The organism is Streptomyces sp. NBC_01445, assembly GCF_035918235.1.
Taxonomy (GTDB): Bacteria; Actinomycetota; Actinomycetes; order Streptomycetales; family Streptomycetaceae; genus Streptomyces.
In genome coordinates, this window is record NZ_CP109485.1 from 7364813 (window position 1) to 7422483 (window position 57671).

A 57671-nucleotide genomic window follows, 5' to 3' on the forward strand; every position below is an offset into this window, starting at 1 on the left:
TGAGGCCGGCGGGGAGGCGGTCCGCGCCGTCGTACTGGACCTCCACCGGCACCCGGTAGTCGATCACCCGGCGCAGACCGAGGCCCGAGAGCGTCGTGACGTCGGCGTCGGTGAGCTTGGACAGGGCATCGGCGCGGTAGACGAGCCCGTGGCGGACGCGACCGCCGCCGAGGGCCCGACAGCCGCCCACGTCACGGACGTTGACCGCGCCCTGGAGCGGGATGTGCCGGATCGGCGGGTCCTGGTACGGACGCCGTCCGGCCGCGGCGGCACCGGGTGCGACGGCCGCGGCCGTCAGGGTGGTGAGCGCGGCGCCGACGAGGGCGCGTCTGGACACAGTGCGTGGCATCGCTGAACTCCCTTGCGGGAAGCGGGATCACCCTGGGGTAGGCAGGGTGCCGAGCACGTGCCGGGCCTCGGTCATCACGCGGGTGACGAGTTCCTCGCAGCTCGGGAGGTCCTCGATCACCCCCGCGACCTGGCCCGATGCCATGACACCGAGGTCGGTGCGGCCCTCGACCATGGACGCCTTGAGGAGCATGGGGGTGTTCGCGGCGAGCAGGACCTGGCTCCACGACAGTTCCTTGCCGTGCTTCATCGCCAGCCCGTCGCGGACCATCTGCGGCCAGCTCAGGCCCGACAGCTTCCTGAACCCGGCGGCCCGCCGCACGGCCTGCACGAGCGCGCGCGTGCGGCCCGCCCGTTCGAGTGAGTTGACGAGATCGGTACGCAGCATGCGGTGCGGCAGACCGTCCACGGCCGTCGTCACGGTGACGTCCTGGACCGTGGCCGCCAGATATCTCGCCTTCACCGCGTCCGGGACGGTCGAGTCGGAGGTGAGCAGGAAACGGGTGCCCATGGCGACGCCGGCCGCGCCGTACGCGAGGGCCGCGACCAGGCCGCGCCCGTCGTGGAACCCGCCCGCGCCGATCACCGGGATGTCCACGGCGTCCACGACCTGCGGCAGCAGCACCGTCGTCGCGACGTCCCCCGTGTGGCCGCCGCCCTCGCCGCCCTGCACGATGACGGCGTCCGCGCCCCACGCTGCGACCTTCTCGGCGTGACGCCGGGCACCGATGGAGGGGATGACGACGACGCCCGCGTCCTTCAGCTCGGCGATCAGGTCACGGGACGGCGCGAGCGCGAACGAGGCGACCCGCACACCCTCGTCGATGATCACCCGCACGCGGTCCCGCGCGTCACCGGCATCCGCGCGCAGATTGACCCCGAAGGGTTCGCCCGTACGGGACTTCACCTCGCGCACCGCCGACCTGAGCTGGTCGAGGGTCATGGTGGCGGAGGCGAGGATGCCGAGCGCCCCGGCGTTCGCCGACGCCGACACGAGGCGCGGGCCCGCGACCCAGCCCATGCCGGTCTGCACCAGCGGGTGGCGCACGCCGACCAGCTCGGTGAACGCCGTCTCGATGGTCGAGTCGCTCATACGGGCCTGACCTCGCGGTCGCGCAGGCCCTTCGGGTCGATGACTTCGCGGATCAGCCGGAGCTCCTCGGCGGTGGGCTCGCGCGTGTACGGCACGTCGCCCCCGTCCGGCAGGACGAGCGGGAAGCCCGTCGCCGCGATCACCTCGTCGACGGTGACCCCGGGGTGCACGGACGCGAGGCGCATCGAGCGGTCCGGCGTCTCGAAGTCGAAGACGCCGAGGTTCGACACGACGCGCGGGATGCGGTGGTATCGCGTCGCCGACGGTCCCGCCGCGGCGGCGCTGTCGTACCCGACCCCGCTGATCATGTCGACCTTCTCGACGAACACGCGCGCGGAGTGCTTCGGGACCCAGTAACTCACCGGATTGTTGAGGGTGTTGACGGGTGCGCCGCGGACCCCGAGCAGTTGGCGGGCGGGGCGGTCCCAGTCGCCGATGCACGAGATGTTCTGGTTGCCGTGCCGGTCGATCTGGCTCGCGCCCATCATCACGTGGCGCCTGCCGCCGGTGACCATGGTGAGGTGCTGACGGTACGGAAGCCAGCCCTCCGGCTCCCCGTCGAGCCCCACGGTCATCGCCTCGCCGTCGGTGAGGAGGAGGTCGGGGGAGAAGGTGCGCTTGGCGAGGCGGGCCCCGACGGACGGGATCAGGCCCATGGGGCTCGCCAGGATCTCACCGCTGTCGCGCCAGGCGTCGGCGCAGGCGATGACGCAGTATTCGGCGCGGGTGAGGGTGGTGGCGGGAGTGGTGGTTGTTGTTACCGGGGCTGCTGTCGCCGGTGTGGCTGTGGCTCCGGCGGGCTGCTCGCGCTCCGCGTGCCAGGTCCGTACGGCTTCCTGGTAGCTCTTCTCGTCGCCGCGCGCGGGCAGGAAGCGCTCGGCGAACTCGGGCCAGGGCGTGGTCGCGTACAGCTTCTGGAATGCTTCGTCCCGCCCGTAGTCGGGTACGCACGACGTGAAGTGCGCGCCGTTCGGCGTCTCGACCACGCCGGTGACCGCGTGCCGCTTGACGAGGAGGGTCTGCGGAACGGCGTCCCCGACGTCGCCGAACCCCTCCACCAGCTCCTCGCACGACACGTACGCCGTGTCGGCCGCCTCGCAGAACAGGTCGTCGAAGTACGGGTCGGGGCCGAGGTACTGGCCGTTTCCGTGCCGGTCCGCGCGGTTCATGTGGACGAGCGCCGCATCCATCCGCAGCGCCGGCATCGCGACCAGCGTCTCCCCGTCCTCGTACGGCGAACCGACCGTCTTCAGCGCCGGGTTGACGCGCATGACGTCCGAGCCGATGCCGGCCCGCACCGGGATGAAGGGGAGCCGGTTCGCCGCGGCGTGCAGGCCCCACATGAACATCGCCTCGTCGACCTCCGTCAGCTCGAACGCGCCGCGCTGGCGGGCCTCGCGGAAGTGCGGTTCGAGCGGGATCGAGTCGAGGGTCACGAAGGCCGTGACCAGCTTGCGGATCTTCCCGGCGGCGGCGAGCAGGCCGACGTCCGGGCCGCCGTACGCGATGACGGTCAGATCCGTGACGTCGCTGCGCAGCAGGGCCCGTACGAGGGCCATGGGCTTGCGGCGCGAGCCCCAGCCACCGATGCCGATGGTCATGCCGCTGCGGAGGCGGGCGACGACGTCCTCGGGCGTCATGGTCTTGTCCGTCACTTGGCTTCCCCCTTGGTTGCCGTGTCCGTGCCTGCGGCAGCACTTGTGTCTGTGCCTGTGTCTGTGCCTGCGTCTGTGCCGAACGTGTCGCGGATGCGGTCCGCGACGCCGCTGAGGTTCGCCTCGAAGGTGAAGCCCTGCTCGAAGCGGTAGCTCCGGCGTACGTCGACGGGGTCGATGCCGTTGATCGCGGCCTTGGCGAGGCGGATGAGCGAGCCGTCCTTGCGGGCGATCTCGCGGGCCAGGTCCAGTGCGGCGGCCCGGAGTTCGGCCCGCGGCACGACCTTCCAGACGGAACCGTGCGCGTGCAGTTCCTGCGCCGTCGCCGTGCGCGAGGTGTAGTAGAGGGTGCGCATCAGGTGCTGCGGCACGAGCCTGGCGAGATGGGTCGCGGCGCCGAGCGCTCCGCGGTCGAGCTCGGGGAGGCCGAACGTGGCGTCGTCCGAGGCGACGATCGCGTCCGCGTTGCCCACGAGGCCGATGCCGCCGCCCAGACAGAAGCCGTTGACCGCGGCGACGACCGGCACCTCGCACTCGTACACGGCCGCGAAGGCCTCGTAGCAGCCGCGGTTGGCGCCGATGAGGGCGCTGTGGCCGCCGGACGCCGTGTCGCGCTGCATCTCCTTGATGTCGACGCCCGCGTTGAACCCCCGGCCCTCGGAGGCGAGGACGACGCAGCGCACGTCCGGGTCGCGGCCCGCCGCGCGCAGGGCGTCGGCCAGGTCGTACCAGCCCCGCACCGGCAGCGCGTTGACCGGAGGGAAGTCCACCGTGACGACGGCGATCCCCTTTTCGGGTGAGGAGGTGGAGACACCCATGGCGTTCAGCTACCTTTCCACCTAACGTTTGTTTGGTAGGAAGGTAGCAGGCGATGGGGACGAGCGGAATGGACCTGGGGTGGATGGCATGGATCTGAGCTCAAGGCCCCTGAGGGGGAAGGTCGCGGTCGTCACCGGGGGCACGCGGGGCGTCGGGGCCGGGATCGCGGCGGCGTTCGTGCGGGCGGGGGCGGATGTCGTGGTGTGTGCGCGCAGACCCCCCGAAGAGCCGCTGCCCGGCTGCGAGTTCATACCGGTCGACCTGCGGGACGGTCCGGCCGTACGGCGCTTCTTCGCGGGCCTCGACCGGGTGGACGTGCTGGTGAACAACGCGGGAGGCACGCCGTACCGGCTGCTCGGCGAGTCCGACGCGGAGCGGCACGCGCGCGTGGTCGAGCTCAATCTCACGGCGCCGATGACCGCGTCGCTGGCCGCGCGGGAGCAACTGCGGCGTACGCGCGGCGCCGTCGTGATGATCGGCAGCGTGAGTGGCGCGCGACCCTCCCCGGGCACGGCGGCCTACGGGGCGGCCAAGGCGGGCCTGGAGAACCTTGCACGCTCGATGGCGGTGGAGTGGGCGCCCGAGATACGGGTGAACACGCTGGTCCTCGGGATGGTGCGCACCGAGCTGTCCCATCTGCACTACGGGGACGAGGAAGGCGTGGCGGCGGTGGGGCGCACGGTGCCGATCGGCCGCCTCGCCGAACCGTCGGAGATCGGGGACGCGGCGGTGTTCCTCGCCTCGGACACGGCGTCGTACATCACGGGGGCGAGCCTCCTGGTGCACGGAGGCGGGGAGCGGCCGGCGTTCCTGGACGCGGCAACTGTCAACAAGGAGGCGTGACATGGAGAAGGGCACGGGAGCGGACATGGGTGCGGGTGCTGGTTCAGGGCTGTGTGCGGGGCGGGTCGTGGTCGTGACGGGGGCCGGGCGTGGCCTGGGGCGCGCGCACGCGCTGGCGTTCGCCGCCGAGGGCGCACGGGTCGTGGTCAACGATCTGGGGGTGGGCCTGGACGGGGCCCCGGCGCCGGACAGTCCGGCGGCCCAAGTGGTCGAGGAGATACGGGCCCTGGGCGGCGAGGCGGTCGCCCACGGCGGGGACATCGCGACCACGGAGGGCGCCGCGTCCCTCGTCGCCACGGCCCTCGACAGCTTCGGGCGCCTGGACACGCTGGTCAACAACGCCGGCTTTCTCCGCGACCGGATGCTGGTCAACCTCGACGAGGACGACTGGGACGCGGTCATGCGGGTGCATCTCAAGGGCCACTTCCTGCCCTTGAAGCACGCGGCGGCGCACTGGCGCGCGGAGGCGAAGGCGGGCAGGACACCCTTGGCCCGGGTCGTGAACACGTCGTCGGGAGCGGGTCTGCTCGGCTCGGTGGGCCAGGGCAACTACAGCGCGGCGAAGGCCGGCATCGTGGGCCTGACCCTGGTCGCCGCGGCGGAGATGGGGCGGTACGGGGTGCAGGTGAACGCGGTCGCGCCGGCGGCCCGCACCCGCATGACGGAGCGCACGTTCGCCGACACGATGGCCGCCCCCGAGGACGGCTTCGACGCGATGGCCCCGGAGAACGTGTCGCCGGTGGTGGTGTGGCTCGGCTCCGCCGCGAGCGACGGCGTGACCGGCCGCGTCTTCGAGGCGGAGGCCGGCCGCATCACGGTCATGGAGGGCTGGCGCCCGGGCCCCACCGCCGACAAGGCGGCACGCTGGACCCCGGCCGAGGCCGGGGAGGCGGCGAGGGAACTCCTCGGCAGGGCGGAGGTTCCGGGGGCGGTGTACGGGAGCGGGTGAAGCCGCAGTAGGGGCGTGCCCCCGCCCCTACGGGCCCGCCGGCACCTTCCCGCTGAGCTGCGTCACCTTCCCGCTGAGCGGGAATCCGGCCTCCCTCCACGTCCCGGCTCCGACCTACCGTCTGGCCCACCGCGGTGCACCGCACCGCGGGTCAGACCGCCACCCCAAGGAGCCGAGATGCTTGACGTCCGGAGTCGGCAGGAGGTCGCCGCGCTGCTGCGTCGCGCCGAGCTCGGCCGCAGCCCCGTCGCGCCCCTGGCCGGCGCGTTCGAGGGCATCGGCACCGAGGACGCCTACGAGATCCAGCTGATCAACATCCGGCACAGGACCGCCCTGGGTGCCCAGGTCACCGGGCACAAGGTGGGTCTCTCGTCGCCGGTGATGCAGCGCATGATGGGCGTCGACGAGCCGGACTACGGCCATCTCCTCGACGACATGGAGCTGCGCGAGGACCGGCCCGTGGACACCGTCCGGTACTGCGCGCCCCGCGTCGAGGTCGAGATCGGATTCGTACTCGGCGACGACCTCCCGGGCGAGGGCTGCACCCCGGCCGACGTCCTCGCCGCGACCGAACGCGTCGTGCCCGCCCTGGAGTTGATCGACAGCCGGATCGCCGACTGGCGCATCACCATCGCCGACACGATCGCCGACAACGCCTCGTCCGCCGGTTACGTCATCGGCGAGGGCCGCGACCCGCGCGACCTCGATCTGAAAGCCGTCGAGGCGCGGCTCACCTGCGACGGCGACGAACTCGCACAGGGCCGCGGTGACGCCGTGCTCGGCGACCCCGCCGGCTCCGTCGCCTGGCTGGCCCGCACCGTCGCCCGCTTCGGCGTGCCCCTGCGCAAGGGGCACGTCATCCTGCCCGGCTCCTGCACCCGCGCCGTCGATGTCGAAGCGGGCCGCACCTACACCGCCGAGTTCACCGGACTCGGCGCCGTATCGCTCTCGTTCCGATGACCCCGACGGGTCCGCTGACTCTGCTGAGGTATGTATGACTGCGAAGAAGGCCACCGCCGCGATCGTCGGCTCCGGGAACATCGGCACCGACCTCCTCCACAAGCTCCACCGCTCCCCGTACATCGAGCCGCGCTGGATGATCGGCGTCGATCCCGACAGCGCGGGCCTCGCGCGGGCGCGGAAGCTGGGGGTCGAGGCGAGCCACGAGGGCGTCAGGCATCTGCTCGCCCAGGACGAGCGGCCCGACCTCGTCTTCGAGGCGACGAGCGCCTACGTCCACCGCGCCAACGCCCCCCGTTACGCCGAACTCGGCATCAGGGCCATCGACCTGACCCCGGCCGCCGTCGGCCCCGCCGTGGTTCCGCCCGCGAACCTCACCGCGCATCTCGACGCGCCCAACATCAACATGATCACCTGCGGCGGCCAGGCCACCATCCCCATGGTGTACGCGGTCTCACGCGTCGTTCCCGTCGCATACGCGGAGATCGTGGCGTCCGTCGCCTCGGTGTCCGCGGGGCCCGGCACCCGCGCGAACATCGACGAGTTCACCCGTACGACGTCCCGCGGCATCGAGGAGATCGGCGGCGCCGCGCGCGGCAAGGCGATCATCATCCTCAACCCGGCGGAGCCGCCCGTCATCATGCGCGACACCGTCTTCTGCGCCATCCCCGAGGACGCCGACCGGGACGCGATCACCCTCTCCGTGAAGGAGATCGCCGAGAGCGTGGCGACGTACGTACCCGGCTACCGGCTGCGCACGGAACCGCAGTTCGACGGCCCCTCACCCATGAACGGCGGCATGGCGCGCGTCGCGATCTTCCTGGAGGTGGAGGGCGCGGGCGACTTCCTGCCGCCGTACGCAGGAAACCTCGACATCATGACCGCCGCCGCGACGAAGGTCGGCGAGGAGCTCGCAAAGGGGATCAGCAAGTGAAGCCGTACTCAGAGACGCTCGACATCCGCGTCACCGACTCCTCGCTGCGCGACGGTTCGCACGCGAAGCGGCACCAGTTCACCGCCGACGACGTGCGCAGCATCGTCGGCGCCCTCGACGGCGCGGGCGTCCCCGTCATCGAGGTCACGCACGGCGACGGCCTGGGCGGCTCGTCCTTCAACTACGGGTTCTCGAAGACGCCCGAGCAGGAGCTCATCAAGGCCGCCGTCGACACGGCGCGGCAGGCGCGCATCGCGTTCCTGATGCTGCCCGGCCTCGGCGTGAAGGACGACATCAGGGCCGCGCACGCGAACGGCGCGAGCGTGTGCCGCATCGCGACGCACTGCACGGAGGCCGACATCTCCGTCCAGCACTTCGGCCTCGCGCGGGAGATGGGCCTGGAGACCGTCGGATTCCTGATGATGGCGCACTCCACGACCCCGGAGCGCCTCGCCGCCCAGGCCAGGATCATGGCCGACGCCGGCTGCCAGTGCGTGTACGTCGTCGACTCGGCCGGCGCCCTGGTCATGGACGATGTCACCGACCGGGTGTCCGCGCTCGTCGCCGAGCTGGGCGACGACGCGCAGGTCGGTTTTCACGGTCACGAGAACCTCGGCCTGGGCGTGGGCAATTCCGTGGCCGCCGTGCGCGCCGGAGCGCTGCAGATCGACGGCTCGACGCGGCGGCTCGGCGCGGGCGCGGGCAACACGCCCGTCGAGGCGTTCGCCGCCGTCTGCCACAAGATGGGCCTCCGCACCGGCATCGACGTACTGAAGATCATCGACGCGGCCGAGGACGTCGTGCGGCCCGTCATGGACGACGAGTGCCTGCTCGACCGGATGTCCCTCCTGATGGGGCATGCCGGCGTCTACTCCAGCTTCCTCAAGCACGCCTACCGGCAGGCGGAGCGCTACGGCGTCTCCGGCGCCGAGATCCTGCTGCGCGCCGGGGAGCGCCGCCTCGTCGGCGGCCAGGAGGACCAGCTCATCGACATCGCCGTCGAACTCGCGGCACGCGACTGAAGGGCAGGACACGCGACATGACCGCACAGCAGCAAGAGGTCCGCGTCATCGAGGCCGCCGCACCGCCGGCCCGCTACGCCCGCGGCTGGCACTGCCTGGGCCTGGCCACCGCCTTCCGCGAGGGCGGCCCGCACGAGATCGAGGCGTTCGGCACGAAGCTCGTCGTCTTCCGGGGGGAGCCCGCGGCGGGAGGTCCCGACCGCCTGCACGTCCTCAACGCGTACTGCCCCCACATGGGCGGCAACCTCGCCCACGGCACCGTCAAGGGTGACGCCGTCGCCTGCCCGTTCCACGACTGGCGCTGGGCGGGCGACGGGCGCTGCGCCGGCATCCCGTACGCGCGACGCGTCCCGCCGCGCGCCAGAACCCGCGCCTGGACCACCCTCGAACGCAACGGCCAGCTCTACGTGTGGCACGACCCCGAGGGCAACGAGCCCCCGCCCGGCGTCACCATCCCGGAGATCGAGGGCTTCGGCAGCCCCGAGTGGTCGAACTGGTCCTGGAGCGCCCTGCGAGTCGAGAACTCCAACTGCCGCGAGATCGTGGACAACGTCGTCGACATGGCGCACTTCTTCTACGTCCACTACGCGTTCCCGAACTACTTCAAGAACATCTTCGACGGCCATGTCGCCACCCAGTACATGGAGTCCACGCCGCGCGGCGACGTCGAGCTCGGCACGCTGTCGACCGGCGGCGGCCTGCGCTCCGACGCCTCGTACTTCGGCCCCTCGTACATGATCGACAAGCTGTGGAGCGATGTCGGGGGCGGTGTCGAGATGGAGTCCGTCCTCATCAACTGCCATTACCCGATCGACGAGAACAGCTTCATGCTCATGTACGGCGCGATCGTCAGGAAGCTGCCCGGCATGACTGACGAGCAGGCCGCCCAAGCCGCCCGGCTCACCTCCGAGGGCCTCGCGGTCGGCTTCGAGCAGGACGTCGAGATCTGGCGGAGCAAGACCCGTATCGACAACCCCCTCCTCACCGAGGAGGACGGCCCCGTCTATCAACTGCGCCGCTGGTACGAGCAGTTCTACGTGGATGCCGGCGACGTCAAGGACGAGATGGTGCGGCGCTTCGAGTTCGAGATCGACACCGAGCGCGCGACCGCCGCCTGGCGCGCGGAGGTCGAGGAGAACCTCGCCCGCCGGGAGGCCGACTGATGCGGCCCGTCCGGTGTGCGGCCTGCGGAAACGAGGTCCTGTGCGAGAAGTTCAGCGCCGCCCACACACAGATCCAGTGGACCGAGGCTGCGGCCGAGGTCTGCCCGATCATCGCGGAGCGCGTCGCGGCCGGCGAGCTGAGCGCGCGGGTACGGGGCTGCGCGCCCCTGCGGGCGAGCATCGACGTGGCGGTCGTGAGCGGACTCCTGGAGGTCGCGGATGCCTAGCCTGAGGGTCCGGGTCGCCGAGGTGATACGGGAGACGGCCGACGCGGTCTCCCTCGTCCTGGACGCACAACTCCCGTACAAGCCCGGTCAGTTCATGACCGTAAGACTGCCGGGTGGCGGGGCCCGCTGTTACTCGCTGGCCAGCTCCCCGCACACCGGCGAGCCCATGAAGGTGACGGTGAAGAGGGTCGCGGGGGGAGTCGGGTCGGGCTGGATGTGCGAACGTGTCGCACCCGGCGACGAGCTGGAGGTCCTGCCGCCCGCCGGCACGTTCACGCCGCCCGACCTCGACGGGAACCTGCTGCTCGTGGCGGGCGGCAGCGGCATCACGCCCGTCGTCTCCATCGCCAAGTCGGCCCTCGCCGCGGGCCGCGGCCGGGTCGCCCTCCTGTACGCCAACCGCGACGAGGAGTCGGTCATCTTCCGCGAGGAACTCCGGCTCCTGGGAGTCGAGTTCGCGGGCCGGCTCACCGTCGTGCACTGGCTGGAAACCCTCCAGGGCCTGCCCACGGCTGCCGCCCTGCGTGCACCCCTCGCCCCGTACGCGGGCCGCGACGCCTACCTGTGCGGGCCCGCGCCCCTGATGGACGCGGCCGAGCAGGCGCTACGGGCGGTGGGCGGGCGGTCCGTGCGCAGGGAGCGGTACTTCTCGCTCGGCGACGACGTGTTCGCCGAGCGAGTGGACCCGGTCGAACTGGCCGGTGACGGCCACCGGCTGCACGTGGAACTCGACGGCGAGGAGCGGGAAGTGGCGTGGCCCGCCGGGACGCCCCTGCTCGACGCCCTGCTCGCCGCCGGTGTCGACGCCCCTTTCTCGTGCCGCGAGGGCGCGTGCAGCGCGTGCTGCTGCCGGGTCACCAAGGGGGAGGTCACGATGGCGCGCAACGAGATCCTCGACCAGCGGGACCTCGACGAGGGGTACGTCCTCGCGTGCCAGGCGCTGCCGGTGTCGGACGCGGTGGGGGTCACGTACTCCTGAGGCGTCCCGGCCCGCGCGAGTACGGCGGGCCCGGACCGCAGAGCCGGGCCTACATCCACTCGCTCGTCCGCAGCCACCCCATCATGTTGTCCATCGCCTGCTCGGAGACGCCCGGCGCGCAGCTCGGGGGCGGCGCCGAGCGGGTCGCGCGCCCGGGCCCGTACAGGTCGCGCCAGACCGCGCGGGCGCAGGCGAGCACGGCGGGCGCGAGGCGTTCCAGGTCGCGCTGGGCCGTCAGGCCCTTGCCGGACAGGGAGATCGCGGCGACGGCCCGGCCCGCGCCGCGCAGCGGGGCCGCGACGCAGACGACGTCGCGGTGGCTCTCCTCGTGGTCGAAGGCGACGCCCCGGTCGCGGGCCGCGGCGAGCGCGGAGCGCAGCGCGGTCGGATGCGTGAGGGTGCGCGGCGTGCGAGGGCGCAGCCCGTGCGCGAGGACGCCCTCGACGGTGGCCGGATCGCTGAACGCGAGGACCGCCTTGCCGGCGGCCGTGCAGTACGCGGGCATGCGGCCGCCGACCCGGGAGGGCACCGACGTGTCGTGCAGGCCGCCGATCCGCTCCAGGCAGACCACTTCGGCGCCGTCGAGGACGTACAGGTGCACCAGGTGCCCGGTCGACTCGTGCAGCGCGTGCAGCCGGGGGAGCGCCGTCCGGCGCAGCCGGTTGTGGTGGGCGGCCAGCGCGCCCAGTTCGAGCATTCCCATGCCCATCCGGTAGTCGCGGCCCTCGCGGTCGAGCCAGCCGAGCCGTACCAGCTGGTCGAGAATGCGGTGGGCGGAGGACCGGGGGATTCCGGAGCGCCGGATCACCTCGGTGAGGGAGAGGCGCGGCTGCGCGCCGTCGAAGGCGCCGAGCACCTTCGCGGCCTTCTCCAGGAGCGAGGGCGCGGAGCCCTCGACGAACCCGGTCTGCTCGGGCATGGCTGAACCCCCAGGACAACAGGGCGCATCCGCGACATTGCGGGCGCGTTGACGACCTCGCGCCGACCTTGCCATGCGCCCGCGACCCAGGGGAAGAGCCGGGAGCTATGTATTTCGGTTCGGCATACCTCCAGGCGTACCTCTGGGTGTGCGCAGAGGTACGCCTATCGCCGTCGCGCCGCCCGCTTCGGCGCGCCCGTCGCCGTTACACCGCGCCCGCCACGAGCGACCGCAGCAGCTCCACATCCGCCGCCGTGAGATCGGCGACGACCGTGCGGCCGGGGGCCGGGGCGATCGGCCGCACCGACGGGACCGCGAGGACCGCGCACCCCGCCGCCTCCGCCGACGCCACCCCCGTCGGGGTGTCCTCCACCGCGACGCACCGCGCGGGCTCCGCGCCGAGGGTCGCCGCCGCCGCGAGATACGGGTCCGGCGCCGGCTTCGTGCGCGGCGTGTCCTCGGCCCCGTACACCGCGTCGAAGACATGCCCGTCGAGGGACTCGGCGATCCGGCGCACCACCGCGCGCGGCGACGCCGACACCAGGGCGGTCGGGACCCCCGCCGCGCGCAGTGCGGCGAGCAGCCCGAGGGCGCCCGGCCGAGGCGGCGCGCCCTCGGCGATCCGGGCGGTGAAGTCCCTGCCCAGCTCGTCCGCGAGGTCCTCGCGGGGCGCGCCCAGGGACTCGTGCAGAAGGTCCGCCGCGTCCTCGACCGAGCGTCCGAGCACCGCGGTGCGGCCCTCCTCGTCCAGGGGGCGGCCGTGGCGCACGGACACGGCCTCGACGACCTCGAGCCACATGTCCTCGGTGTCGACGAGCGTGCCGTCCATGTCGAAGAGCACCGCCTGGAGGGCGGAGGGTTCGACGGGCAGCGCGCGGGTGGGCGCGCCGGCGTGGGCGCGAGGGGTGTTCACAGTGCTCCAGAAGCCGAAGGGACAGGCCGACGTGAAAGCCGACGGGAAAGGCCGACGGGAAAGGTCGACCCTCTCATTACGGTCGCCCGGCATGACAGGTCGGTGAACGGAGCGCGCCATCCACGCAGCCCACGGGCGACAGCAGGGGAACCCGCCGTGGTTCCCGCTCAGCGGGAACCACCCGTTCTCGGCCCGCGGGAGGCGGGCGTACGGTCCAGCCACTCGAACCCGCACCCAGGAGAGGGCCCCCGCATGAGCGAATCCCCGGCCACCGCAGCCGCCGTACTCGAAGCGGTCCGCGCCCTCGCGCCGGCGCTGCGCGAACGCGCCGCCGAGGCGGAGGCGCTGCGCAAGGTGCCCGACACATCGATCAAGGACCTTGAGCAGACCGGCTTCTTCCGGCTCCTCCAGCCCCGGGCCCACGGCGGATTCGCCGCCGACCCGGCCGTCTTCTACGCCGCCGTCCGCGAGATCGCCCGGGCGTGCGGCTCCACCGGCTGGGTCGCGTCCGTCGTCGGCGTGCACCCCTGGCACGTCGCGCTCTACGACCCTCGCGCTCAGGAAGAGGTGTGGGGCGCCGACCCGTCGACCCGGATCTGCTCCTCGTACGCGCCGACCGGCAAGGTCACCCCCGTTGGGGGCGGCTTCCGCATCAGCGGCTCCTGGAGCTTCTCCTCCGGCTGCGACCATGCGGACTGGGCGCTGCTCGGCGGCCTCGTCCTGGACGCGGACGGCCGGCCCGTCGACATGCGGACGTTCCTCGTGCCGCGCGCCGAGTACCGCATCGACGACGTGTGGGACACCGTCGGTCTGCGCGGCACCGGCTCCAACAACGTCGTGTGCGAGGACGTGTTCGTGCCCGAGCACCGCGCCCTCAGCTTCGGCCCGGTCACCGCCCTGAACGTGCCGGGTCACGAGGTCAACCCGGAGCCGCTCTACCGCCTCCCGTACGCCGCCGTCTTCACCACCACCATCTCCACCCCCATCGTCGGCATCGCCGAGGGCGCCCTCGACGCGTACGTGGAGGCCACCCGCAAGCGCTTCCGCGTCTCCTACGGCCAGCAGGTCGCCGAGGACCCCTTCGCGCAGGTCCGCATCGCCCGCGCCGCCTCCGACATCGACGCCGCGGGACTTCAACTCCAGCGCAACATCAACGAGTTGTACGCCTGCGCCGAACGCGGTGACGAACTCCCCATGCCGCTGCGCGCCCGCGCCCGCCGCGACCAGGTCCTCGCCACCGAACGCGCCGTAGCCGCCGTCGACCTGCTCATGGAGAACGCGGGCGGCGGCGCCATGCGCAGCGGCCCCCACCCGGTCCAGCGCGCCTGGCGCGACGTCCACACCGGCCGCGGCCACGCCGCCAACGACCCCGAGCGCGCCCTCGTCCTCTCCGGCCAGAGCGCCCTCGGCCTCGACATCCAGGACACGATGCTGTGAGCACCTCTACAGATACGGTGAACTCCCTTACTTACGAGGGGACTTCGCGGACCAGCAAGGCCGCGGACCTCACTCTCCACTACCACGAGGCGGGCCCGGGCTCCACGGACACCCCCGTCGTGATCATGCTGCACGGCGGCGGCCCCGGCGCCTCCGGCTGGTCCAACTTCGGCCGCAACCTGCCCGTGTTCGCCGAGCACTTCCGTACCCTCCTGATCGACCAGCCCTGCTACGGCGCCTCCGACAAGCCCGAGCTCACCAAGGACTTCTTCTCCTACGCGGCCGACGCCGTGGCCGCCCTCATGGATGAACTGGACATACCTCAGGCGCACTTCGTCGGGAACTCACTCGGTGGCGGCACCGCGACCCGAATGGCCCTCGACCACCCGGACAAGGTCGGCAAGCTCCTTTTGATGGGCCCGGGCGGCATCTCCGTCAACCTGTTCGCGCCCGACCCGACCGAGGGCATCAAGAAGCTCTTCGCGTTCAACGGCTCGGGCGAGCCGACCCGCGCCATGATGCGGGACTTCCTCACCACTCTCGCGTACGACGCCTCGATCGTCACCGACGCGTTCGTCGAGGAGCGCTACGCGCAGGCCACCGACCCCGAGGCCAAGCTCGGCAACGACCGCATGGCCGCGTCCTTCGCCAAGTGGCCGGCCGACACGATGCTGTGGCGCGAGGCCCACCGCATCACCGCGCCCACGCTCCTCACCTGGGGCCGCGAGGACCGCGTCAACCCGCTCGACGGCGCCCTGGTCGCCCTCAAGACCATCCCGGACGCGCGCCTGCACGTCTTCCCGCACTGCGGCCACTGGGCGCAGACCGAGCAGTTCGACGAGTTCAACCGCCTCGCCGTCGACTTCTTCCGCAACTAGCCACCGGCCACTGGTCACCGGCCACAAGTCACCAGCCGCTGGTCACCAGTCACCGGTCAAGCCACCAGTCACCAGCCCCCGAAAGGCCCGCAGCCATGGACATCCGCTCTCTGGGCTTTCTCCGCATCGAGACCGCGAAGCTCGCCGAGTGGCGCACCTACGTCATCGACATCCTCGGGATGACCGAGGGCGCGGATTCGACGGACACCGTCCTGCACGCCCGGATCGACGACCGCATCCGCCGCCTGTCCTTCGTGGCGGGCGACCACGACCGGCTCCTGTCCGCCGGCTTCGAGGTCGCGAACGCGCGAGCGCTCGCCGAGGCCGCCGCCGAACTCGAAGCGGCCGGCGTCGCCGTCAAGCACGCCGACGACGCCACCCTCGCCGACCGCCGCGTCCAGGGCCTCATCCACTGCGAGGACCCGGCCGGCAACCCCCTGGAGATCTACTGGGGCCAGGCCCAGGACCACACCCCGCTCGCCGCGCCGTACGGCAACCGCTTCGTCACCGGCGACCACCTCGGCCTCGGCCACGTCGTCATGCCCGCCCCCGACATGGAAGCCACCCTCGACTTCTACGAGAACCTCCTCGGCTTCCAGCTCCGCGACCGGATGAAGCTGCCGCCCGTCGCCGTGCCCACGGGGAAGCCGGGCCAGGACTTCTACTGGATGAACTTCCTCAGCCCGGGCGCCCGCCACCACAGCCTCGGCCTGTATCCGGGCGAACTCCCGCCCGGCATCGTGCACTTCATGGTCGAGCTGGAGCGCCTCGACGACGTGGGCTTCTGCCTCGACCGCATGAACGCGGCGGGCATCCCGATCGCCTCCACCCTCGGCCGGCACTCCAACGACCACATGGTGTCGTTCTACGCGCAGGCCCCCGGCGGCTTCCAGGTCGAGTACGGCTGGGACGGTCTCATCGTCGACAAAGCGACCTGGGTGACGAAGGAGATCACCTCCGACAGCTTCTGGGGCCACCAGTGGAACGGCTGACCCCGGACGCGTTCCGTGACGTCCTGGGCCACTTCGCGTCCGGCGTCACGGTCGTCGCCGCCCTCGACGAGGACACCGGCGAACCGGTGGGCCTCGCCTGCCAGTCCTTCGCCTCGCTCTCCCTCGAACCGCCGCTCGTGCTGCTGTGCGTCGCCAAGTCGTCGACCAGCTGGCCCAAGGTGCGGCGCGCGGGCCGGTTCGGCGTCTCGATCCTCGCCGACGACCAGCGCGCCGTGTGCGCCGCCGTCGGCCGCAGCGGCCCCGACAAGTTCCGCGACGTGCAGTGGGAGCCGACCGGAGGCGGCGCGGTCCGTGTCGAGGGTGCCCTCGCCACCGTCGACTGCGAGCTGTACGCCGTCCACGAGGCCGGCGACCACTGGATCGTCACCGCCCGGGTCCTCGCCGTGACCGCACGCGACGGCGGCAACCCCCTCCTCTACTTCCGCAGCGCCTACGCCACCGGGGAGTTCGCATGAGTGACGCCGAGATCGGTTACGACGTGGTGGTCGTCGGGTCCGGCGCCGCCGGGTTCGCCGCCGCGATCACCGCCCGTCTGCGCGGCCTGACAGCCCTGATCGTCGAGAAGACCGACCGGTACGGCGGATCCACCGCCCTGTCCGGCGGCGCGATCTGGGTACCGGGCAACTTCCACCTCGACGCGGCCGGCCTCGGCGACACGTACGAGAAGGCCCGCGCCTACCTCGACGCGACCGTCGGCGACCGCGTGCCCGGGGGCCGCAAGGACGCCTATCTGCGGCACGGGCCGCGCATGGTGCGCGAGTTCCACGACCGCACCGCCGTCCGCTTCATGTACACACCCGGCTACTCCGACTACTTCCCGGAGGCGCTCGGCGGCATGGCGCAGGGCCGCTCGGCCGAGCCGTGTGTCGTCGACCTCAAGGAACTCGGCCCGCTCGCCCGGGACCTGCGCCGGGCCGGGCTGCCCACGTACGGGCTGACCATGACGTCGTACGACTTCCGCTTCCTCAACATGGTCGCCCGCACCTGGGCCGGCAGGCGCAGGTCGCTGCGGGTGGGGGCGCGGGCCGTGGGCGCGGCGCTGCGCGGGCGCAAGCTGCTCTCGCTCGGCGAGGCGCTCATCGCCAGGATGCGGCTCTCCCTGGAGCGGCTCGGCGGCGACCTGTGGCTGTCCGCGCCGCTGACCGGCCTCGTCGTGGAGGGCGACCGCGTCACCGGCGTCCGCGTCCTGCGTGACGGGACCGAACACGTCGTACGGGCGCGCGGCGGTGTCGTCCTCGCCTCCGGCGGCTTCTCCCGCGACCAGGCGCTGCGCGAGAAGTACTTGCCGCAGCCCACGTCCACGGCGTGGACCCATGCCTCCGAGGGCCAGGTCGGCGACGCCCTGCGCCTGGGCGAGGAACTCGGCGCCGCCACCGACCTCCTCGACAGGGTGTGGGGCGCTCCCTCCCTGTGCCCGCCGGGCGAGAGGCCGTTCTTCCTCGTCGCCGATCGGGGCATCCCCGGCATGGTGATCGTGAACGCGGCGGGGGAGCGGTACGCCAACGAGGCGGCGCCGTACCACCAGTTCGTGGACCGCATGTACGCCGCCGACCGCCCCGACGCGACGACTGTCCCGTCCTGGCTGATCCTCGACGCCCGTTCCAAGGCCCGCTACATCTTCGCGGGCCTCTTCCCCGGCCAGGCCTTCCCGAAGCGGTGGCGCGAGAGCGGCTTCCTGAGGCAGGCCGCCACCGTGGAGGAACTGGCCCGGATCATCGAAGCGCCCCAACTGCCGTCTGCGATAAGGAGGTTCAACGGCTTCGCCGCCACCGGGAAGGACGGGGACTTCGCGCGCGGCGACAGCATCTACGACCGCTACTACGGCGACCCGACCCTCCCGAACCCCAACCTCGCCCCCCTCGACAAGGGCCCCTTCTACGCCGTCCCCGTCCACCCCGGCGACATCGGCACCAAAGGCGGCCTCGTCACCGACGGCGACGCCCGCGTCCTGCGCGAGGACGGCACACCCGTCGCCGGGCTCTACGCCTCCGGGAACTGCTCGGCGGCCGTCATGGGGGAGACGTACCCGGGGCCCGGCGCGACGATCGGGCCCGCCATGGCGTTCAGCTGGGCCGCCGTCAACGACATCGCGGGACCGTCCACTCCAGACGGGCTCTGACCCGCGCGTCCGGGACGTGGCGGATCGCGTCCCGAGCCGTGTCGTGCGCGTACCCGCCCGGCGCCTGGCAGGCGAGGATCCGCGCGAGCGTCTCGACGGCCCGCGGATCGTGGCGCAGCGCCAGACCGCGGGCCGCCTCCGCCGCGGCGTCCGCGACCGGGTCTTCGAGGAGCGCGGCCAGCGCGTCGCGCACCTCGGCCGTGTCGGCAGGCGCTGCGGCGAGCGCCGCCGCGGCCCAGTTGCGCACATCGCCGTCCGCGTCGTGGGTCAGCGCGACCAGCGCCGAGACGGCCTCGTGGTGACCGGCGGGCACCAGGCCCGTCAGGGCGAGCGCCACCGCGCGCCGCACCCGCGGCTCCGGATGCCCGGCGTGGAGCAGGATTTCCGGCAGAGCGGCCGGGTCCCCGAGATGGCCGAGCGCGACGACCGCCGAGCGCAGACCCGCAGTGTCGAAGGCCGTACGGGCGAGGGCGCGCAGCACAGGCAGCGACCTGGGCGTGTACTGGCCCCGCGGCCCCAACTGCCCGAGCACGTCCGCCCCGAAGGCCCGCCGCAGCGCCTCATCGCTCGCGCACCACGCGGCCGCCGACCGATACGTCTCCTCGTCTCCGCGCGCCTGGAGCACCGAGGCGGCCTCGGTCCAGTCGCCGTCGTCCGGGTCATCACGACGCAGCGCACGCTCCGCAAGCTCGGCGGCCGACGTCACGACACCCAGGTCCGCCTCCAGGAGCGTGGCGATCGCCGCGTGGCCCGTCTGCATGTCGTTACCCGAACGCGGCCGCCCCTCCTCGTCCAGCAGCTCCACGACCACGGTCACCCCGCCGTCTTCCGTGAACTGCTGCGTCACCGCCTCGCTCTCCGGCTGCTCAAGGCCCGCACGCAGCACCGCCGCCACGTCCACACCGCACCAGGCCAGAGCCTCCGCGAGCGCCTCGGTCCGCCCCTGCGCGCCGTGTTCGAGCAGCGCCCGCACACACCCCGTCGACCCGCGCCTCGCCGCCGCGACCAGCGGAAGCCCGCCGCCGGGACCCGGCAGCTGCGGATCCGCGCCGCCGTCGAGCAGCGCACGCACCACCCCTTCGTGCCCGCGCTGGAGCGCCCACGCCATTGCCGTGAACCCGAACTCCTCGCGCAGATCGACCCGCGCGCCCGCCGCCAGCAGAGCCCGCACGACCTCCGTGTGCCCGCCGCACGCCGCCCCGCACAGCGGCAGATCCGTGCCACTGCTCAGCCGGTCCGGGTCCGCCCCGGCCGACAACAGCAGCCGTACGATGCCCGGCTCGTCGCTCACCGACGCCAGATAGAGCGCCGTACGGCCCTCGTCGTCCGGCTCGTCCGCCGCGGCGCCCGCGCGCAGGGCCCGCACCACCGCGTCCTCGTCACCGCCGTACACCGCGTCGAACAGGCCACTCGCGCCTGCCTTCTGCTCTTCGTCCATATGTCGACCATCGCCCCTCACCCGAGGTGAACGCAAAGCGTTTTGAGGCTATGTGTCGCACTCCATCACGGTGTGGCACAGTGCGCACCGCGCCCGCACCCGGCCCCGCACCGGCACCCTGATCCGCTGATGACACGTCGGACACGGAAACGTCACCCGCAGCACGGACCCCTCCGTCGAGAACGCGTACGCACCGCCCGGCGCCTCCCCGCCCGCCCGGCTCTCCCGCGCCTCACGCCGTTCCTTCGCGTACCGCCGCCGCCCCGCCCACCCGGCCGCCGTCAGCGGCGGCTGCTGCTCGTCGGCCCGCGCCCGCGCCAGCCCCTTCGTGTACGCGGTGTAGGCCTGCGCACTGGTGAACCACGTCTCCGGCGCCTCACCGAACGCCAGCGACCGTTTGGCCAGGACGTAACCGAACTCCTCCGGCGTGAGATAGCCGAGCTTCTGCGACGACGCCGCGTCCTCCCGGTACGCGTCGAGCAGCAGCCAGCCGGCCCCCAGATAGGTGGTCGCCGTGTCCGTGAGGATCTCGTTGTCCCGCGTCCCCGGGAACGAGAGCCCGAGCCGGTGCAGATAGACGTGCATGACCTCATGGGCGAGCGCGGCCCCGATGTCACGCCGATGCGTACGGAACCGGTCGTTCAGCTCGATGAAGTACTCCGGACCCGCCGCCAGCTCGACACTCGCCGCGTGCGTCATCTCGCGGAAACTGACGACCATCCGCGCGTCCGGCAGCCGGTAGTGCCGCACCAGCTCACGCGCCACCCGCTGCGCCCCCAGATACAGGTCGTCCTGGTCGCAGAACGCCACGTCGACCGGGGCGACGCTCGTCTCGAAGGCGTGCACGGTGTCGTACGAGAGCCGCTTGTACAGCGCGGTCACCGCCGCCCGCACCGTCTCCAGATGCGGAAAGCCGTGCTCCACCGGTCCGCCGTTCGCCACGCCCGCACCCCCTGGGGCCGCCGGGCACCACCGCCCGGACACCGGAACTCCACTGTACGGCGGGATCCGGCAGGCCCACCGTGCGCGATTAGTCCAAGACCTTCCCCTCCTTTGTCCATGGGCCCGCACGCTCCGCACGCACCATTGTGATCAACGCGCCCCACCATGAGCGCAGCGAGGACCGTGCCCGCCGGCTCCCACGGAGAGCGGCCCGCACCCCGTCGCGCGTAGAGAGGGGCCGGTTCCGTGATCCGGAACCGGCCCCGTACGTCTGCCCGGCGGCGCCTACGACAACGTCACGCGCGGCTCGCCCGCCGCCTCCGTCTCAAGTACCCACACCTCGTTGCGGCCCTCCCGCAGCACGGGACCGGGAACGTACAGCGAGTGCTGCGGGCCGACCGACCAATAGCGTCCCAGGTTGAAGCCGTTCACCCACACGAACCCCCGTGTCCAGCCCGGCAGTTCGAGCTCCGCGTCCCCGGCGCCGCTCACCTCGAACGTGCCGCGGTACAGGCCCGCCGCCCCCGGAGGCCCGTCCACCGGGGCCAGGCCCCGCACCGCGTCCGCGTCGTCGAACGCGTCCAGACGCAGCGCCCGCGCCCGCACCCCGTGCAGATACTGCCGCTCGTGCAGCACCCCGCCCGTGATGCCCTTCGACTCACCCGTGCGCGGCCCGTAGTTGACCCGGCCCAGCGACTCCACCCACAGCTCGATGCGCGCGGGTCCCGCGACGGGCTCCGCGAGGACCGGCTCGTCCTCCGTGAGCACCCCGGCCCGCACTCCGTCCACATACACCACGGCACGGTCCCGCAGCCCCGCCACCCGCAGCGGATACGCCCGGCGCGGCCCCGGCACGTCGACGCCGTAGCGGACCAGCCCCCGGTCCACGTCGAGCTCCTCGAAGGTCGGCGGCACCGCGTACTCACCCTCCGCCGAACCGAGCTCGTCCAGGACCGCGTCCAGCGGCGCGTACGAGGTCAGCTCCGCCGTCACCGTGGAGGCCAGCGCCGCCGGCTGCTCGGGCACGTCCGGAAGCGGCTCGTCCGCGTACTCGGCGAGCACCTCACGGAAGCGCCAGAACTTCTCCGTCGGCCGCCCGTGCTCGTCGACCGGCGCGTCGTAGTCGTACGACGTCACATCGGGCTGGAGCAGGCCCTCGTGCAACTGCCCCGCACGGTTCGCCCCCGCCCAGCCGCCGAAACTCGTCCCGCCGTGCGCCATGTACAGATTGACCGACGCCCCGCACTCCAGGATCTCCCGCAAGGCTGCCGCCGCGTCCTGGGCGTCCCGCACGACGTGATCCGCGCCCCAGTGGTCGAACCAGCCGCACCAGAACTCCATGCACATCAGCGGACCCTTGGGCCGGTGCCGGCGCAGCGTCTCGAAACCGCCCCGCGCGTTCGACCCGAAGTTCGCCGTCGCGAGGACACCCGGTACGGACCCGCCCGTCAGCATGTGGTCGTCCGGACCGTCCGACGTGAAGAGCGGCACCGTCACGCCGAGCCCGCGCAGACCGTCCGCGAGATGCGCCAGATACACCTGGTCCGAGCCGTACGAGCCGTACTCGTTCTCCACCTGCACCATGATCACCGGGCCGCCCCGGCCGAACTGCCGCTCCACGACCTGGGGGAGCAGCGCCGCGAACCAGCGGTCCACCGCCGCCAGGAACTCCCCGTCCCTGGTCCGCACCCGCGAGCCCAGCGGACCCGTCAGCCAGTGCGGCAGCCCGCCGTTCTCCCACTCGGCACAGATATAGGGCCCCGGACGCACGATCGCCCACAGCCCCGCCTCGCGCACCGCGTCCAGGAACCGGCCCAGAGCCCCCACGTCACGCAGCTCGCCGGGGCGCGGCTCGTGCAGATTCCACGGGACGTACGTCTCCACACAGTTCAGGCCCATCGCCCGCAGCATCGCGAGACGGTGCCCCCACTGCTCCTCGTGCACCCGGAAGTAGTGCAGCGCCCCCGACAGGAGCCGCACCGGCCGCCCGTCGACCTCGAAGTCGTCCTCGCCCACCCTGAACCCGGCCATCATGTCCCTCTCGCTCACGTACTGCCCACCACGATCACCTCTGGCGGTCGGCACGGTCCATGGACAAAGATCAGCCCTGTTTGGACGCAACCGCGCACCACCGGCACCACACCCGCCCAGGAAGGGACACAAGCGGATGTACCACACCTGGATGCGGTATTTCACCCCCAGCCCGGCCCACCACCGCCTCGGCCTCGTCTGCCTCGGCGTCGGCCTCCAGTACGGCGCCCTGCCCACCGTCGGCCCCCGCACCCTCGACCACCACGTCGCCGTCGTCATCACCGCCGGACGCGGCTGGTACCAGGCCCCCGACGGCCGCCGCACCACCGTCACCGCACCCGCCCTCATCTGGGTCACCCCCGGCATCCCCCACCACTACGGGCCCGACCCCGACACCGGCTGGGACGAGTGCTTCGTCGACTTCACCGGCCCCGCCACCACCACGTACACCGAACTCGGCTACATAGAGCCCGAACGCCCCGTCGTCCCCCTCTCCGACGCCGCCCACGCCCGCACCGCCGTCGGCCGCATCGCCCGCGCCGCCCGCCGCGGCAACCCCCTGCTCGAGGTCGAGACCGCCGCCGCAGTCCACGAACTCCTCGTCGCCCTGCGCCGCGCCCGTGCCGACATGGCCCCCGACGGCGACCCCGTACTCCAGTCCCTCGCCCGCGACGCCTTCCAGCCCCTGTCCGTCGCCGAACACGCCGCCCGCCACGGCATGACCCCCGCCGAACTGCGCACCGCCGTACGCCGCGGAGCGGGCTGCAGCCCCAAGGACTACCTCCTCGGCATCCGCCTCGGCCGCGCCAAGGAACTCCTCGCCGCCACCGAACTCCCCGTCGCCGCCGTCGCCCGCCGCGTCGGCTACGACGACCCCGCCTACTTCTCCCGCCTGTTCACCCGCCGCGTCGGCACCGCGCCCGTCCGCTTCCGCGAACAGCAGGGCCGCACCGTCCCCGGCGGCTGGTCGCACACGGTCCCCGACCCCGACGACCCGCCGATGCTGCGCTCCCCGGGCCCCACGATCGACCGCCCCCGCGCCACGTAGGGTTTCCTCCCATGACCAACAGCAACGCCGCCGACACCGTGGACCCCGCCGTCCGCGCCGAACTCGCCCGCCTGCGCGACAGCATCGACAACATCGACGCCGCTGTCGTCCACATGCTCGCCGAACGCTTCAAATGCACCCAGCAGGTCGGCCACCTCAAGGCCGAACACGCCCTGCCCCCGGCCGACCCCTCCCGCGAGGCCAGCCAGATCGAGCGCCTGCGCCAACTCGCGGAGAGCGCCAAACTGGACCCCGCCTTCGCCGAGAAACTCCTGAACTTCATCATCAGCGAGGTCATCCGCCACCACGAGCAGATCGCGGCGAATTCAAGCCCCTGCGGCGATTGAGGAGCGGGGTCCGGGGCGCAGCCCCGGGGCGGTGAATCCGGCGTCGGGTGAGGTCTCGTCATAGGACGCCCCCGGCCAGCCTGTCCCCCGCCGGAGGCGTACGGCAGCATGTCCCCATGTCCGTACTGACGCGCGACGAAGCGCAGACCCGAGCCCAGCTCATCGACGTCCAGCGGTACGAGATCGACCTCGATCTCGCCCGGGGAGCCGACACCTTCGACTCCACCACCGTGATCGGCTTCACCACCCGCACGGCCGGAGACACCTTCGTCGAGGTCAGGCCCGCAGCCCTGCGATCCGTCACTCTCGACGGACAGCCCCTGGACCCCGCCGCACTCGACGACAACCGGCTCCCCCTCACCGGACTCGCCCCCGGCCCGCACGAACTGCGCGTCGAAGCCGCCATGGCCTACTCGCACACCGGCGAAGGCATGCACCGCTTCACCGACCCCGCCGACGGCGAGACGTACGTCTACACGCAGCTGTTCATGGAAGACGTCCAGCGCGTCTTCGCCGCCTTCGACCAGCCCGACCTGAAGGCCGTGTTCGACCTCACCGTCACCGCCCCCGACGGCTGGACCGTCCTCGCCAACAGCGTCACCGAGCACCTGGGCGAGGGGAAGTGGCAGGCCGCCACCACCCCGTTGCTCTCCACCTACCTCGTCGCCGTCGCCGTCGGCCCCTGGCACTCCGTACGCACCGAGCACCGCGGCCTGCCCTTCGGCCTGCACTGCCGCCGTTCCCTCGCCCCCTACCTCGACGCCGACGCCGACGAAATCCTCGACATCACCCGCGCCTGCTACGACCGCTACCACGAGAAGTTCGAGGAGCCCTACCCCTTCGACTCCTACGACCAGGCGTTCGTCCCCGAGTTCAACGCCGGCGCCATGGAGAACCCCGGACTCGTCACCTTCCGCGACGAGTTCGTCCACCGCTCCGCCGTCACCGACACCGAACGCCAGACCCGCGCCATGGTCATCGCCCACGAAATGGCCCACATGTGGTTCGGCGACCTCGTCACCCTCCAATGGTGGGACGACATCTGGCTCAACGAGTCCTTCGCCGAATACATGGGCTACCAGACCCTCACCGAAGCCACCCGCTTCAAGGACACCTGGGTCGACTTCGGAGTGTCCCGCAAGGCCTGGGGATACGACGCCGACCAGCGCCCCTCCACCCACCCCGTCGCCCCCGACGCCGACGCGGTCCCCGACACCGCGTCCGCCCTGCTCAACTTCGACGGCATCTCCTACGCCAAGGGGGCTTCCGCACTTCGGCAGTTGGTCGCCTGGCTGGGCGAGAAGGACTTCCTCGCCGGCATCAACACCCACTTCCAGCGCCACAAGTTCGCCAACGCCACCCTCGCCGACTTCATCGCCTCCCTCGCCCACCACACGGACCGCGATGTCCACGCCTGGGCCGACACCTGGCTGCGCACCACCGGCGTCGACACCCTCACCGCCACCGTCACCGAACACCCGGGGCAGGCAGACCTCACCCTCACCCGCGACGGCAGCCGCCCCCACCGCATCACCGTCGGCGTCTACGACCGCGACCTCATCGACGGCGCCACCCTCGTCCGCCGCGAACTGACCGACATCGACATCCCCGTCGACGGCGAACACCGCCTCCCCGGCCCCCGACCCGCCCTCGTCGTCCCCAACGACCAGGACCTCACCTACGCCAAGATCCGCCTCGACCCCCACTCCGAGGAAACCGCCCTGCGCGGCCTGTCCCGCGTGCCCGACCCCCTCACCCGCGCCGTCCTGTGGAACTGCCTGCGCGACATGGTCCGCGACGGCGAACTCGAACCCCTCACCTACCTCGAAGCCGCCCGCGCCCACCTCCCCGGCGAACGCGAACTCGCCAACGTCCAGGGCGTCCTGGCCTTCGCCCGCACCCAGGTGGCCGACCGCTACACCACCCCCGCCGAACGCCCCGACGCACTCGCCCTCCTCACCGACCTGTGCGCCGACCTCATCCGCCGCACCGAGGACGGCAGCAACCCCGGCCTGCGCCTCACCGCCGTGCGCACCCTCATCGACAGCGCCGCACACGCCGACACCATCCGCGACTGGTACGACAGCGGCAGCGTCCCCGGCGGCCCCGAACTCGACCCCGAACTGCGCTGGCGCATCCTCGGCCGCCTCTGCGTACTCGGCGCCGTCGACGACGCCGTCATCGAGGCCGAACTCACCCAGGACCCCAGCGCCACCGGCCAGGAAGGCGCCGCCCGCTGCCGCGCGGCCCTGCCCGACCCCGGCGCCAAACGCGCCGCCTGGGACGCCATGTTCACCACCGACGAACTCTCCAACTACCTCTTCACCGCCACCGCCCAGGGCTTCTGGCAGCCCGAACAGAGCGACCTCCTGCACCCCTATGTCGCCCGCTACTTCCCTGACGCCGTAGCCGTCGCCCACCGCCGTGGCCCCGCCGTCGCCGACGCCGCGGGACGCTGGGCCTTCCCCGCCCACGCCGTCGACACCCACACCCTCACCCTCGGCGAATCCTGCCTGGAGGACGACGACCCCATCCCCGCCCTGCGCCGCAAACTCGTCGACCAACTCGACGACCTCGCCCGCGCCTTGAAGATCAGGACGGCCACCGCCGCCTACTAGGGCCCGGAATGTACGGGGTCCGGCGGGCCCGGACCCCGTACCACCAACCACCCCGTCGCCGCCCAATCCCCGCACGGCAGTACCACTTTCGGGTTCCGATCGTTGTGATCAACGGGCACGCCACCGCCACCGCAGACAGGCTGGAGGCCCCACCCGCACCCCCGAAGGACACCGCCATGAGCAACCCGCCGCCCCTCGCCGGAGGGCCCCAAGGCCCCCAAGCCCTGCGGCCGTTGCTCAACACCGTCCTCGACGCCCTCCACGACGGAGCCGTCGCCCGAGGCGGGCCCCTCCCCGCCGGCGGCCCCCACACCGTCACCGCCCGCCTGCGCGAACTCGCCGGCGACCCCCTGCCCCACCACGGCACCGGCCCCGACACCGCGCTGCGCACCCTCGTACAGGCCCTCGCCGAAGGCGCCGCCGACCCCGCCGACCCCCTGTGCGCGGCCCACCTCCACTGCCCGCCCCTCGCCCTCGCCACGGCCGCCGACCTCGCCGCCTCGGCCCTCAACCCCTCCATGGACTCCTGGGACCAGGCCCCCGCGGCCTCCGCCCTCGAAACCCTCGTCACCGACGCACTCGCCCATGAGGTCTACGGCGACACGGGCCACGCCGGCCGGCCCGCGCACCCTGGCCGGCCCGCGCACCCTGGTCGGCCCGGCCACCCCCAGGCCCTGGTCACCACCGGCGGCACCGAGGCCAACCAGCTCGCCGTCCTCCTCGCCCGCGAAGCCCACGCCTCAGAGGGCCCCCTCCAGCTCATCACCGGCGCCAACGCGCACCACTCCCTGCCGCGCGCAGCCTGGCTCCTCGGGCTCCCCGACCCCGTCACCGTGCCCGCCCCCACCGGCACCCTCGACCCGGCCGCCCTCGACGAAGCCCTCACCGACCTGCCAGGACCCAAACTGGTCGCCGCCACCGCCGGCACCACCGACGCAGGACTCATCGACCCCCTCCCGGAGATCGCCGACGTCTGCGAAGCCCACGGCGCCCGCCTCCACGTCGACGCCGCATACGGCGCCGGACTCCTCTTCAGCCCCACCCGCCGCACCCAGCTCACCGGCCTCGACCGCGCCGCCACCGTCGCCCTAGACCTGCACAAACTCGGCTGGCAGCCCGTCGCCGCCGGCCTCCTCGCCGTACGCGACCACGCCGACCTCAGGCCCCTCACCCACCACGCCGACTACCTCAACGCGGACGACGACACCGAAGCCGGCCTGCCCGACCTCCTCGGCCGCTCCCTGCGCACCACCCGGCGCCCCGACATCCTCAAGATCGCCGTCACCCTCAAAGCCCTCGGCCGCACCGGACTCGGCGCTCTCGTCGACCAAGTCTGCTACCAGGCACAGGAGTTCGCCGCCACCCTCCACGCCCACCCCGGCTTCGACCTCTACGACACCCCCACCCTCAGCACCGTCCTCTTCCGCCCCCACGGCGCACCCGACGAACACATCGCCCACATCCGCCGCACCCTCCTCACCCAAGGCCGCGCCGTACTCGGCCGCGCCCGCATCGACGGCCGGCTGTGGCTCAAAGCCACCCTGCTCAACCCGCACACCCAGCCGGGCGACCTGGCCCAGCTGCTGAAACTGGTGGAAGGAAACACCGCCCGATGACCACCGCGCCCACCCCCAAGCCTCCGCACCCCGAAGCACCCCGCGACCTCGTCGGCATCGGCATCGGCCCCTTCAACCTCTCCCTCGCCGCCCTCGCCCACCCCCTCACCGAACTCGACACCGCCTTCTACGAACAACGCCCCGCCTTCCACTGGCACCCCGGCCTCCTCATCGACGGTGCCACCCTCCAAGTCCCCTTCCTCGCCGACCTCGTCACCCTCGCCGACCCCGCAAGCCCCTGGTCCTTCCTCAACTACCTCAAAACCCGCGACCGCCTCTTCCCCTTCTACTTCGCCGAGCGCTTCCACATCCAGCGCTCCGAATACGACGCCTACTGCCGCTGGGTCAGCGAAAACCTCCCCGGACTCCACTTCGGCCACCAGATCGACGCCGTCCGCTGGAACCCCGAACGCCGCCTCTTCGAAGTCGACTTCACCCAACTCGACACCGAAGGCGAAGCCGAAGCGCTAGGCCGCACCTACACCAGGAACGTCGTACTCGGCGTCGGCACCGCCCCCTACATCCCCGAACCGCTGCGCCCCCTCGCCGAAGCCCCCACCGTCCCCGTCATCCACTCCGCCGACTACCTCACCCACCGCACCGAACTCCTCGCCGCCGACCACATCACCGTCATCGGATCAGGCCAGTCCGGCGCCGAAATCTTCCTCGACCTCCTCAAGAACCGCCCCCAAGGCCGCGAAAAACTCCACTGGCTCGCCCGCAGCGAAGCCTTCGCCCCCATGGAGTACTCCAAGCTCGGCCTCGAACACTTCACCCCCGACTACACCCGCTACTTCCACCACCTCCCCGAAGACGTACGCGACGGACTCGTCCCCGCCCAATGGCAGCTCCACAAAGGCATCGACGCCGAAACCATCGCCGCCATCCACGACGAGCTCTACCAGCGCACCCTCCACGGCGGCTGGCCCGACGCCACCCTCACCCCCGGCGTCTGCGTCCGCACCGCCGGCCGCGTCGCCACCACCAAAGTCGAACTCCACCTCGAACACCGCCGGCAGAACACCCGCTCCCGCCTCACCACCGACGCCGTCGTCCTCGCCACCGGCTACCGCGAACGCCCCCTCGACCACATCCTCACCGGCATGGACCCCCACCTCCGCCGCGACAACAGCGAACGCCCCCGCATCGACGAACGGTTCCGCCTCGTCCTCGACCACACCGTCACCGACACCGGCAGCAACATCTACGTACAGAACGCCGAACGCCACACCCACGGAGTCGGCGCCCCCGACCTCGGCCTCGCCGCCTGGCGCAGCGCCACCATCCTCAACACCCTCACCGGCAAAGACCCCTACCCCCTCCCGCAACGCACCGCCTTCACCACCTTCGGCCTCACCCCCAACGAAAACCGCGCCCCCCGGACCCAGTCCGGAGAACGCGGCAACACCCATCTGATCGAACTCAAGAACTAGAACACAGGCGTACCGTCCCGCGTCAGCCGCCAGTCCACCGAAGCGAACTCCGCCGGGTCCAAGGTGCCCTTCGCAGTCACCCACTCGGCGATCCGCGTACGGATCTCCGTCGACTCCGACCACAGCTGTTGCGCCGACGCCACATGCGGGAACGCCCCGCCACCGTTCGCCCGGTAGTTGTTCACCGCGAACACGAACTTCTGCGCGTCGTCCAGCGCCGCACCCTGATACGTCACGTTCTTGATCCGCGACCCCGCCGCCTGCGCGACGTCGATGTCGTACGAAAGCCCCGACACGTAGTCGAAGTTGTAGTCCGGCCGGTTGTTCGCATTCGTCAGCTTGTCCACGTCCACGACCGCACCCGCCGCCGTCTGCACGAAATACTCCGCCGAGAACTCCAGGTACGCCCGCACCTGCGCACCCGTCATCAACTTCGCGACCAGCGTGTTGTCGTACACATACAGACCCGACAGATCCCGGATCGTCACCTCACCCGCCGGAATCGACGACGTCCGCGAGAACGGCGAAGCCTGCGAAAGGACCGGCAGCGACGCGTACTCCGTCGACTTCAAGGCCTCCGTCACCACATCGGCCTGCACCTTGTTGATCAGATCGATGATCGGCGCGTCCTTGTACCGGGCGTCCACCGTCGTCAGCGTCGTCGTCGCCCGACCCACGACCTGGTTCACATACTTCACGACCAGCGCGTGCTCGTCCTCGAGCAACTTCGTGATCTTCGGGTCGTCCGCCACCGCATTCGAGTTCAGCAGCTTCGACGACACCGACGCCACCGTCCAGCAGCCCTTCTCCCACTCCAACTCGAAGTCGAAGAGCGCCAACCGCTCCGCGTAGCACAGCGGCTCCGACAGAACGACCGGCTTCCCGGTCTTCTCGTTCGTCACCAACTGCTGCTCGATCTCCACATGCGCGTGCCCGACGAGAATCGCGTCGATCCCCGGCACGGTCCTCGCCACATTAGCCGCCGCGTTCTCCACGTACGGCAGCTGATCCCCCCACGACGACGTGCCCGAAGCGCCCGTGTGCGCCGACACGATCACCACGTCCGCACCCATCGAGCGCAACTTCGGCACCCACAGCGCGGCCTGCTCCTCGATACCGGGGAACTTCAACACGCCCTGCACATACGCCTTGTCCCAGATCGCGATCCCCGGATTCGTCAGCCCCAGGATCGCCACCTTCACGTCCTTGCCGTGCGGCGTACGCAACTTCTTGATCACGTACGGCCTGAACGCCGGCTTCTCCGTCTTCGCGTCCACGGCGTTCGCACCGAGCAGCGGGAACTTCAACTGCGACTCGAACTTGCGCAGCGTGTCGATGCCGTAGTTGAACTCGTGATTACCGAGCGCCGCCGCGTCATAACCGATCGCGTTCATCGCCTGAGCCATCGGATGCACCGGACCGTCCGCCGCGGTGATCGGCTCCACGCGCGCGTAGTAGTACGTCAGCGGCGTGCCCTGGATCGTGTCACCCGCGTCGATCAGGAGCGTGTTGCCACGGCCCTTCTCCTCGCGGACCTGCTTCACCAGCGTCGAGATCCGAGACAGCCCCTGCGCGTTGCCCGCCGTGTCCGTGTACGCGGCGTCCTTGTAGTAGTCCCAGTTGAAGACATGACCATGCAGGTCCGTCGTCCCCATGACGGTGAACGAATACCGCTTGTGCCCCTTCGGCCGTCCCCCGTGCGCCTGCGCGGCCGGCGCCGACACCGCCCCGGTCAACGCCACGGCCGCACCCGTAGCAGCGGACTTGCCCAGAAACTTCCGGCGATTCAACGGCATCTCAGATCCCCTCCGGCACCACTCATCGACAGTTGCAACGCGCGTAGATTCTGTCCCCTCAACCCAACACGCAACAGACCTACGAGGTTTCAATCCGATGACTGTCCGATGCGCTGCTGCCACAGTGACCCCATGACCCCCGACGAGACGACACCCGGCGCACAGCCCACCGCCACCCCCTACGGCACCCCCCAAGCCCCCCGCATCGCCGTCCGCGGCGAAGCCCGCATCGAGACCGACCCCGACCTCGCCCGCATCGGCATCACCGTCAACGCCCGCGGCACCGACCGCCGCGAAGCCCTCACCGACCTCACCCGCCGCAACACCGCCACCCTCGACCTCATCAAGAGCTACGGAGAAGCCATCGAAAAAGTCGAGACCGGCGCCTTCTCCATCACCCCCGAACTCACCCGTCACGGCCGCTCCGAACGCATCCGCGCCTACCACGGCCGCGTCCACATCACCGCCGAACTCACCGACTTCACCGCACTCGGCGAACTCACCACCCGCCTCGCCGACCAGGACCTCACCCGCATCGACGGCCCCTGGTGGTCCCTGCGCCCCGACTCACCCGTCCACCGCACCGCCCGCCGACAAGCAGTCCACGAAGCCGTCCAGCGCGCCCGCGAATACGCCGAAGCCCTCGGCACCCGCCTCGCCGCCCTCACCGAACTCGCCGACACCGGAGCCGAAGACCCCGACCGCTACGGACCCGTCCCCGGCGCACCCCACATGCGCATGGCAGCCTATGGCGGCGCCCCCGACGACACCCCCGCACCCCTCGACCTCGAACCCGAGCGACAGACCGTCTACGCGAACGTCAACGCCCGATTCACCATGCACCCGCCCGAGCTGTAAAGACCACGCCCCCGAACGCCCGCACCGAAATGCATGCTCACCATGCTCATCGGAGCACCCCCATGCACAATTCAACACTTGTCAATAGCCCTTCATCCAAAGGTGGTTGGGTAGTCATGCGCAACCAATTCCCTACCCGCCGGTAAGCCCTAGGCTCGAAGCATGCGCCGAGCAAAGATCGTCTGCACCCTGGGCCCAGCCACCGACTCGTACGAGCAGATCAAGGCACTCGTCGAAGCCGGAATGGACGTAGCCCGCTTCAACCTCAGCCACGGCACCTACGCCGAACACGAGGAGCGCTACCACCACGTCCGAAAGGCCTCCGACGAAACCGGCCGCAGCGTCGGAATCCTCGCCGACCTTCAAGGCCCGAAGATCAGACTCGGACGCTTCCGCGAAGGCCCCGTACTCCTTGAACGCGGCGACGAATTCACCATCACCGTCGAACCCGACGTCCAAGGCGACCGCCAGACCTGCGGAACCACCTACGACGGCCTCGCCACCGACGTCACCACCGGCGAACGCATCCTCGTCGACGACGGCAAAGTCACCCTCGAAGTCACCGGCATCGACGGCCCCCGCGTCCACACCACCGTCATCGAAGGCGGCATGGTCTCCGACCACAAAGGCCTCAACCTCCCCGGCGTAGCCGTCTCCGTCCCCGCACTCAGCGACAAGGACCAGGAAGACCTCCGCTGGGCCCTGCGCACAGGCGCCGACGTCATCGCCCTCTCCTTCGTGCGCAGCGGCCGCGACATCGAAGACGTCCACCGCATCATGGACGAGGAAGACCGCCGCCTCCCCGTCATCGCCAAAGTCGAAAAGCCCCAGGCCGTCGACAACATCGACGACATCGTCGCCGCCTTCGACGGAATCATGGTCGCCCGCGGAGACCTTGGCGTCGAAATGCCCCTCGAACAAGTCCCCATCGTCCAAAAGCGCGCCATCAAACTCGCCAAGCGCAACGCCAAGCCGGTCATCGTCGCGACCCAAATGCTCGACTCGATGATCGACAACTCCCGCCCCACCCGCGCCGAGGCATCCGACGTCGCCAACGCCGTCATCGACGGCACCGACGCCGTCATGCTCTCCGGCGAGACCAGCGTCGGAAAATACCCCGTCGAAACGGTCCGCACCATGGGCCGCATCATCGAAGCCGCAGAGGAAGACATCCTCGCCAAGGGGCTCCCGCCCCTCACCGAACGCAACAAACCCCGCACCCAAGGCGGAGCCGTCGCCCGCGCCGCAGCCGAAATGGGCGACTTCCTCGGCGCGAAATTCCTGGTGGCCTTCACCCAGTCCGGAGACACGGTCCGCCGCCTCTCCCGCTACCGCTCACCCATCCCGCTCCTGGCCTTCACCCCGACCCCGTCCACCCGCTCCCAGCTCAACCTCACCTGGGGAGTGGAGACCTTCCTCGGCCCCCACGTCGACTCCACCGACGCGATGGTCGACCAGGTCGACGAACTCCTCCTCCAGTACGGCCGCTGCCGGAAGGGCGACATCGTCGTCATCACAGCCGGCTCCCCGCCCGGAGTCTCCGGCTCCACCAACCTGGTCCGCGTCCACCACATCGGCGAGGACGACTCACCCAAGTAGGCGCGAGGTCAGTACTTGGGGCCTACGTGGGTGTCCATGAGGGCGACGGAGGCTTTGCGGGCGATGGAGATGTTGTACGGGTTCCCATGGCGGGTGCAGTGCGTCCACTGGATGCCGAGTTTGTCTAGCGTGTCTGTGAAGAGCTGCCTGATGTCGTCGGAGACGTTGGTGAAGAAGTAGCGGGGGTAGTCGTAGCGCTTGCGCTCACCGCCGACGATGCGCGTAGTCCAGTTCGTGATCCGACAACCGTCGGAGTGGACCAGACCCCGGACGAACTCCCAAGGGTGTGCATCGACGATCTCCTGCTGCCAGGGCTCGAGAGCGATCTTACGTTCGTGCTTCCTGCCGGGGCCGTGCTGTGGGAACAGGCAACCGAGATGCTTCGAGTAGACCTTCACGTTCTGGCATCCGATGCGTTGTACCCGGCAGATTCGGTTGTCGGGGAACACCGCGCGCACAGCTGCTTCGGTCTCGTCTGCGACACCTGGCCATGCATCCGCGCAGGTGATCATCAGGTTCGGCACTCGATGGCCGGAGTAGCGGCTCACGTGGCCATCACCTAAGTACTGGCCGAGCAGATATGAGTAGGCGGCTTCGTCGAGGGGCCGGCCATCGCAGCGCGGGCACGCTGGATTGTGAGAGCCGGGACACTCTCCCCGTTTGGAACGGTCCATGTGAAGCCAATACGAGACCGTGCCGAGCGGCACTCCCAAAGAGCGCGCCACGTCTGCGTTCCTGGCACCGCCTCGCAGCAGAGTCAGCGCCTTCTGTCGCACTTCAGTGCCGTGAAAGTTCATACGGCTACTCTGCGTAGCCTCAAGCTCCAGCGCGTAGCAAAAAGCGGATGTTCACGAGAATGTGAACATCCGCTTTATGGGTGCCGGGTGCGGGAGTCGAACCCGCACGTCCTTTCGGACAGATGTGTTTGAGACATCAGCGTCTGCCATTCCGCCAACCCGGCTGGGCAACCCGACAGGAGTGTACCGGGTGACCGATCGCCGTCGCAGCTAGGTAGGCTCTAGGGCAGCAGCACCCCCTGTCTGGAACAAGGAGCGCCCCCGTGACCGCCCCCGAGTCGCCCCAGCCCGTAGACGCGCCCGACGACGACAAGTCGCACGTCCCGCCGCTGACGACCCGTGTCGTCATCGCCGAGGACGAGGCTCTGATCCGCCTCGACCTCAAAGAGATGCTCGAGGAAGAGGGCTACACCGTCGTCGGTGAGGCCGGTGACGGTGAGCAGGCGGTCGAGCTGGCTCGTGAGCACAAGCCCGATCTGGTGATCCTCGATGTGAAGATGCCGAAGATGGACGGCATCACCGCGGCGGAGAAGATCGCGGAGGAGTCGATCGCTCCGGTGCTGATGCTGACGGCGTTCTCGCAGCGCGATCTGGTGGAGCGGGCGCGGGACGCGGGTGCGATGGCGTATCTGGTGAAGCCGTTCAGCAAGAGTGATGTCGTTCCGGCCATCGAGATGGCGGTGTCGCGGTTCCAGGAGCTGCGGACGCTGGAGAACGAGGTCGCGGATCTTACGCAGCGGCTGGAGACGCGGAAGCTGGTGGACCGGGCGAAGTCGGTGTTGCAGACGGAGTACGGCCTTTCGGAGCCGGCGGCGTTCCGTTGGATTCAGAAGACGTCGATGGATCGTCGGCTTTCGATGCAGCAGGTTGCTGAGGCGGTTATTCAGGACGCCGAGGAGAAGAAGGCGGGGAAGGGCTGAGTTCTGCCCCGCACCGCTGATGGCTGAGGCCCGTGCCCCCGGAGGGGTACGGGCCTCAGCCGTGTGTGCGTTCGGGCTCAGTCCTCGCCGAGGTACGCCTTGCGGACGGATTCGTCGTGGAGGAGGTCCTGTCCGGTTCCGGAGAGGACGACGCTGCCGACTTCCATGACGTGGCCGTGGTCGGCGAGGGAGAGCGCGGCCTGGGCGTTCTGCTCGACGAGGAGGATGGTGGTGCCCTGGGACTTGAGTTCGGCGATGGTCGCCATGATCTTCTGCATCATGATCGGGGAGAGGCCCATGGAGGGTTCGTCGAGCATGAGCAGTTTGGGCTGGGACATGAGGGCGCGGCCCATGGCGAGCATTTGCTGTTCGCCGCCCGAGAGGGTTCCCGCGGCTTGCTTTCGGCGTTCGCCGAGGATGGGGAAGAGGTCGTAGGCGCGCTGGATGTCCTTCTCGATGCCGGCCTTGTCGGAGCGGAGGAATGCTCCGAGCTGGAGGTTTTCGGCGATGGAGAGGCGGGGGAAGATGCGTCGGCCTTCGGGGGAGTGGGCGAGGCCCATGGCGACGATCTTGTGTGCGGGGACGCCGGTGAGTGGCTTTCCGTCGAAGGTGATTTTGCCGCTGAGCGGCTTCAGGAGTCCGGACAGGGTCCGCAGTGTCGTCGTCTTGCCGGCGCCGTTGGTGCCGATGAGGGTGACGACTTCGCCTTGCTGGACGCTGAAGGAGATTCCCTTGACGGCTTCGATCTTGCCGTAGGCGACCTTGAGGTCTTCTACTTCGAGGAGTGCGCTCACTGGTCGTCTCCTTCCGTGGCGTGTGCTTCCGCGGCTTCGACGGCTGCTGCGGCGGTGTCTTCGGGGGCGCCTTCGAAGGGTTCGCCGAGGTAGGCGGCGATGACGCGTTCGTCGCCCTGGACGACGTCGCTGGTGCCTTCGACGAGTTTTTCGCCTTGGACGAGGACGGCGACGCGGTCGCAGAGGTTGAAGATGAAGCGCATGTCGTGCTCGATGACGAGTACGGCGATGCCCTTGTCGCGGATGGCGAAGACGAGTTCTTCGGTGGCGCGGGTTTCTTGGGGGTTCATGCCGGCCGTGGGCTCGTCGAGGAGGAGCAGGCCGGGCTCGCTGGCGAGTGCGCGCGCGATTTCGAGCTTGCGCTGTTCGCCGTAGGGGAGGCTGCGGGCGAGGTGGTCCCGCTTGTGGGCGAGACCGATGAACTCTAGGAGTTCCATGGCGCGTTCTTCGGAGGCGGCTTCGGCTTTCTTGAAGCCGGGGCCGCGCAGGAGCGCGGACCAGAGGCCTTCCTTTGTCCTGGTGTGGCGTCCGACGAGGACGTTTTCGAGGACGGTCATGTTGGCGAAGAGCCGGATGTTCTGGAAGGTGCGGGCCATGCCGGCTTTGGTGACCAGGTGGGGCTTGGGCGGGAGTGCGGTGCCCTTGTAGGAGACCTGGCCTTCGGTGGGGATGTAGAGGCCGGTGAGGCAGTTGAAGAAGGTGGTTTTGCCTGCGCCGTTGGGGCCGATGAGGCCGACGATTTCGCCGCTGTTGACGGTGAGGTCGACGGAGCGTACGGCGGTGAGTCCGCCGAAGCGCATGGTGACGCCCTTGGCTTCGAGGACGGCAGTGGTCGTGGTGGTGGTCATGCGGGTCACGCCCCTGCCTTGGTGGCGCCGACGGTGCTGTCGGGCAGGCTTTGTTGTTCTGGGATGTCGAGTTGGCCGGTCTCGTGGAATTCGAGTTGGCGGCGGCGGTTGGCGATGATGCCTTCGGGGCGGAAGCGCATGAGGATGACGAGTGCGATGCCGAAGGCGAGGAGCTCGTATTCCTTGAGGAAGGTGAGCTTTTCGGGGATGAGGTAGAGGAGTGAGGCGCCGAGGAGGGGTCCGCTGACGGTGCCCATGCCGCCGAGGACGACGGCGGCGAGGAGGAAGGCGCTGTTGGGGGGTGCGGCGCCGGCGAACTGGTAGGGGCTGGGCACGACGCTGTAGGTGACGTGGGCGCTGACGGTGCCGGCGAGGCCGGCGAGGGTGGCGCCGAGTGCGAAGGCGATGAGCTTGACGCGGAAGCCGTTGATGCCCATGGCGGTGGCGGCGGTCTCGTCTTCGCGGATGGCGATCCAGGAGCGGCCGATGCGGGAGTCGGCGGCGCGGGTGAAGACGAGTACGACGAGCGCCGTGATGAGGAGCATCAGGAAGAAGTAGTTGGCGAACCGGCCGAGGGTGAATCCGGCGACGTCGTGGCTGGCCCCGAGGTTGAATCCGAAGATTTCGAGGTCGGGGATGGAGGGGATTCCGTCGGGGCCGTTGGTGATGTCGGGTCCGGAGGAGCCGTCCATGTTGTTGACGGCGATGCGGAAGATCTCTCCGAAGCCGAGGGTGACGATGGCGAGGTAGTCGCCGCGCAGTCGCAGGGTGGGGGCGCCGATGAGGACGCCGAAGACGAGTGAGGCTGCCATGCCGGTGAGGGCGGCGGCCCAGAACGGGAACTGGACTCCGGAGAAGCGGGAGAACTCGGAGCCGGAGACGAGGGCGGCGGCGTAGGCGCCGACGCCGAGGAAGGCGACGTATCCGAGGTCGAGGAGTCCGGTGAGGCCGACGACGATGTTGAGGCCGAGGGCGACGGTGGCGAAGATCAGGATGTTGACGCCGAGGTTGGCGTTGTGGTCTTCGCTCTGGGTGAAGGGGAAGATCGCTGCGGCGAGGAAGGCGATGCCGGTGGCGAAGCCTTTGTTCTGGGCGCAGAGGGTGGAGAAGCGGTCGAGCTGTCCGGCGTGGACGAGGGCCCAGGCGACGAAGACGAGGAGGAGGACGAAGCCGATGAAGGTTTCGCTCTCTTCGTCGTTGATGCCGATGCCGTAGGTGAAGGCGATGAGGCCGAGGGTGATGCCGAGGGTGACGATCAGCCGCTGTGTCCAGCCGGGGAGTTGGCCGGTGGGTGCGGGCTGGTCGGGCTTGGTGAGGTAGGCCTTGGCCGTGTCGCCGGGGCGGGGCAGGGCGAGGGCGCCGAGGACGGGGAGTGCGGAGGCGACGGCGGCGACGTAGGCGCCGGGGTCGAGGTTGGCGAGTCCGCCGAGTTCGACTGCGATGGCGATGGCCGCGTACCAGCAGACGGTGAAGCCGGCGAGGGTGGTGAGGAGGATCGGGGAGGTGGCGCCGGCGGGGTTGAGCCGGTGCAGTCCTCGCACGTTCCACAGGGGGAGGGTGAAGAGGAGGGTGATGAGTCCTGCGACGAGGGCGATGGTCTGGAGGCCCGCGGGGTAGCCGTAGACGGTGAGGTCGCCGGGGAAGTCGGAGGTCCAGGTCCAGGACATGAAGGTGCTGGCGATGGTGGCGACGGCGCCGGCGGCGATGAGGACGCGGGGGGCGCCTGCGGGGAGGGTGATCAGGCCGCGGGCGGTGTCGGTCTTCTGTGTGGTCATGGTGATCACGCCCTGTCCGCGACGCGTTCGCCGAGCAGGCCTTGTGGCCGTAGCAGCAGTACGAGGATGAGGAGGACGAAGGCCCAGACGGAGGCCCAGCCCTGGCCGCCGAACTGTTCCATGCCGGGGATGTCGGCGATGTAGGCGGTGGCCATTGCTTCGGCGAGGCCGAGGACGACGCCGCCGAGCATGGCGCCGTAGATGTTGCCGATGCCGCCGAGCACAGCTGCGGTGAAGGCCTTGAGTCCGGCCTGGAAGCCCATGTCGTACTGGACGGAGCCGTACTTGAGGCCGTAGGCGACGCCGGCGACGGCGGCGAAGATGCCGCCGATGGCGAAGGCGATCACGATGATGCGGTTGGTGTCGATGCCCATGAGCTGGGAGGTGTCCGGGTCCTGGGCGGTGGCCTGCATGGCGCGGCCGGTGCGGGAGAGGCGGACGAAGAAGGCAAGGGCGGCCATGCACAGGGGGGCGGCGATGATCAGGAAGACGTCGCCGCTCTGGATGCGGATGTCACCCAAGTGGTAGGGCCCGAAGGGGAGTTGCGGGAAGACGCGGGCGCTCTTGGCGTCGGGGTACCAGTTGAAGACGGCCTGCTGGAGTGCGAGGGAGAGGCCGATCGCGGTGATGAGGGGGGCCAGGCGGGGCGCGCCGCGCAGTGGCCGGTACGCGAAGCGTTCGGCTCCGACGGCGATGAGGGTGGCGACGAGTGCGCCTCCGATGAGCATCGCCGGTAGGGCTATCCACATGGATATGCCGTCGGGGAGCGCGAGGTAGACCGTGAGTGCGCCGAAGCCGCCGGTCATGAAGATCTCGCCGTGGGCGAAGTTGATGAGCTGGACGATGCCGTACACCATCGTGTAGCCGATGGCGATCAGCCCGTACATCGAGCCGAGGAACAGCCCGTTGGCCAGCTGCTGCGGCAGAGTGTTCACCGCGTGGCCTCCATGGGTGGGGAGAGTGGGGCAGGGATATGGGTGGGGCCGCGCGGTGACGGGTCGTCGTGGCCGCGCGGCCCTGTGTGGTGCGTGCGGTGCGGGGTGGGTCAGCCGGCGTCGTAGGTGCCGCTCTTGACGGCCTTCCACTCGCCCTTGGTGACCTGGTAGACGGTGAGCTGCTTGTTGGTGGTGTCGCCGTACTCGTCGAAGGCGACGGGGCCGGCGATGCCGTCGAACTTGCCCTTCTGGACCTCTTCGACGATCTTGCCGCGCGCGTCGGACGGGACCTTGCCGTCCTTCACGACGTTGCCGATGGCCTTGATGATGGCGGTCGCGGCGTCGTAGGAGTAGCCGCCGTAGGTGCCGTAGTCGCCGGGGTACTTCTTCGCCTTGTAGGTGGAGATGAAGTCCTTGGCGGCGGGCAGCGTGGTGACGGGGACGCCGACGGAGGTGGAGAGGTCGCCCTCGGCGGACTTTCCGGCGGTCTTGATGTACGTGTCGGAGAACATGCCGTCACCGCCGAAGAGCGGGATCTTGGCGCCGGCGTCCTTGAGCTGCTTGGTGAGGATCTGCGACTCGTCGTACTGGCCGCCGTAGTAGAGCAGGTCGGCGCCGGAGTTCTTGATCTTGGTGACGAGGGTGGAGAAGTCCTTGTCGCCGGTGTTGACGTGGTCGGTGCCGACGACCTTGCCGCCGGTCTTCTTGAAGCCCGCGGTAAAGAGCTTGGCGAGGCCGGCGCCGTAGGTCTGCTTGTCGTCTACGACGTAGACCTTCTTCTTCTTGAGCGTGTTGTACGCGTAGTCGGCCGCGAAGCCGCCCTGGAGGGCGTCGGTGGTGGCGGTGCGGAAGTACGACTTGTACGGGCGCTTCTTCGAGGTCTGCCAGTCCTTGCCCTGGGTGAGTTCGGGCGCCGTGTTGGAGGGCGAGATCTCGACGAGGTTGGCCGTGGCGAAGACCTGCTGCATGGAGGTGGCCACACCGGAGTTGAGGGGGCCGACGACTCCGAGGACGTCCTTGTTGCCGACGAGGGCGGTGGCGTTCTGCTGGCCGGTGGCGGGGACGGCCTTGTCGTCGAGCGCCTTGACCTTGAACGTGACGCCGGGAACGGTGTTCTTCTTGTTGGCGTCGTCGACGGCGATCTGGACGCCGTACTGGATGCCGAGGCCGGTGGCGGAGTTCGCGCCGGTGAGCGGGGCGTCGACGCCGATGACGACGGTGGTCTTCTTGCTGCTGTCGCTGCCCTTGTTGTCGTCGCGCGATCCGCAGGCGGTGAGCGTGAGTGCTCCGGTGGTGAGCACGCTGGTCATGATGAGCAAGGAACGGTGTCGCACGATCAATCCTCTCCCTGGCGCGGCTCCCGCGGTTGGGGGCCGTGTGTCTCGCCGGGCCGTACTGGGGTGGTACAGGGCCGTGCAGCAGACGCGCCCGGCGGCGCGGTGACTGGCCGTGACTATAAGCGCAGGTGGGTGGGGTGCGGAGCTGAGGAGGGAAGGATGTGACGCTCTTGTTATGACGCGGTGCTCGTGGGCGGGTGCGGTGGGGGCGATCAGGCCTTCTGGATATGGGTGGCCGGCGCTCGCGTGTAGAGAACATGCTGTTCCGCTAAGGAACTTGAGGTGATCTTGGTCCTTACGGGCGGGAGTGTGCCGCCGGTGGGGCGGGCGCCGGGTGCTTCGGGTGGCGGTGGCTCGCGTTCCGCATTGCTCTGTTGCGGCAGAGGTAACTGAGTGTTACTTCCGTGTGAGGTCGGTTCGCGGTCCGCGGGGCGCTCCGGAGCGCCCTGTGTGTGGTCCGCAGGCGTCGTGCAGGTAGGTGGCGAGGTCGCGTGGGAAGGCGCCGCCGAAGAGGTAGCTGTGCTGCTGCTGTGCCTGACGATTGCGCAGACCGAGGTCGAGGTGCGGCAGGGTGAAGCCGGGGGGCAGGGCGGCGCACTTGTATACGGAGATGCGCACAGTGAGTGCCTTCGGGGCGCCGCCCTTCACTGTCAGTGGCAGAGCGGGGATGGCGTGCGCACTCAATCCCGGCAGTCCGGCTCGCACTTGACGGATGGTCACGGGGTGGGTGTCGCGTACGGAGACGGTGAAGCGGAAGGTGGCGGTGCGCGGGTGGTGCGGGTCCGGCGGGCCCGTTCCCTCGTAGTGCAGGAAGGTGACCGGGGAGGGCCAGGGGGTGGGGGCGGGTGTGGCCGGGGTGGTGGTGGGGGCGGTGTACGCGTAAGCGCCCGTGATGGCTGCGGCGGCGAGCAGGGCTTGCAGGGTGCGGCGCAGGTGTGGCGGAAGGGCTGCCCAACGCTCGTGAAGGTGGAGGGAGTTGGGGGAGCCGGCCCACAGGGTGTCGGTGTGGGCGGGGGCGTGCGGGGTGCCGTCACCGGAGGGGGGTTCCGGCTCGACGGGTCCGATACCGGCCATGCTCCACGCTAGTGCGGAGGGGGCGGGTCCGCCAATGTGTGGCGCAACTGGGTTGTGTGTACGGCCAGTTGGGTCATGGGCCGGTGTCGGCGGATGCCTGCGCTGTGGTGACCGGTGGGGAGGGCTTCGCGTGGGCCGGACTCGCGTCGGCGGCCGTGTGCCGCGCTGCCCGGCTCCCGTCCCCCGATCAGCGTCTGCACTGCCCGGCGCGGCGGCGGGGGCCGTCCGCGCCGGGAGCGGCGGCGTGAAGCGTCGTGATCGTTGTGGCGCCCTGTGACGGACGGGCCCTGCGGCGGATGAGTCCAGGGGCGGGCGGGCCCTGTCGCGGACGAGGGGCCTCAGCTGGTGGGCATGTCCTTGAGGAGGCAGGTCAGGCGGGCCGAGCAGACCCGCCGGTCCTGCTCGTCGGTGATCACGATCTCGTACGTGGCGGTGGAGCGGCCGCGGTGTACGGGCGTGGCGACGCCGGTGACGAGGCCGGAGCGGGCGCCGCGGTGATGCGTGCAGTTCAGGTCGACGCCGACGGCGATCTTGGAGCTGCCGCCGTGGAGCATGGAGCCGACGGAGCCGAGTGTCTCGGCGAGCACCGCGGAGGCGCCTCCGTGCAGCAGGCCGTAGGGCTGCGTGTTGCCCTCGACGGGCATGGTGCCGACGACGCGGTCAGCGGACGCTTCCTTGATTTCGACGCCCATGCGGGTGCCGAGATCCCCCGCGGAGAACATGGCGGGCAGGTCGACTCCGAGCGCCGCGTACTCGTCGATGACCTCTTGCGGGAACTTCACGCTGCTGTGCTCGCCCATGGTGCCCGGCTCCGTTCGTCGTCTGTCGGTGTTCGTGCTGTGGGTGCTGTTCGGCCTGGTCGGCTGCCTGAGCGAACGCTCAGTCGGTCGCCGATTGTTCCAGGCGGACGACGACGGACTTGCTGGTGGGGGTGTTGCTGGTGTCGGCGGTGGCGTCCAGCGGGATCAGGACGTTGGTCTCCGGGTAGTACGCGGCCGCGCAGCCCCGGGCCGTCGGGTAGTGGACGACGCGGAAGCCGGGGGCGCGGCGCTCCACGCGGTCCGTCCACTCGCTGACCAGGTCGACGTAGGAGCCGTCGGCGAGGCCCAGGTCCTGGGCGTCGTGGGGGCTGACGAGGACGACCCGGCGACCGTTCTTGATGCCGCGATAGCGGTCGTCGAGGCCGTAGATCGTGGTGTTGTACTGGTCGTGCGAGCGCAGGGTCTGCAGCAGCAGCCGGCCCTCGGGGAGCTTCGGGTACTCGACGGGCGCGGCCGTGAAGTTCGCCTTGCCCGTGGTGGTGGGGAAGCGCCGCTCGTCGCGCGGGCCGTGCGGCAGGGTGAAGCCGCCGGGGCGACCAGCAGAACCAGTCACGCGCGCGTTGAAGTCCTCGAAGCCCGGGATGACGTTCGCGATGCGGTCGCGGACCGTGGCGTAGTCCTTCTCGAACTCCTCCCAGGGTGTGCGTGACGCCTCGCCCAGGACGCGGCGCGCGAGGCGGGCCACGATCGCCGGCTCCGACAGGAGGTGCTTGCTCGCGGGCGCGAGGCGGCCACGGGAGGCGTGGACCATGCTCATGGAGTCCTCAACGGTCACAAACTGTTCGCCGCTGCCCTGGACGTCGCGCTCGGTGCGGCCCAGCGTCGGCAGGATCAGGGCACGCGCGCCGGTGACCGCGTGGGAGCGGTTGAGCTTCGTCGACACGTGGACCGTCAGCGCGGCGCGGCGCATCGCGGCTTCGGTGACGTCGGTGTCGGGGGAGGCCGCCACGAAGTTGCCGCCCATCGCGAAGAACACCTTCGCCTCGCCGTCGCGGAGCGCCTCGATGGCCCGTACGACGTCGAAGCCGTGCTTGCGGGGCGGTGCGAAGCCGAACTCCTTCTCCAGGGCGTCCAGGAAGGCGGGCGCGGGGCGTTCGAAGACGCCCATGGTGCGGTCGCCCTGCACGTTGGAGTGGCCGCGCACCGGGCAGACGCCCGCGCCGGGTCGGCCGATGTTCCCCCGCAGGAGCAGGAAGTTGACCACTTCGCGGATCGTGGGCACGGAGTGCTTGTGCTGGGTGAGGCCCATCGCCCAGCACACGACGGTGCGCTCCGAGGCGAGCACCAGGGAGAGGGCTTCCTCGATCTCGGCGCGCTCCAGGCCCGTCGCCGTCAGTGTCGCGTCCCAGTCGGCGGCACGGGCGGCGGCGGCGAACTCCTCGAAGCCGTGGGTGTGTTCCTCTATGAAGGCGTGGTCGACGGCGCCGGACCCCGCGCCGGAGGCGCCATCGGATTCAGCCAGGATCAGCTTGTTCAGGAGGCGGAAGAGGGCCTGGTCGCCGCCGAGGCGGATCTGGAGGAACAGGTCGGTCAGGGCGGCGCCCTTGAACATGCCCTGCGGGGTCTGCGGGTTCTTGAAGCGCTCGAGTCCGGCCTCGGGCAGCGGGTTGATCGTGATGATCTTCGCGCCGTTCGCCTTGGCCTTCTCCAGGGCGGAGAGCATGCGCGGGTGGTTCGTGCCCGGGTTCTGCCCGGCCACGATGATCAGGTCGGACTTGTAGAGGTCCTCCAGCAGGACGCTGCCCTTGCCGATGCCGATGGTCTCCGTGAGCGCGGAACCGGACGACTCGTGGCACATGTTCGAGCAGTCGGGCAGGTTGTTCGTGCCGAACTCGCGGGCGAACAGCTGGTAGAGGAACGCCGCCTCGTTGCTCGTGCGCCCCGAGGTGTAGAACACGGCCTCGTCGGGGGAGGCCAGGGCGGCCAGCTCCTCGGCGATGATGTCGAAGGCGCGCTCCCAGGACACCGGCTCGTAGCGCTCGGCGCCGTCCGCCAGATACATGGGGTGCGTGAGGCGGCCCTGCTGGCCCAGCCAGTACCCGGAGCGGGTCGCGAGGTCGGCGACGGGGTGCGCGGCGAAGAAGTCGGGGGTGACCCGGCGCAGGGTGGCCTCCTCGGCGACCGCCTTCGCGCCGTTCTCGCAGAACTCCGCCTTGTGCCGGTGGTCGGGCTCCGGCCAGGCGCAGCCCGGGCAGTCGAAGCCGTCCTTCTGATTGACGCGGAGAAGGGTGAGCGCGGTGCGGCGCACGCCCATCTGCTGCTGGGCGATCTTGAGGGAATGGGCGACGGCGGGCAGTCCGGCGGCGGCGCGCCGCGGCGCGCCGACCTGCGGCGCGTCCTGCGCCGGATCTCCCGTGGGCGGCTTCGTTGCCATCGTCTGTTCCCCTTCGAGCACACGTGTGAGGTATGTCTCCGATCCTCGCACGCACGACTGACAGCCCTCACCGGAGGCCCGTGGCGGACCGGACTGTCAGTGGGGCGTGGCAGGATCGGGGGCGTGGCAGAGACAGCAGCGAAGAAGACCGAGAAGACGACCTCAGGCAGCCGGCCGCGGCTGATGCTCATGGACGGGCATTCGCTGGCGTACCGCGCGTTCTTCGCGCTGCCCGCGGAGAACTTCACGACCGCGACCGGACAGCCGACCAACGCGATCTACGGCTTCGCGTCGATGCTGGCGAACACGCTGCGCGACGAGGCCCCCACGCACTTCGCGGTGGCGTTCGACGTCTCGCGCAAGACCTGGCGCTCCGAGGAGTTCACGGAGTACAAGGCGAACCGTTCGAAGACCCCGGACGAGTTCAAGGGTCAGGTCGAGCTGATCGGCGAGGTCCTCGACGCGATGCACACGCCGCGCTTCGCCGTCGACGGGTTCGAGGCGGACGACATCATCGCCACGCTCGCCACCCAGGCCGAGGCTGCCGGGTTCGACGTCCTGGTCGTCACCGGCGACCGGGACTCCTTCCAGCTCGTCAGCGACCACGTCACGGTGCTCTACCCGACGAAGGGCGTCTCCGAGCTGACCCGGTTCACGCCGGAGAAGGTCGAGGAGAAGTACGGGCTGACGCCGGCCCAGTACCCGGACTTCGCGGCCCTGCGCGGCGACCCGTCGGACAACCTGCCGGGCATCCCCGGCGTCGGCGAGAAGACCGCCGCGAAGTGGATCAACCAGTTCGGTTCGTTCGCCGAGCTCGTGGAGCGGGCCGAAGAGGTCAAGGGCAAGGCCGGGCAGAATTTCCGCGACCACATCGAAGCCGTCAAGCTGAACCGCCGGCTCACCGAGATGGTGCGCGACGTCGAGCTCCCCATGACGGTCGACGACCTGGAGCGCGCCGCGTACGACCGCACGGCCCTCGCGATGGTCCTCGACACCCTGGAGATCCGTAACCCGTCGCTGCGCGAGCGGCTCCTCGCCGTCGACCCGGGCGCCGAGCAGGCCGAACAGGCGCCCGCCGAGCCGGGCGTCGACGTCGACGGCTCGGTGCTCGGCGCGGGCGAGGTGACCCCGTGGCTCGCCGAGCACGGTGACGCGGTCCTCGGCCTCGCCACGGTCGACACCTGGACGCTCGGCACGGGTTCCGTCACCGAGGTGGCGCTCGCCGGCGCCGGGGGAGCCGCCGCCTGGTTCGACCCCACCCAGCTCGACGAGGCCGACGAGAACGCGTTCGCGGCCTGGCTCGCCGACGCCGCGAAGCCCAAGGTCCTGCACAACGCGAAGAGCGTCATGCGGGTCTTCGCCGAGCACGGCTGGACCGTGGACGGCGTCACCATGGACACGGCGCTCGCCGCGTACCTGGTCAAGCCCGGCCGCCGCTCCTTCGCGCTCGACGCCCTGACCCTGGAGTACCTCGGCCGTGAGCTCGCCCCGGCGGCGGCCGACGGACAGCTCGCCTTCGGTACGGAGGACGACGACCAGGCCGAGGCCGACGCGCTCATGGTGCACGCCCGCGCGATCCTCGACCTCGGCGAGGCCTTCGGCGGGAAGCTCCAGGAAGTCGGCGCGGCCGACCTCCTCAAGGACGTCGAGCTGCCCACATCCACGCTCCTCGCCCGCATGGAGCGGCACGGCATCGCCGCCGACCGCGCCCACCTGGAGGCCATGGAGCAGATGTTCGCGGGCGCCGTCCAGCAGGCGGTGAAGGAGGCGCACGCCTCCGTGGGCCACGAGTTCAACCTCGGCTCGCCCAAGCAGCTCCAGGAAGTCTTCTTCGGCGAGCTCGACCTGCCCAAGACGAAGAAGACGAAGACCGGGTACACGACGGACGCGGACGCGCTCGCCTGGCTGGCCACGCAGACCGACCACGAACTCCCCGTGATCATGCTGCGCCACCGCGAGCAGGCGAAGCTGCGCGTCACCGTCGAGGGCCTCATCAAGACGATCGCCGCGGACGGCCGCATCCACACGACGTTCAACCAGACCGTGGCCGCGACCGGCAGGCTCTCCTCGACCGACCCGAACCTGCAGAACATCCCGGTCCGCACCGACGAGGGCCGCGCCATCCGCCGCGGCTTCGTCGTCGGCGAGGGCTTCGAGTCGCTCATGACCGCGGACTACAGCCAGATCGAGCTGCGTGTCATGGCGCACCTCTCCGAGGACGAGGGCCTCCTCGAGGCGTTCACCTCCGGCGAGGACCTGCACACCACGGTCGGCGCGCAGGTCTTCGGCGTCGAGCGGTCCGCCGTCGACGCGGAGATGCGCCGCAAGATCAAGGCCATGTCGTACGGGCTCGCCTACGGCCTGTCCGCGTTCGGCCTGTCCGGGCAGCTGAACATCGAGCCGGGCGAGGCGCGGGTCCTCATGGACACGTACTTCGAGCGGTTCGGCGGCGTGCGCGACTATCTGCGCCGCGTCGTCGACGAGGCGCGCGCCACGGGCTACACCGAGACGATGCTAGGCCGCCGCCGGTATCTGCCGGACCTCAACAGCGACAACCGCCAGCGCCGTGAGATGGCCGAACGCATGGCGCTCAACGCGCCCATTCAGGGCACGGCCGCCGACATCGTCAAGATCGCCATGCTGAACGTGGACAAGGCGCTCAAGAGCGCGAAGCTCAAGTCCAGGCTGCTGCTCCAGGTCCATGACGAAATCGTCCTGGAGATCGCCCCGGGCGAGGCCGCGGCGGCGGAGGAGCTGGTCCGCCGCGAGATGGCCGGGGCCGTGCAGCTGCGGGCGCCGCTGGACGTGTCGGTGGGCGTGGGCCCGGACTGGGAGTCCGCGGCGCACTAGCCTCCGGCGGACGGGAGTCCGGACGGGAGTTCGGTCAAGGGGCGGGGCCGATGGGCTCCGCCCCTTGACTCGTTCACGACCCTGCTCACCGTTCGTGTGTCACCGGAGCCGGCGCCTCCCCGCGATCGGCCGCTCCTCGACGCCCCCGCACGAGAAGCGCGTACACGACCAGGCCGAGTACGAGGCCCGCGCCCCCGCCGAAGCACAGGGTCGGGATGATCTCCCACGGCTTGGCGGCGGCGCCCCAGTACGTCCACCAGCGCACCGTCCGTACCCCCGCGGCCACCGCCATGCACCCGCCGATCACCAGCGCCGCCACCCACCGCTCGCTCATCGAGAGCTGAGGCAGCGCGGCGCGGGCGTCGGCGGCGGCCGACGAGGGGACACGGCGCACCGCCGACACCACGAAGAGCGCGATCACGACGAGCGCGACCGCCGAACCCCCGTACTGCGCGTACCAGTAGAGAGGGGAGCCGGCGATCTTCTCGCCGAGGACCGGGAACACGCGCATGCCCCACCGGTCGAGATGCGTGAACGCGTCCCACACCACGTGCGTCGCCGCGCCGAGGACGGCGGACACGTACCACCACCACACCGCCGCCACCGGCCGCCGCTCCCACGGGAAGGCGTCGGACGGACGTCCGGTGCCCGCACCTCGCGCCACGACAAGAACCCGCCCCCGCACCCGCCCCGGCAGCAGCGCGATCACCGGCTCCCGTAGCAGGCGCCACACGCCGACCAGTACCGCAGCGACGGCCACGTCGATCGTGAAGACGCCCGGGAAGGAGTGGGTGAAGTCCCCGAACTCCATCGCCCCCGGCACCGCACTCGCCGCGAAGTACGTCATGTCGGGCGCGAACGAGCCCGCCACCAGCAGCGACGGCACGAGCGCGCCGCGCCCCGTGCCGTCGCGGCGGACGGCCGGCAGCACGGCCGCGGCATGGCTGATCGTGAACGGCAAGAGGTCCCCCTCGGACGGTTCTTGATGCGGTGCGTACGCGGTGCCGCTCAGTATGGCCGTGGCGATCGCGGTAACGCGTACATGGCCAACCGGCAAAAATCGGGCACGAACAGGTGTCTGCGCGCTGGAAGTTGTCGTAGTGTCGCCTGGGTCACTCCACGCTGGGGAGCGTGGACGGACCCGGTATCGGTCGGCAATCGGAGGGGCTCACGGCATGGCGGCGCTATTCGGAAAGCGGTTGCGCAGGTCGGCGATGACGACCGCTGTGGCGGCTGCCGCCGTGGCGGCGCTCTCCGCGTCACAGGCTCCCGGCTTCACCAACACGCAGAACGGCGGGCAGTCCACCGCCGACGCGACGCCCCCGCCCGGTGACACGGCGACGGGTAACTCCCCGTACTACACCGAACTGCCGCACCTCAACAGCCCCACCGCGCCGCCCAGTACGGGCCCTGGTGCCCCCGGCGGCACGGGTGCGAGCGAGGCCGGCATTCCCGCCACCGTCCTCGACGCGTACAAGAAGGCCGAGGCGGAGCTCGCCGCGACCAAGCCGGGCTGCAACCTCCCCTGGCAGCTCCTCGCCGCGATCGGCAAGGTCGAGTCGGGCCAGGCCCGTGGCGGCAACGTCGACGCGAACGGCACCACGCTCAAGGCGATCCTCGGCCCGCCCCTCGACGGCAACGGCTTCGCGAGGATCACCGACACGGACAACGGCGCCTACGACAACGACACGACGCACGACCGGGCCGTCGGCCCCATGCAGTTCATCCCGTCGACCTGGGAGTGGTCCGGCCGCGACGGCAACGGCGACGGCAAGAAGGACCCCAACAACATCTACGACGCCGCCCTCGCCGCCGGGCACTACCTGTGCCGCGGCGACCGCGATCTCTCCCAGAGCGGCGGCCTGAACGCGGCGATCCTCAGCTACAACCACTCGCAGGAATACCTCAACACGGTCCTGTCGTGGCTGGAGTTCTACCGCAAGGGCACCCACGAGGTCCCGGACGGCACCGGAGTCCAGCCCGGCGACCGCAGTGATGGCGGACCCAGCCCCTCGCCCTCGCCGAGCAGCCCCGGCACGACCAGCCCGTCCCCCGGCACCTCCAAGCCGCCCAAGCCGTCCAAGCCCGGCGGCAGTCCGAGCACCGACCCGTCGAAGCCGGGCGGCGGAGGCTCCACGAGCCCCACACCGCCCACGCCCGTCGAGACGGTCGCGCACATCGAGGACGCCGGTACGGGCAAACTCGCCGCGACCGCCGGTGACGCCTTCGCCGAACGCGTCGCCGTCCGCACGGAGAACGCCGCGGGCAAGGGCGTCGGCACGATCAAGGTGAAGCTCACCGTCGTCGGCGACACGGATCTGGCCTTCAGCGGCGGCTTCAAGACCGTCACCGTCGTCACCGACAGCACCGGCAAGGCCACCGCGCCGCCGCTGAGGGCGGGCGAGGACACCGGCGAGTTCACCGTCCGCGCCACCGTCGTCGACCGCAAGCTGCCCGGCCTCGACTACACGGCGACCGTCTCGGCGCGCCAGGCGGACACCCTCACCAGGACCGACGACAAGGAACTGACCTGTGAGGCCGGCGGCCAGTTCGCCGACCCGGTCCAGGTCAGGGCCACGTACAAGGACGCCGCCGCCGACGGGGTCGCCACCACGGCCACGCTGATCAAGTCCAAGGACGACGCGACCGAGAACGACAAGGGCCCCTACTTCAAGGACGCGGACGGCAAGGCGATCCGCACCCTCAAGGGCCTCAAGACCGACGGCGACGGCCGCCTCCAGCTGCCGAGGATCTACGCGGACGACGCCACCGGCACGTTCCTGCTCCGCATCGACACCACCGGCGGCGCGACCCTCACCATCGAACTGAAGGTCACCGCGGCCGCCGCCACGGCCAGTCCCTCGGCCTCCCCGTCGGCGGCGTAACTCCCCTACGGCACACGCCGTATCCAGCAGCACCCGCGCCGCCCCCTCGCCGTTCTCCGGCCGAGGGGGCGGCGCTGTTGTGCAACGTGTTCTCATCTCGGCCGCGCGTTGCTACGGTGCCCCAGCCCTGACGACCTATCAGATCTCAGATCCGGTGATCCGCCGGGAGGCTGCATGCGTGCCCTGATCGCCGCCGCGACCGGTCTTGCCGTGGCGCTCGCCCTCGTCATCACGATCTCGGCGATCGGCTCCCCGCCCGGCGAGACCTCGCCCAAACCGCTGCTGACCACCGTCCCCAAGCACCCCTGACCCGCCGAGGAGGCCGCCGCGATGCGCCGCAAGGCCAGCCTGATCCTGCTCGCCCTCGCCGTGTTCTGCACGGCGATGTCCCCGCTGATGCGCTGGTACGCGTTCCCGCGCCTCGCGAAGATCCCGGCCGGCCAGTACCAGAACGCCGTCCTGGAGGCGAAGAACCCGACCCTCCTCGACTACGGCTCGATGCAGGCGAAGAAGGTCCCCAAGGTCACGATCGTCCAGACGCTCAAGGGCAACGTGGAGGCCTCCGAAGAGGTCGAGAAGAGCGCGGGCCGCGACGTCGTCGTCTGGGACTCCCTCTCCTACGTCGTCGGACCCGACGGCAAGATGGTCTCCCAGGTCCCCGAGCGTTACGTCTTCGACGCCCACAGCCAGGCACCCGTCCACCCCACGGGCAAGTACGCCGAGACCGTCGACGGCGACAAGGTCAGGCGCGACGGCATCGAGTTCAAGTGGCCCTTCCTCACGGAGAAGCGGGACTACGAGTACTACGACGCCCAGGCCCGCATCACCCGGCCCATCCACTACAAGGGGACCCAGACGTTCCGCGGCGTGAAGGTCTACTACTTCGAACAGACCATCCCCTGGACGAAGGTTCCCCTCCCCAAGACGATGCCGGTCAAGGGCATCACACCGGAGTCCGTCGCCAAGACCGGCACCACCCGCTGGTACAGCACGGTCCGCAAGTTCTGGGTCGAGCCGGTCACCGGCGCCCCCGTCTACGGCGAGGAGATCCAGAACAACGAACTCCGCGGCGGCACGCTCCTGGGAGGCCGCGACAAGGTGACGGTCTTCGCCGGGCACGTGAAGATGCGCGAGGACTACATCAAGTCGACGGTCGACCTCGTCAAGTCCAACCGCGTCCTGGTCGTCCTGCTCACCTCGTACCTGCCGTGGGGCTTCCTCGTCCTCGGCCTGCTCCTGCTCGCGCTCTCCCTGTGGCTGGAGGCCCGCAGCCGCCGCCCGGGCGAGCCCGAGGCCGCCCCGGAGCACGAGCCGGAACCCGTCAGCGCCTGAGCCGCGCGCTCGTGTGCCGCGTCGCGACCGCGCCCGCCGGATCCTCCGGCCACGGATGCTTCGGGTACCGGCCGCGCAGTTCGGCGCGCACCGCCCGGTACCCCTCGCGCCAGAAGGAGGCGAGATCCGCGGTCACGGCCGCGGGCCGCCCCGCCGGGGACAGCAGATGCACCAGGACCGGCACACCGGCCACGCGCGGCGACTCGTGCAGCCCGAACATCTCCTGCACCTTCACGGCCAGTACGGGCTGTTCGGGGTTCGCGTAGTCGATCCGGATCCTGGACCCGCTCGGCACCTCAAGACGCTCCGGCGCCAGCTCGTCGAGGCGGGCCGCGTCACCGCTCGCCCAGGGGAGCAGCCGCCGCAGCGCCTGGCCCGCGTCGATCCGGCCCAGATCGGACCGGCGCCGCGCCTTGCCGAGCTCCGGCTCCAGCCACTCGTCCACGCGCGCGTGCAGCGCGTCGTCCGACACGTCGGGCCAGGGCGTGCCCAGCGTCCGGTGCAGGAACACGAGCCGCTCCCGCAGCTCCCCGGCCTCCCGGGACCACCGCAGCAGAGAGAACCCCTCCCGCCGCAGCCCTTCCTTCAACGCCTCCCGCACGAGAGCGGGGGCGGCCTCCTTCAGCGGGCGCACGGCGAGTTCCACCGCGCCGAGCCGCTCGACATGCCGCGCCACCAACTCCCCGTCGGCCCACGCCACTTCGTCCCCCTCGGTACGCAGCGGCGCCGCGGCACGCAGCGCGACCTCCTCGTCGACGACCGCGGCGAGCCGCACGCGCGCGTGCCCGGCGCCGACGGGCCGGTCGGCGACCGCGACGGCGATCCACGGCGCGCCCCGCAGCCGTGACCCCTCCGCGAGCGCGGCCCGGGTACCGGACACCATCAGATACGCGCCGTCGCGCCCACGCCCCACGCGCTCGGGGAAGGCGAGCGCGGAGACGATGCCGGCGACCCGGTCCTCGGACAGGTCCCCGGTCCCGGCCTCGTGCACCGGGGTCTGCCCGGCGGTTCGCTCCGGTCCGGCCCCTGCCGCCCCCGTAAGCCGCCGTACCTCCGTCTTCCAGCGCGCGGCGTACGCGTCGGCGCCCCGGCGCGCGGTGCGCCACGCGGCGGCCAGATCGTCGCCGTAGTCGCGGGGCGGTTCCTCGCTCAGGAGGGCGACCACCTCGGCCGCGCGGCGAGCGCCCACCAGCGGGGTCGCGTCGAGGAGGGCGCGGGCCAGGCGCGGATGCAGGCCGAGGCGCGCGAGGCGCGCGCCTCGCTCCGTGGCCCGGCCCGAGTCCGCCCCGACCGCCCCGATCGCCGTCAGGACGGACCGGGCCGCCGCCATCGCCCCGGCCGGCGGAGCGTCCAGGAGCGCGAGCCCCGAGGCGTCCGGATCGCCCCAGCACGCCGCCTGCAACGCGAACGCCGTCAGGTCCGCCACCTTGATCTCCGGCGCGGGGAACCGAGGCAGCCGCACGTCCTCCGCCTCCGTCCAGCACCGGTACACCACGCCGGGAGCCTCACGCCCGGCACGCCCCGCCCGCTGCCGCCCCGCCGCCTGCGAGGCCCGTACGGTCGTCAGGGCGCTCAGCCCGCGCGCGTGGTCCACCCGCGGCTCCCGCGCGAGCCCCGAGTCCACGACGACCCGGACACCCGGAACCGTCAGCGACGACTCGGCCACGGACGTCGCGAGCACCACCCGCCGCCGCGCACCAGGCGAGAGCACCGCGTCCTGCACCGCGGCCGGCGCCCGCCCGTGCACCTGAAGCACATCCACATCACCCGGCCCGCCCAATTGCCCGGCCACGCGCGCGATCTCACCGACCCCCGGCAGGAAACACAGCACATCCCCGCTCTGCTCCCGCAGTGCGCGCCGCACCACCGCCGCCACGTGCGTGAGCAACGCCGGATCCACCCGCATCCCGTGCGGCGGCCGCACCGGACGCGCGGGCGGCGCCCACACCGTCTCCACGGGATACGAGATTCCCTCGGCTTCGACGACGGGCGCCCCGCCGAGCAGCCGCGCCCAACCCTGCGCGTCCGTCGTCGCCGACGCCGCCACCAGCCGAAGCTCGGGCCGCAGTGCCTCGCGCACGTCGCACAGGAACGCCGCGACCGTGTCCGCGTCCAGATGCCGCTCGTGGACCTCGTCGAGCATGACGACATCCACGCCGGCCAGCTCCTGGTCGCGCTGGAGCCGTTGCAGGAGCACACCCGTCGTGACGACCTCCACGCGCGCGTGGCGCCCCATCACCCGCTCACCGCGCACCGTGTAGCCGACGCTCTCGCCGGCCTTCTCGCCGAGCAGCCAAGCCATCCGCCGCGCCGCGGCCCGCGCCGCGATCCGCCGCGGCTCCGCGACGACGACACGCCGCGCGGGCCCGTCACCGACGAGCCCGGCGAGCACCAGCGGCACCAGGGTCGTCTTGCCGGTCCCCGGCGGCGCCACGAGAACGGCGCTGCCCGGCGCCGCGGGCCCGTCGAGGGCATCGCGCAGGCCGGGCAGCGCACTGCGTACAGGCAGGTCCAGAGCGTCGTCACGGATCACATGCTCAGTCTCTCCCCGGGGGCATCCCCGGCCGAAGGCTGGGGGACTTCGGCCGGGGGTGCCCCCCGTCTAGCCCCGCTCGCAGACGAAGATCGCCGTCCCCGGGATCAGATTTCCGCGCAGCGGGGACCAGCCGCCCCACTCTTGTGTGTTCCATGCCGGCCACTGCGGCTCGACGAGGTCCACGAGACGGAACCCGCCGGCCACGATGTCCCGCACCCGGTCACCGACCGTCCTGTGGTGCTCCACATATACGGCGCGCCCCTCGTCGTCCTGCTCCACATAAGGGGTGCGGTCGAAGTAGGAGGCCGCTACGGAGAGGCCCTCCGGACCCGGCTCGTCCGGGAACGCCCAGCGGATCGGATGCGTCACCGAGAACACGAACCGGCCGCCGGGCCGCAGCACCCGGTGCACATCCCGGAGCACCCGCACCGGATCGGCGACAAAGGGGAGCGCGCCGTACGCCGAGCAGGCCAGGTCGAACGAGCCGTCCGCGAACGGCAGCGCGCCCGCGTCCGCCTCCACCAGCGGCACCGCGCCGCCGTCGATGCGCAGCGCGTGCTGGAGCTGCCGGTGCGAGAGGTCGAGCGCGACGGGGTGCGCGCCCTGCGCGGCGAGCCAGCGCGAGCACTGCGCCGCGCCCGCGCCGATCTCCAGGACGACCTTGTCCTTCAGGTCCTCCGGCGGGCCGAGCAGCTCGGCCTCCACCTCGTCGAGACCCTCGGGCCCCCACACGAAGCGGTCGTCCCCGAGGAACGTGCCGTGCTCGACCTGATAGTCGTCCGCGTTCTTGTCCCACCAGCCACGATTGGCGCGGGAACTCTCCGTGACGTCGGCATCGCGCCGGGTGGCTTCGGGCTCGAACGGTTCGGGCTCTTGGATGATGGGCTCCCTAGTCGTACTCTTCCGTTCAACCCGTCGCGGCAGAGTGCCGAGCGGCCCATGTGGCCTCGTGCGACAGGTTTTGTGCCGGGTATGCGAATTTCGCCCCGGGTGTGCGCCTTCGCGCATTGACCCTGTCCGGCTGCCCCCGTATGCTACAAGTTGCGCTGCGAGCCTGCGCTCCTCAGACATAGCAGGCTGCGCTCGCATCTGTATGTATGTCCCCTCGGTAATCGAGGCGCCCCCTCCGGGAGTGGCGCTTCCTGAGCTGTCCGGCCTTCTGCAGTGCGATCACGGGCTCCCGGCGTAGCAGTACCTACGACTTCAATGTCCGTACCGGAGCCCTTACCCACATGACGAGCAGCACCGAGACCACCGCCACCACCCCGCAGGTAGCGGTCAACGACATCGGTAACGAGGAAGCCTTCCTCGCCGCGATCGACGAGACGATCAAGTACTTCAACGACGGCGACATCGTCGACGGCGTCATCGTGAAGGTCGACCGGGACGAGGTCCTGCTCGACATCGGTTACAAGACCGAAGGCGTGATCCCGAGCCGTGAGCTCTCGATCAAGCACGATGTCGACCCGAACGAGGTCGTCAAGGTCGGCGACGAGATCGAGGCCCTGGTTCTCCAGAAGGAGGACAAGGAAGGCCGTCTGATCCTGTCCAAGAAGCGCGCTCAGTACGAGCGTGCCTGGGGCACGATCGAGAAGATCAAGGAAGAAGACGGCATCGTCACCGGTACCGTCATCGAGGTCGTCAAGGGTGGTCTCATCCTCGACATCGGCCTCCGTGGCTTCCTGCCGGCTTCCCTCGTCGAGATGCGCCGTGTCCGCGACCTCCAGCCCTACGTGGGCAAGGAGCTCGAGGCCAAGATCATCGAGCTGGACAAGAACCGCAACAACGTGGTCCTGTCCCGCCGTGCCTGGCTCGAGCAGACCCAGTCCGAGGTCCGCCAGACGTTCCTCACGACCCTCCAGAAGGGTCAGGTCCGCTCCGGCGTCGTTTCCTCGATCGTCAACTTCGGTGCCTTCGTGGACCTGGGTGGCGTCGACGGTCTCGTGCACGTCTCCGAGCTGTCCTGGAAGCACATCGACCACCCGTCCGAGGTTGTCGAGGTCGGCCAGGAAGTCACCGTCGAGGTCCTCGACGTCGACATGGACCGCGAGCGTGTCTCCCTGTCGCTGAAGGCGACGCAGGAAGACCCGTGGCAGCAGTTCGCCCGTACGCACCAGATCGGCCAGGTCGTCCCCGGCAAGGTCACGAAGCTGGTTCCGTTCGGTGCGTTCGTCCGCGTGGACGAGGGCATCGAGGGTCTGGTCCACATCTCCGAGCTGGCCGAGCGCCACGTGGAGATCCCGGAGCAGGTCGTCCAGGTCAACGACGAGATCTTCGTCAAGGTCATCGACATCGACCTCGAGCGTCGCCGCATCAGCCTCTCGCTGAAGCAGGCCAACGAGGCCTTCGGTGCCGACCCGTCGACGGTCGAGTTCGACCCGACCCTGTACGGCATG

At 70.6% G+C, this 57671-nt stretch carries 48 protein-coding genes, 1 tRNA gene and 1 pseudogene (2 of these 50 running past the window's edge); 26 read left to right on the forward strand and 24 right to left on the reverse strand.

Annotated features, from left to right (window positions below; genetic code table 11):
* From OG574_RS33455 to OG574_RS33475, 5 genes and pseudogenes are all read right to left on the reverse strand, one after another.
* Positions 1-349: the 5' end (the start) of a tyrosine-protein phosphatase gene (locus OG574_RS33455; RefSeq protein ID WP_326776239.1), read on the reverse strand. 563 nt of this gene lie to the left of the window's left edge; the window shows 349 of its 912 coding nt (coding positions 1-349); it begins with the start codon at positions 347-349; its stop codon lies beyond the left edge, outside the window.
* A 27-nt stretch (positions 350-376) separates the two neighbouring features.
* Positions 377-1426, reverse strand: a complete 1050-nt coding sequence (locus tag OG574_RS33460) for an NAD(P)H-dependent flavin oxidoreductase (protein ID WP_326778715.1) — start codon at positions 1424-1426, stop codon at positions 377-379.
* Positions 1427-1437: 11 nt separating this feature from the next.
* Positions 1438-2148, reverse strand: a complete 711-nt coding sequence (locus OG574_RS33465; RefSeq protein ID WP_326778716.1) for a CoA-transferase subunit beta — start codon at positions 2146-2148, stop codon at positions 1438-1440.
* 96 nt (positions 2149-2244) lie between these two features.
* Positions 2245-3096: pseudogene (locus OG574_RS33470) on the reverse strand (CoA transferase subunit A); the annotation flags it as partial.
* The gene (locus OG574_RS33475) at positions 3093-3914 is read right to left on the reverse strand and encodes an enoyl-CoA hydratase family protein (RefSeq protein ID WP_326776240.1); all 822 of its coding nucleotides are present in this window, start codon (positions 3912-3914) and stop codon (positions 3093-3095) included. The pseudogene OG574_RS33470 and the gene OG574_RS33475, both read right to left, overlap by 4 nt.
* Before the next feature lie 88 nt (positions 3915-4002).
* Here OG574_RS33475 and OG574_RS33480 point away from each other — a divergent pair, with 88 nt between their 5' ends.
* From OG574_RS33480 to OG574_RS33515, 8 genes are all read left to right on the forward strand, one after another.
* The gene (locus OG574_RS33480) at positions 4003-4758 is read left to right on the forward strand and encodes an SDR family oxidoreductase (protein WP_326776241.1); all 756 of its coding nucleotides are present in this window, start codon (positions 4003-4005) and stop codon (positions 4756-4758) included.
* 1 nt (position 4759) lies between these two features.
* Positions 4760-5707 carry an SDR family oxidoreductase gene (locus OG574_RS33485; protein WP_326776242.1) on the forward strand — a complete coding sequence of 316 codons (948 nt, stop codon included), beginning with the start codon at positions 4760-4762 and terminating at the stop codon, positions 5705-5707.
* Between the two features lie 177 nt (positions 5708-5884).
* Positions 5885-6667 (forward strand): 2-keto-4-pentenoate hydratase, encoded by a 783-nt coding sequence (locus OG574_RS33490; RefSeq protein WP_326776243.1) that lies wholly within the window; start codon positions 5885-5887, stop codon positions 6665-6667.
* A gap of 34 nt (positions 6668-6701) precedes the next feature.
* Positions 6702-7601: an acetaldehyde dehydrogenase (acetylating) gene (locus OG574_RS33495; RefSeq protein WP_326776244.1), complete on the forward strand. Its 900-nt coding sequence runs from the start codon at positions 6702-6704 to the stop codon at positions 7599-7601.
* A complete protein-coding gene (gene dmpG / locus OG574_RS33500; protein WP_326776245.1) occupies positions 7598-8623 on the forward strand; it encodes a 4-hydroxy-2-oxovalerate aldolase in 1026 nt (341 codons plus the stop codon). The genes OG574_RS33495 and dmpG overlap by 4 nt, the downstream gene beginning before the upstream one ends.
* A gap of 17 nt (positions 8624-8640) precedes the next feature.
* A complete protein-coding gene (locus OG574_RS33505; protein WP_326776246.1) occupies positions 8641-9786 on the forward strand; it encodes a Rieske 2Fe-2S domain-containing protein in 1146 nt (381 codons plus the stop codon).
* A complete protein-coding gene (locus tag OG574_RS33510; RefSeq protein ID WP_100592298.1) occupies positions 9786-10013 on the forward strand; it encodes a hypothetical protein in 228 nt (75 codons plus the stop codon). Before OG574_RS33505 ends, OG574_RS33510 begins: the two co-directional genes overlap by 1 nt.
* Positions 10006-10992: a ferredoxin--NADP reductase gene (locus tag OG574_RS33515; protein ID WP_326776247.1), complete on the forward strand. Its 987-nt coding sequence runs from the start codon at positions 10006-10008 to the stop codon at positions 10990-10992. The genes OG574_RS33510 and OG574_RS33515 overlap by 8 nt, the downstream gene beginning before the upstream one ends.
* 49 nt (positions 10993-11041) lie before the next feature.
* Here OG574_RS33515 and OG574_RS33520 read toward each other — a convergent pair whose 3' ends face one another.
* Both OG574_RS33520 and OG574_RS33525 read right to left on the reverse strand, forming a co-directional pair.
* On the reverse strand, positions 11042-11911 hold the full coding sequence (locus tag OG574_RS33520; RefSeq protein WP_326776248.1) for an IclR family transcriptional regulator: 870 nt from the start codon (positions 11909-11911) through the stop codon (positions 11042-11044).
* Between the two features lie 205 nt (positions 11912-12116).
* Entirely contained in the window at positions 12117-12824 is a 708-nt protein-coding gene (locus tag OG574_RS33525) for an HAD family hydrolase (RefSeq protein WP_326776249.1), read from the reverse strand.
* A gap of 252 nt (positions 12825-13076) precedes the next feature.
* On the opposite strand from OG574_RS33525, the gene hsaA reads away from it, so the two are divergent.
* From hsaA to OG574_RS33550, 5 genes are all read left to right on the forward strand, one after another.
* The gene (hsaA, locus tag OG574_RS33530) at positions 13077-14261 is read left to right on the forward strand and encodes a 3-hydroxy-9,10-secoandrosta-1,3,5(10)-triene-9,17-dione monooxygenase oxygenase subunit (protein ID WP_326776250.1); all 1185 of its coding nucleotides are present in this window, start codon (positions 13077-13079) and stop codon (positions 14259-14261) included.
* Positions 14258-15139 (forward strand): 4,5:9,10-diseco-3-hydroxy-5,9,17-trioxoandrosta-1(10),2-diene-4-oate hydrolase, encoded by an 882-nt coding sequence (gene hsaD, locus OG574_RS33535; RefSeq protein WP_326776251.1) that lies wholly within the window; start codon positions 14258-14260, stop codon positions 15137-15139. Before hsaA ends, hsaD begins: the two co-directional genes overlap by 4 nt.
* 95 nt (positions 15140-15234) lie before the next feature.
* Positions 15235-16131, forward strand: coding sequence for a VOC family protein (locus OG574_RS33540; protein WP_326776252.1), 897 nt, complete (start codon positions 15235-15237; stop codon positions 16129-16131).
* Positions 16119-16607, forward strand: a complete 489-nt coding sequence (locus OG574_RS33545) for a flavin reductase family protein (RefSeq protein WP_326776253.1) — start codon at positions 16119-16121, stop codon at positions 16605-16607. Before OG574_RS33540 ends, OG574_RS33545 begins: the two co-directional genes overlap by 13 nt.
* Positions 16604-18271 (forward strand): FAD-dependent oxidoreductase, encoded by a 1668-nt coding sequence (locus tag OG574_RS33550; protein ID WP_326776254.1) that lies wholly within the window; start codon positions 16604-16606, stop codon positions 18269-18271. The genes OG574_RS33545 and OG574_RS33550 overlap by 4 nt, the downstream gene beginning before the upstream one ends.
* On the opposite strand, the gene OG574_RS33555 is transcribed toward OG574_RS33550, so the two are convergent.
* The 3 genes from OG574_RS33555 to OG574_RS33565 all read right to left on the reverse strand — a co-directional run bounded on the left by OG574_RS33555 (position 18231) and on the right by OG574_RS33565 (position 22682).
* Entirely contained in the window at positions 18231-19709 is a 1479-nt protein-coding gene (locus OG574_RS33555) for an ankyrin repeat domain-containing protein (RefSeq protein WP_326776255.1), read from the reverse strand. The genes OG574_RS33550 and OG574_RS33555 overlap by 41 nt on opposite strands.
* Positions 19710-19757: 48 nt before the next feature.
* Positions 19758-20651: a hypothetical protein gene (locus tag OG574_RS33560; protein WP_326776256.1), complete on the reverse strand. Its 894-nt coding sequence runs from the start codon at positions 20649-20651 to the stop codon at positions 19758-19760.
* A 285-nt stretch (positions 20652-20936) separates the two neighbouring features.
* Positions 20937-22682, reverse strand: coding sequence for a glycoside hydrolase family 35 protein (locus tag OG574_RS33565; RefSeq protein ID WP_326778717.1), 1746 nt, complete (start codon positions 22680-22682; stop codon positions 20937-20939).
* Between the two features lie 136 nt (positions 22683-22818).
* Here OG574_RS33565 and OG574_RS33570 point away from each other — a divergent pair, with 136 nt between their 5' ends.
* The 5 genes from OG574_RS33570 to OG574_RS33590 all read left to right on the forward strand — a co-directional run bounded on the left by OG574_RS33570 (position 22819) and on the right by OG574_RS33590 (position 29744).
* Positions 22819-23730, forward strand: a complete 912-nt coding sequence (locus tag OG574_RS33570; protein ID WP_326776257.1) for a helix-turn-helix domain-containing protein — start codon at positions 22819-22821, stop codon at positions 23728-23730.
* An 11-nt stretch (positions 23731-23741) separates the two neighbouring features.
* A complete protein-coding gene (locus tag OG574_RS33575) occupies positions 23742-24077 on the forward strand; it encodes a chorismate mutase (RefSeq protein WP_326776258.1) in 336 nt (111 codons plus the stop codon).
* A 116-nt stretch (positions 24078-24193) separates the two neighbouring features.
* A complete protein-coding gene (gene pepN, locus OG574_RS33580) occupies positions 24194-26695 on the forward strand; it encodes an aminopeptidase N (protein WP_326776259.1) in 2502 nt (833 codons plus the stop codon).
* Positions 26696-26871: 176 nt separating this feature from the next.
* Positions 26872-28311, forward strand: coding sequence for a pyridoxal phosphate-dependent decarboxylase family protein (locus OG574_RS33585; protein ID WP_326776260.1), 1440 nt, complete (start codon positions 26872-26874; stop codon positions 28309-28311).
* Positions 28308-29744 carry a lysine N(6)-hydroxylase/L-ornithine N(5)-oxygenase family protein gene (locus tag OG574_RS33590; protein WP_326776261.1) on the forward strand — a complete coding sequence of 479 codons (1437 nt, stop codon included), beginning with the start codon at positions 28308-28310 and terminating at the stop codon, positions 29742-29744. The genes OG574_RS33585 and OG574_RS33590 overlap by 4 nt, the downstream gene beginning before the upstream one ends.
* Here the strand turns inward: OG574_RS33590 and OG574_RS33595 are convergent.
* Positions 29741-31540, reverse strand: coding sequence for a bifunctional metallophosphatase/5'-nucleotidase (locus tag OG574_RS33595; protein ID WP_326776262.1), 1800 nt, complete (start codon positions 31538-31540; stop codon positions 29741-29743). The two genes, OG574_RS33590 and OG574_RS33595, sit on opposite strands and share 4 nt — an antisense overlap.
* A 132-nt stretch (positions 31541-31672) precedes the next feature.
* On the opposite strand from OG574_RS33595, the gene OG574_RS33600 reads away from it, so the two are divergent.
* Positions 31673-32398, forward strand: a complete 726-nt coding sequence (locus OG574_RS33600) for an SIMPL domain-containing protein (protein ID WP_326776263.1) — start codon at positions 31673-31675, stop codon at positions 32396-32398.
* 162 nt (positions 32399-32560) lie between these two features.
* Positions 32561-33997: a pyruvate kinase gene (gene pyk / locus OG574_RS33605; RefSeq protein WP_100592314.1), complete on the forward strand. Its 1437-nt coding sequence runs from the start codon at positions 32561-32563 to the stop codon at positions 33995-33997.
* A gap of 8 nt (positions 33998-34005) precedes the next feature.
* Here pyk and OG574_RS33610 read toward each other — a convergent pair whose 3' ends face one another.
* Together OG574_RS33610 and OG574_RS33615 are read right to left on the reverse strand one after the other, a co-directional pair.
* Entirely contained in the window at positions 34006-34794 is a 789-nt protein-coding gene (locus OG574_RS33610) for a helix-turn-helix domain-containing protein (protein ID WP_326776264.1), read from the reverse strand.
* Between the two features lie 81 nt (positions 34795-34875).
* Positions 34876-34958, reverse strand: a tRNA-Leu gene (locus OG574_RS33615).
* Positions 34959-35057: 99 nt separating this feature from the next.
* On the opposite strand from OG574_RS33615, the gene OG574_RS33620 reads away from it, so the two are divergent.
* Positions 35058-35714, forward strand: a complete 657-nt coding sequence (locus OG574_RS33620; RefSeq protein ID WP_326776265.1) for an ANTAR domain-containing response regulator — start codon at positions 35058-35060, stop codon at positions 35712-35714.
* 77 nt (positions 35715-35791) lie between these two features.
* On the opposite strand, the gene OG574_RS33625 is transcribed toward OG574_RS33620, so the two are convergent.
* From OG574_RS33625 to OG574_RS33660, 8 genes are all read right to left on the reverse strand, one after another.
* Positions 35792-36508 carry an ABC transporter ATP-binding protein gene (locus OG574_RS33625; protein WP_326776266.1) on the reverse strand — a complete coding sequence of 239 codons (717 nt, stop codon included), beginning with the start codon at positions 36506-36508 and terminating at the stop codon, positions 35792-35794.
* Entirely contained in the window at positions 36505-37356 is an 852-nt protein-coding gene (locus OG574_RS33630; RefSeq protein WP_100592318.1) for an ABC transporter ATP-binding protein, read from the reverse strand. Before OG574_RS33630 ends, OG574_RS33625 begins: the two co-directional genes overlap by 4 nt.
* 5 nt (positions 37357-37361) lie before the next feature.
* On the reverse strand, positions 37362-39131 hold the full coding sequence (locus OG574_RS33635; RefSeq protein WP_100592604.1) for a branched-chain amino acid ABC transporter permease: 1770 nt from the start codon (positions 39129-39131) through the stop codon (positions 37362-37364).
* A gap of 5 nt (positions 39132-39136) precedes the next feature.
* Positions 39137-40066, reverse strand: a complete 930-nt coding sequence (locus tag OG574_RS33640) for a branched-chain amino acid ABC transporter permease (RefSeq protein WP_116502667.1) — start codon at positions 40064-40066, stop codon at positions 39137-39139.
* 110 nt (positions 40067-40176) lie between these two features.
* Positions 40177-41376 (reverse strand): branched-chain amino acid ABC transporter substrate-binding protein, encoded by a 1200-nt coding sequence (locus OG574_RS33645; protein WP_326776267.1) that lies wholly within the window; start codon positions 41374-41376, stop codon positions 40177-40179.
* Positions 41377-41799: 423 nt separating this feature from the next.
* Positions 41800-42477, reverse strand: coding sequence for a hypothetical protein (locus OG574_RS33650; protein ID WP_326776268.1), 678 nt, complete (start codon positions 42475-42477; stop codon positions 41800-41802).
* Positions 42478-42815: 338 nt separating this feature from the next.
* The gene (locus OG574_RS33655) at positions 42816-43277 is read right to left on the reverse strand and encodes a PaaI family thioesterase (protein ID WP_326776269.1); all 462 of its coding nucleotides are present in this window, start codon (positions 43275-43277) and stop codon (positions 42816-42818) included.
* Between the two features lie 79 nt (positions 43278-43356).
* Positions 43357-45672 carry an FdhF/YdeP family oxidoreductase gene (locus tag OG574_RS33660; RefSeq protein ID WP_326776270.1) on the reverse strand — a complete coding sequence of 772 codons (2316 nt, stop codon included), beginning with the start codon at positions 45670-45672 and terminating at the stop codon, positions 43357-43359.
* Between the two features lie 123 nt (positions 45673-45795).
* On the opposite strand from OG574_RS33660, the gene polA reads away from it, so the two are divergent.
* Positions 45796-48522 carry a DNA polymerase I gene (gene polA, locus OG574_RS33665; RefSeq protein ID WP_326776271.1) on the forward strand — a complete coding sequence of 909 codons (2727 nt, stop codon included), beginning with the start codon at positions 45796-45798 and terminating at the stop codon, positions 48520-48522.
* 85 nt (positions 48523-48607) lie between these two features.
* On the opposite strand, the gene OG574_RS33670 is transcribed toward polA, so the two are convergent.
* Positions 48608-49483 (reverse strand): DUF4184 family protein, encoded by an 876-nt coding sequence (locus OG574_RS33670; protein ID WP_326776272.1) that lies wholly within the window; start codon positions 49481-49483, stop codon positions 48608-48610.
* A 214-nt stretch (positions 49484-49697) separates the two neighbouring features.
* Here OG574_RS33670 and OG574_RS33675 point away from each other — a divergent pair, with 214 nt between their 5' ends.
* From OG574_RS33675 to OG574_RS33685, 3 genes are all read left to right on the forward strand, one after another.
* Positions 49698-51407, forward strand: a complete 1710-nt coding sequence (locus OG574_RS33675; protein WP_326776273.1) for a lytic transglycosylase domain-containing protein — start codon at positions 49698-49700, stop codon at positions 51405-51407.
* A gap of 174 nt (positions 51408-51581) precedes the next feature.
* The gene (locus OG574_RS33680; RefSeq protein ID WP_107489191.1) at positions 51582-51716 is read left to right on the forward strand and encodes an SPW_0924 family protein; all 135 of its coding nucleotides are present in this window, start codon (positions 51582-51584) and stop codon (positions 51714-51716) included.
* 21 nt (positions 51717-51737) lie between these two features.
* Positions 51738-52739 carry a DUF3068 domain-containing protein gene (locus OG574_RS33685; RefSeq protein WP_100592326.1) on the forward strand — a complete coding sequence of 334 codons (1002 nt, stop codon included), beginning with the start codon at positions 51738-51740 and terminating at the stop codon, positions 52737-52739.
* Here the strand turns inward: OG574_RS33685 and hrpB are convergent.
* Positions 52729-55272: an ATP-dependent helicase HrpB gene (gene hrpB, locus OG574_RS33690; RefSeq protein WP_326776274.1), complete on the reverse strand. Its 2544-nt coding sequence runs from the start codon at positions 55270-55272 to the stop codon at positions 52729-52731. The two genes, OG574_RS33685 and hrpB, sit on opposite strands and share 11 nt — an antisense overlap.
* 69 nt (positions 55273-55341) lie before the next feature.
* Positions 55342-56283 (reverse strand): class I SAM-dependent methyltransferase, encoded by a 942-nt coding sequence (locus tag OG574_RS33695; RefSeq protein ID WP_234374173.1) that lies wholly within the window; start codon positions 56281-56283, stop codon positions 55342-55344.
* Between the two features lie 224 nt (positions 56284-56507).
* Here OG574_RS33695 and rpsA point away from each other — a divergent pair, with 224 nt between their 5' ends.
* A protein-coding gene (gene rpsA / locus OG574_RS33700) for a 30S ribosomal protein S1 (RefSeq protein WP_326776275.1) crosses the window boundary here: on the forward strand, positions 56508-57671 show its 5' portion. 342 nt of this gene lie beyond the right edge of the window; 1164 of the gene's 1506 nt are visible here — the first part of the coding sequence; it begins with the start codon at positions 56508-56510; the stop codon falls past the right edge of the window.

Coding starts and splice junctions, on each gene's coding strand:
- OG574_RS33475 (WP_326776240.1), bottom strand. CDS start 3,914: ATGGGTGTCTCCACCTCCTCACCCGAAAAGGGGATCGCCGTCGTCACG.
- OG574_RS33480 (WP_326776241.1), top strand. CDS start 4,003: ATGGATCTGAGCTCAAGGCCCCTGAGGGGGAAGGTCGCGGTCGTCACC.
- OG574_RS33485 (WP_326776242.1), top strand. CDS start 4,760: ATGGAGAAGGGCACGGGAGCGGACATGGGTGCGGGTGCTGGTTCAGGG.
- OG574_RS33490 (WP_326776243.1), top strand. CDS start 5,885: ATGCTTGACGTCCGGAGTCGGCAGGAGGTCGCCGCGCTGCTGCGTCGC.
- OG574_RS33495 (WP_326776244.1), top strand. CDS start 6,702: ATGACTGCGAAGAAGGCCACCGCCGCGATCGTCGGCTCCGGGAACATC.
- OG574_RS33505 (WP_326776246.1), top strand. CDS start 8,641: ATGACCGCACAGCAGCAAGAGGTCCGCGTCATCGAGGCCGCCGCACCG.
- OG574_RS33510 (WP_100592298.1), top strand. CDS start 9,786: ATGCGGCCCGTCCGGTGTGCGGCCTGCGGAAACGAGGTCCTGTGCGAG.
- OG574_RS33515 (WP_326776247.1), top strand. CDS start 10,006: ATGCCTAGCCTGAGGGTCCGGGTCGCCGAGGTGATACGGGAGACGGCC.
- OG574_RS33520 (WP_326776248.1), bottom strand. CDS start 11,911: ATGCCCGAGCAGACCGGGTTCGTCGAGGGCTCCGCGCCCTCGCTCCTG.
- hsaA (WP_326776250.1), top strand. CDS start 13,077: ATGAGCGAATCCCCGGCCACCGCAGCCGCCGTACTCGAAGCGGTCCGC.
- OG574_RS33540 (WP_326776252.1), top strand. CDS start 15,235: ATGGACATCCGCTCTCTGGGCTTTCTCCGCATCGAGACCGCGAAGCTC.
- OG574_RS33550 (WP_326776254.1), top strand. CDS start 16,604: ATGAGTGACGCCGAGATCGGTTACGACGTGGTGGTCGTCGGGTCCGGC.
- OG574_RS33555 (WP_326776255.1), bottom strand. CDS start 19,709: ATGGACGAAGAGCAGAAGGCAGGCGCGAGTGGCCTGTTCGACGCGGTG.
- OG574_RS33565 (WP_326778717.1), bottom strand. CDS start 22,682: ATGGCCGGGTTCAGGGTGGGCGAGGACGACTTCGAGGTCGACGGGCGG.
- OG574_RS33570 (WP_326776257.1), top strand. CDS start 22,819: ATGTACCACACCTGGATGCGGTATTTCACCCCCAGCCCGGCCCACCAC.
- OG574_RS33575 (WP_326776258.1), top strand. CDS start 23,742: ATGACCAACAGCAACGCCGCCGACACCGTGGACCCCGCCGTCCGCGCC.
- pepN (WP_326776259.1), top strand. CDS start 24,194: ATGTCCGTACTGACGCGCGACGAAGCGCAGACCCGAGCCCAGCTCATC.
- OG574_RS33585 (WP_326776260.1), top strand. CDS start 26,872: ATGAGCAACCCGCCGCCCCTCGCCGGAGGGCCCCAAGGCCCCCAAGCC.
- OG574_RS33590 (WP_326776261.1), top strand. CDS start 28,308: ATGACCACCGCGCCCACCCCCAAGCCTCCGCACCCCGAAGCACCCCGC.
- OG574_RS33595 (WP_326776262.1), bottom strand. CDS start 31,540: ATGCCGTTGAATCGCCGGAAGTTTCTGGGCAAGTCCGCTGCTACGGGT.
- OG574_RS33600 (WP_326776263.1), top strand. CDS start 31,673: ATGACCCCCGACGAGACGACACCCGGCGCACAGCCCACCGCCACCCCC.
- pyk (WP_100592314.1), top strand. CDS start 32,561: ATGCGCCGAGCAAAGATCGTCTGCACCCTGGGCCCAGCCACCGACTCG.
- OG574_RS33610 (WP_326776264.1), bottom strand. CDS start 34,794: ATGAACTTTCACGGCACTGAAGTGCGACAGAAGGCGCTGACTCTGCTG.
- OG574_RS33630 (WP_100592318.1), bottom strand. CDS start 37,356: ATGACCACCACCACGACCACTGCCGTCCTCGAAGCCAAGGGCGTCACC.
- OG574_RS33635 (WP_100592604.1), bottom strand. CDS start 39,131: ATGACCACACAGAAGACCGACACCGCCCGCGGCCTGATCACCCTCCCC.
- OG574_RS33645 (WP_326776267.1), bottom strand. CDS start 41,376: ATGACCAGCGTGCTCACCACCGGAGCACTCACGCTCACCGCCTGCGGA.
- OG574_RS33650 (WP_326776268.1), bottom strand. CDS start 42,477: ATGGCCGGTATCGGACCCGTCGAGCCGGAACCCCCCTCCGGTGACGGC.
- OG574_RS33655 (WP_326776269.1), bottom strand. CDS start 43,277: ATGGGCGAGCACAGCAGCGTGAAGTTCCCGCAAGAGGTCATCGACGAG.
- OG574_RS33660 (WP_326776270.1), bottom strand. CDS start 45,672: ATGGCAACGAAGCCGCCCACGGGAGATCCGGCGCAGGACGCGCCGCAG.
- OG574_RS33675 (WP_326776273.1), top strand. CDS start 49,698: ATGGCGGCGCTATTCGGAAAGCGGTTGCGCAGGTCGGCGATGACGACC.
- OG574_RS33680 (WP_107489191.1), top strand. CDS start 51,582: ATGCGTGCCCTGATCGCCGCCGCGACCGGTCTTGCCGTGGCGCTCGCC.
- OG574_RS33685 (WP_100592326.1), top strand. CDS start 51,738: ATGCGCCGCAAGGCCAGCCTGATCCTGCTCGCCCTCGCCGTGTTCTGC.
- OG574_RS33695 (WP_234374173.1), bottom strand. CDS start 56,283: ATGCGCGAAGGCGCACACCCGGGGCGAAATTCGCATACCCGGCACAAA.